The following is a 57,671-nucleotide window of genomic DNA, read 5'->3' as shown; positions in this document are numbered from 1 at the left end:
TTGATTTCTTCTAAAAATAAGATTGCACCGTTTAAATCGGGCATATAAGGAGAACCTACAATCCCAGAAAAAACTGAAAGATTGCCGCCAATGAGCTTGCCTTGCGCTCGACCGGGTGTTATAGTTTGTTGGCGATATTTTAGCTGCATCAATCGATTTTCATCGCCGTCATCTTTTAGGTTTTGAAAGGTCACGGTTTCGGCAGATTCTAAGACGCGGCGGAAAGAATCAGTTTGTTTTGTTCGCCAAGATGTCAAACCGTTGGGGCCGTGAAATGTAACTAAGTTAGTTTTAGCGTTAATTCCCAAAATTAACGCTGTCATATCGCTGAAACCGACAATAATTTTGGGATTTTTGCGGATGAGTTGGTAATCTAAATATGGTAGTATCCGACTGCAACCCCAGCCGCCACGCATCGGGAGAATAGCTGTTACTTTCGGGTCAGCAAAAAACTGATTGATGTCTGCGGCGCGGTCTTTATCTTTGCCCCCTAAATAACCATATCTGTCGAGGATATGGGGAGCAAGTTTGGGAACCATTCCTAGTCCCCGCACTACATCTATGACGATATCGAGTTCTTCCCGGAGAAATGTTGCACTAGCGGGACTGACAATTCCCACAATAGAACCGGGTTTTAAACGGGCGGGTTTTAAAATTGGGGGAGTTGCGGCTTTTCCTGATTTTAAGGGAGAAGCTATGAGGGTAGCGATCGCGCTTTTGGCAACTGTTTCGATAAACTGACGGCGGCTGCTCATGCAGGTATAATTTTCCTTACCGGACAAGAATGTAATAGCATTTTGGATGAAAAATTAATAGCGATCGCCCAAAATCATACCTGTAAGCATAAGTTAAAAAAGCAATAGCGCCTTACGAGACTTTATATTTAAGCTGATAGACATATTTTTTGCCTTGGTAGCGATCGCTATTTATGCCAAGTTCTCTTGCTGCTGGGACTAGGAGTTTTAGTTGCGATCGCTTTCTCTGTAGCAGGCGCAGGCTCTCCTACCCAAAGATGCGTAAATCTTACTAAAATACCCTTTAAAGGTAATTAATTCCTTCATTTGTTTCTTTTATAAAATTTCACTTTATATGGGCAATAAATGGATGTATTGCCCATATAAAGTGAAATTTTATTATGGTAACAAGATTGCGTTTAAATATTAACTTTTCGGTGGTGCAGGAGAAGGACAAGTTTTATTAGCAAAATCGCACTGATAGATGGTAGGTTTCTGCCAGCTTAAAGGAATTTCTAGCAAATCTCGCGTCCCGGTCATACCTTGTCCTAGAAATAGTAAAAGTGCGATGCAGTTCAAAATGATGTGAACATTACGCCAGCGATTTGATTTATCTTTATAGATATCCTCAATAATTGCTAACGAGAAAATCATCAACATTGCAACTGCAATGCCGATGTAATAGTGCGACCAATACCACTCATTATCTCGTCGAAAAACGCCTTCTTGGAACCCCAAAATAACTAAACCTGCACCTGTTAAAGTAGCAAAAACTCCTCGCCAAAGTCGCTGTCTGGCTTTGTATAGGAATATTAACGAGGCAATAGTAGCTGCAAACATTAGTACGATGAAAACAACTTGAAAAGGGTTTTCGCTTCCAATATTATTTTCCAAAATATGTCCAAAGATTGGGTAAGCAAGTCCTATCAAAGCAACTCCAACGACCGCAGCCGAAAGCCATTTCCCGATTTGAACGTGTTCTTTACCAACAACTGGAGAAATTTTGCTTTTCCCTTCTTTATTTTGCAAACGGCGTTGACGAGTTTGCCAAGCGAAGTGAACGACAATGCCAATCAGAGGGAAGACGAATGTAACTGCGATCGCGGGATGAATTAAAGCTGTCCAATCTGCAATTTCCATAACAACCTCAGTATGGGTTAATTCACTAGCTACTTAACAAAGCAAAACCAAAAGTAGCATTGAATTGGCGACACCAAATCGCCACTGAACGAAAGTCTGCGGGATTTACATTAGCAGGTATAGCATAGCGTTGAGTACCGCTCACTTTTTGCAAGCGACCAATGCTTACATAATCTTTTTCTTTTATACCTGATATTGGCGGTTTTTCGGAACGATGGAAGATAACAAATAAATCCGGGCCATTATTGGTTTTAAAAGCTTCATCTAACTCTATATAGTTTTTTCCATTTTCTGCCACCACGCTAACCATTCCCGTAGTAGGGTGTTCTGCTGCTACAAACTTTCCAGATAGGGGGACTTGTGCAACTGACTTAGCTTCTGGGGTTATTGATGCCTCAGCCTGGGTAGTTGCTTGATTGGAACTTACCTCTTTGGTACAGCCAACATTCAAAAGGGTAACGGCACACAGGATTGCTATCTTCAACTTCATAACCTCGTCTTGCTCTACATCATTTTTACTGACAATCTACCCTTAATGTTGACATCGAAAGATGAGTTTTTCCTGAGAAATTTGCAGGAAACCGCTTAATTTTATATCCGCTATAGCAATCCTAAATGATTCGTGAAACCCTGTAGGGGCAAGGCGCTGTCGTGTCCCTACAAGGCGAATACTCGTTCACAAGTTAAATAGGATTGCTATAACTAGAGATTAACATAGTATTAGTTTGAGTTTATGTAAGACTTAGTAATGATTTCAGCCCCTTATCGTTTTTTGCTCTGTTGACACATGGTTTAAAAAAACTATTATTATAGGTAACGTTGCTGATACCAGTCTAACCTACTATTTTTTTTTAGTATATGTTAGTTCTATAACATTCTAATCGTGTCCCTAGATTGTTTAAAGTGGGGTGTATGCAAGCCTTACACCCAAACCGAGAATAATATATTGAGTTACAATCCAATTTGATAGCTAAGCAAAATTTAATTTATTCAGACTATTGGGAGATTAATTTAGAAGAATTGAATACCAACCTAGCTTTAAGGAATTAACAGGAATGACAACTTCACAGATTAATAAGCAAATGTCAAAGCGTCGTATTCTGAAGCGCGTGTTTCGGCTTCGGGTCGCAACGCTGATTATGGTGGGGATTGTTGCTTTTGCGGGCGCGATCGCTGCGGCGTGGTTTGCTGGTGAAGGGACGATTAGTTACCTGTTTGCCGAACTACAAAAATGGCAAGAAAAGCCGCCTATGTGGGTGGAAGCGCCAATGGTTGCTGGCAAATATCTGCTAGTTCCCACGATTGCTTTGCTGCTTACTGTCTTGGCGGTGATGAAGATTTCCCCGCTACCTAACGCCAAATCGCGGTTTTTTGTGGTGGGAATTTTGCTAGGGCTGACGGGTCGCTATATTGTCTGGCGATCGCTTTCTACCCTGAATCTTGCCGATCCCCTAAATGGTATTTTTAGCCTAGGGTTATTTGGCATGGAAATGTTAATGCTGGCTAGTAGCATTATTCAGTTATTTTTGATGCTAAACGTGAAAGACCGAAGGAAAGAAGCTGACCAGCTTTCTAAGAATGTCCTCAACGGCACTTTTACACCATTTGTAGATATTTTTATTCCCACTTACAACGAATCAGTTTTTATTTTACGGCGCACAATCATAGGCTGTCAAGCTTTAGATTATGCCAACAAAAAGATTTATTTGCTCGATGATACTAAGCGCCCAGAAATGCAACAATTGGCTAAAGAACTGGGATGCGAGTATAAAACAAGACCAGATAATAGTCATGCTAAAGCGGGAAATCTCAATCATGCCTTTCCTCAAACCAAAGCCGAACTAATTGTTGTATTCGATGCTGATTTTATTCCCACTAAAAACTTTCTTACCCGCACGGTAGGCTTTTTTCAAGATGAAAAAGTCGCCCTGGTACAGACACCTCAAAGTTTTTATAACTCCGATCCGATTGCCCATAATTTAGGCTTAGAACACGTTTTAACACCAGAAGAAGAAGTTTTTTATCGGCAAATTCAGCCAATTCGGGATGCAGCAGGCAGCGTAATTTGTTCTGGTACTTCTTTTATTGTCAGACGCAGCGCTTTGGAAGAAGCGGGTGGTTTTGTAACAGATTCCCTCAGTGAAGACTACTTTACAGGAATTCGTTTATCTGCCCAAGGCTACCGATTAATTTATTTAGATGAAAAACTGAGTGCCGGATTAGCCGCAGAAAATATTGCTGCTCATGCTACCCAGAGATTGCGATGGGCGCGGGGTACTTTACAAGGATTTTTTATTGAGTCGAATCCGTTAACAATTCCCGGACTAAGCCCCTTACAAAGGCTGGCTCATTCAGAAGGACTGCTGCATTGGTTCACCAGTTGGGCGCGGGTTTATTTCTTGTTGATGCCGTTAGCATATTCATTTTTAGGCGTTATTCCCATCCGGGCTACAGCTGCTGAATTGTTGTATTTCTTTGTACCTTACTATGTGGTACAACTGTCTGTCTTCTCCTGGTTAAATTACCGTTCGCGCTCAGCTTTGTTATCGGATATTTATACTTTAGTGCTGTGTTTCCCCCTAGCACTGACTGTATTTCAAGTAATGCTAAATCCCTTCTCAAAAGGCTTTAAAGTAACGCCAAAAGGGATATCACGCGATCGCTATGCTTTCAACTGGCGTTTAGCATGGCCTTTGATTATCTTATTCCTAGCAACATCGGTCAGTTTGTGGCGGAATTTGGGAATGTGCATGATGACTAATGGCACAGCCGAGGTATACAAAGGTATCAACTTAGGTTGGGTTTGGAGTGGTTATAATTTGCTGATGATTGGCATCACGTTGTTAATCTTGCTGGATGTTCCCAAACCCGATCTGTATGAATGGTTTGATTTGAGGCGAGTGGTGCAGATAAATGTGGCTGGGCAGAATTATTGGGGAATTACCAAGATAATTTCAGAAGCTGGCGCTCAAGTAATTATGACCCAATTGCCACCGATTTCTTCCAATGAACCAGTGCCCGTAACACTGGCAATTATGGAGGAAGAAATATATCTAGAAGGACAAATTATTTCTACTGGTTTCGCCGATGAATTTCCGACAGTGCAAGTAACATTTGAGCAGTTGAGTCTCTCTGAACATCGGCGATTAGTAGAAATGTTGTTTTGTCGTCCTGGTCAGTGGAAGCGTCGGGATACCCCCGGTGAAATTAGTTCTCTGTTGCTAATTTTCAAAATTTTGCTGCGTCCGCGAGTGTTGTTTGATAGAAATCGAGGAATAAGCGCGCTCGCTGTCTCTAAAGTTTAGGGTTTTACGAGTTTTGAGAGCCAGAGAAAATTGTCATTGTAAAGAGGCTCTATTTTAAAATTAGACTCTTTCTTAATTTTCTCCTGAAATTGCTCCGAAAGATTTAATAAAAACACATCGCTAAAACCTTGAGGAATCTTAGGAATATTCATAAAATCTGGCTGCGTATTACCTGGAACTACCATAAGGCGTACTTTTTCCTCGAATAGATAGCTAAGAGCCAGGGAATTGCCGAAATTAATCCCAAAAGAATTCGTAATTAGAAGAGGAGCCTTTGTCTGATTGACTATTTCTGAAACTTGATAATTGTGATAGCTAACTACTTTATTCCAAGCCGTCTCAGCTTGAGAATTAATTGCACAAGAAACAACACCCGCTGAAATCAGTGCAGCCATCACTATCTGCCAAAATTTATGTTCTAAAAACCTAGTCGATGTAATCCCAGTGGCAAGTAGATAAGCAATTGATAGCTGAATACCCAAATAAAAAGGGACTATATAGCGACTAGAAGTTGAGCGTTGTCCTCCTAAAATTAAATCCGGAAGCACTAAAGCTAAAGTTAAGGTTCCCATCAAAGTTAGAACAAATAACCAAACTTCCTTTTTGGTATTTTTGCAGAGAAAATAAATTGAGTAGCCAACTAAAATTAAAAAAATAGGTAAAGTTAAATAGGTTAATAGAGTATCAAAGCCAAAGTCGCCTTGGGTTAAAATAAAAGCACGATTAATGTGAATTCCCCACGTTTTTAGCCAAGCTATTAAGGGAATGGGTACAGCAGTCCAGTTTGCTCCTGTTTCCGACCAAGTAGCGATCGCAATTACCAACCAAGGAGAAAACAATAGCACCGCCGTCAGGGATGCCAGTACGAAGGCAGCTACTTTTTTAGTAAAGCGGAAGCCTTCAATTACGATTACATAAATTCCATGTCCGATTCCCACAAATACAGAAAATGGGAATGTATAGATACTTAATGCTAAAGTGGCGGCGTAAATTCCCCATGCCTGAAGATGGTAAGTTTTATTTCCATCTTTTGTGGTTAGTCGCAAAGCTGGCAGCAATGTAGCACTTGATAATAAAATAGTCACCGTCCATAGGCTATATTCCCGCGCTTCCTGCGCGTACAAAACATGGAAAGGTGAGACAGCAATTAGAGCGATCGCTACCCATCCCGCTAGCGGCGACTCAAATAATTCCAGGCATAGCCAATAGACACAAGGGAATACCAGCAAACTAAACAGCACTGATAAACTTCTCGTGACTGCTACCGAATTACCAAACAACTGCACCCAAAATCTTACTAATATGTAATAAAGTGGCGGATGTTGAGCATCATCGATTGCCAAAGCTTTAATAGTATCAATTAAACTTTTTTCATAACTAGGGCGCTGATATTTTTGTAAATCTTCGATGCCAATTACTTGACCATTAAAAAGTTGTTGATTCACTTCGGCACTGGTATAGCCAGAAATTCGCAATGAAGTATAAGCTTCATCGTGCCAATAAACTTTTTTGTCCAAATTAACAAAGCGAAAAAAAACGCCGAGTACCAACACGACGATAAGAAAAAAACCAAACCAAGTCTTAGGCAGGCTCAAATTTCGCATAAATATTTTCTATGTTAGTCAATCTATCTATTGATAGATATTTTGAAGTAGCAGCATCCCGGTTTCCCAAGTTTAACCCAATCTTAGAATTAGTCAAAAATCATCCAATCGGGTAACTCAGCCGGATGAAGTGCGTTAGTTACTGCCAATCCTACTCTGATAATTACTCTGATTCGGTACTTTAGTTATGAAAACCTCAGCGGTGTTATTGACTCTAAATAGAATTTGGCAAGGCTTTGTCAGATTCGTGGTTAACGCTTCAGAATTGCGTGTTTGGCAGGTTTCTGATGGTCACGGACATACTTATTGGCGTGCTTACGATCCTGCTAGTGGTCGCTCTAGCTATCTTGGCTCAGAAGCTGAGGTGCGTTCGTGGATTGAGCAACGTTATTACAGGTAAAATTGGCTAATCAGCGTTAGGAGTGCCTGAGTATCCAAGTCCATCGGGTGTTTTCTGGAGCTTCTTGGGAGTCCAAAGTCGGCTATTGTCGCGCTGTAAAAGTAGGAAATATCATCTATGTTTCTGGCACTGTGCCCGTCGATGAGATGGGTGCGGTATTTGCTGCTGAAAATGCCTATGCTCAAGCAAAGCGCTGCTTTGAAATAATCCAAAAAGCCTTGCAGGAGCTGGGTACTGATTGTAGCTGTGTTGTGCGAACTCGGATGTATGTCACAGACATTTCTCGCTGGGCAGAATTCGGTGAGGCGCACAAAGAATTTTTTGGAGAAAATCCTCCAGCTTCAACGATGGTAGAAGTAAAATCCCTCGTTGAGCCGGCAATGTTAATTGAGGTAGAAGCTGATGCAGTTTGTATGGAGTGAAAGCGATTTACTATTCCTATTTCTGCTTTTACAAACGCCACAATAATTTAATTGCGGTGATTGTTACTATACCGAATCCTAGCTCCTGCCCACTGGAGTTTTTCTCGGAGCGTTTGGTAATAGGAATAGTTTTCGCGCAAAATAATAAACTTAGCCAGACAATTTGCCATGCGGATGTCTACCCGCTGTCCGGGCCAAATTGCAGTTGCCATCACCCCATCCATCCATAGTTTAGTGTTTAATTCGTAGTCAGCTAAAGGCCAGACGCTGACCACAGAACCGGAGGGGATGACAATTGGGCGACTGGAGAGACTCAAAGGGCAAATTGGGGTGACGGTAATAGCTTCCATGCCCGAATGGACGATGGGGCCGTTTGCAGAGATGGTGTAACAGGTGGAACCCGTGGGCGTTGCGACAATCAGCCCATCCCCTTGATATTGATCCACCACCTCGCCGTCAATTTCCATTTCTAATATCGAGGTAATCATGCGGTCGGCGGAGGCGGGTTTGATGCACATTTCATTCAGTGCAAGGAAGCGATCGCTCACCGGTTCCATATTCGTGCGATCGCCCTCAAATAACGCCGCCTGCAACATCATCCGGCGTTCGATAGCATAGCGATCCTCCTCTAACCTGTCCCAAACCCTCTCAGTGTCTTGAAATTCCTCAAATGGCTGTGTTAAAAATCCCAGATGTCCCCCAACATTCACTGCCAAAATCGGGATTCTCTCTGGAGATAGATGCCGAACCGCTGCCAATGCTGTGCCATCTCCACCCAGCACCAACGCCAGATCGATGCGGTGCATTGCGGAAGCCAAAAAAACCGGATAGGGATTATCCTTCGCCCCACTTGGCCCCATTAAAACATGGCAATTGCGTTTTTCCAGTTGCCTAGCGCATTTTTCTGCCCAACTGCGGCTTAGGGGATCTCCCGCCTTGTGAGCAATAATAACGTTTTTCAGCTCCACTGATTATTTACCCTAAACCTATAGAGCGCGATCGCGCGTGCTTATTTTTGCGTTTGGGCGATCGCCTCCCTATCTTAAGCTAGGGTACTCCTCCTGGTAATGTTCTTTTAGCGACAGTTAGACAGCGTTGGGCATTGATGGGATAAAATCAGCTAACCCCAAGTAGCGAATTCCCTCTGGGTTAATTTCAAAGCGGCAAGGTAACACCTCCACCCCCAAGGAAACAGCATCGCGCAACAACTTCCCATACAAAGGATCGGCAATGTCTCCGGGCGCAAACTGGTTACAGTCGCCACGATTAATAAAATAAAGCATCACCGCCCGCGCTTGGGGAATTAGCGCCGTTAGTTCTCGCAGGTGCTTTTGTCCCCTCGTCGTGACTGTATCGGGAAATAGCACCATTTTACCTTGCGCCCAAGTTGTACTTTTGACTTCCAGATAAATCGGTTTGTCAGACTCATCGCCAGTCAGCAAAAAATCTACCCGGCTTTTCTCTTTCCCATAAGGTACTTCAAAGCGAATTAGACTGTATTTACCTAATGGAAACAGGAACTTCTCCAACGCCAACTTAATCACCCGATTTGGCAAAGCTGTATTCACTCCTACCCAGGCTGGTTGAGTATCGCAAACCTGAATCATTTCCCAGGTATAAGGCAACTTCCGGTTAGGATTGTCACTGTAGGACACCTGCACCGGACTCCCAGGCGTAGAAACCGCCGTCATTGGGCCAGTATTAGGACAGTGGGCGGTGATTACTTCCCCGGTCGCCAGCTGAATATCGGCAAAAAACCGTTTGTAACGTTTTAGTAGGACACCCGGATACAGAGTTGGGTATTGGTAAAGCCAATCCATAGTAGTTTTTTAATGCAGAGTAACGCAAAGGTAATCTTAGGCGATCGCAGAGTCAGACAAACCTTTGCTACCTAAACCGTTAACCTTTGCATTCTTTGCGTTTAAATAAAATGAGTCTCTTGAGGTATCTTTAAGCATTTGTGACTGAAAAGCAAAAAACCGCTCGTTCCCTAGCTGGAATTGCTGGGATTGTGGCAATTGCCACACTGATTAGTAAAGTTTTTGGGTTAGTGCGCCAGCAAGCGATCGCAGCTGCTTTTGGTGTGGGTGTCACCGCCGATGCCTACAACTACGCCTATGTCATCCCTGGCTTTTTGTTGATTTTACTGGGCGGCATCAATGGCCCTTTTCATAGCGCCATTGTCAGCGTCTTAGCCAAGCGCGATAAATCGGAAGCCGCACCTTTGGTAGAAACCATTACAACGCTGGTGGGAGGGATACTCTTCATCGTCACCATCGTTTTAATTGTATTTGCCGGAGTCTTCATTAACCTGGTCGCACCGGGTTTAAGCGAGACAGCCTATGGGATACAAGTGAAAGCGATCGCCATCGATCAATTACAGATAATGGCTCCGATGGCAATCCTTGCTGGACTCATCGGCATTGGTTTTGGCACCCTTAACGCCGCTGATATGTACTGGCTGCCCTCCGTTAGTCCCTTATTCTCCAGCATTACAGTCATTGGCGGACTCGGCATCTTAGCGCTGCAACTCGGCGACCAAATCAACGCCCCTCAATACGCCAAGCTAGGAGGATTAGTTTTAGCTGGGGGAACCCTTGCTGGTGCCATCTTACAGTGGTTAATCCAGCTGTCGGCACAATGGCGGGCTGGCTTGGGCACATTACGCCTGCGCTTTGACTGGCACCAGCCTGGAGTTAAGGATGTCCTCAAGGTGATGGGGCCAGCAACCCTTTCCTCTGGAATGCTGCAAATTAACCTCTACACCGATTTATTTTTCGCTTCTTATATTCCCCAAGCAGCCGCAGCCATGACCTATGCAGGGCTTTTAGTGCAAACGCCCCTGGGAATTATTTCCAATGTAATTTTAGTGCCGCTACTGCCCATATTTTCGCGGCTGGCTGCCCCGGAAAATTGGACTGAACTCAAGGCGCGGATTCGTCAGGGAATACTCCTCACCGCCGTTACCATGCTGCCTTTGAGTGCCTTAATGGTAACTCTGGCAGTGCCAATTGTGCGCGTGGTTTATGAGCGTTATGCTTTCGACCAAAGGGCATCCCAGCTAGTTTCCTCAGTGCTAATTGCTTACAGTATGGGGATGTTTGTCTACTTGGCGCGTGACGTGCTGGTGCGCGTCTTTTATGCTTTGGGGGATGGCGAAACACCGTTTCGCATCAGTATCGTGAATATCTTTCTGAATGCCATACTCGACTATATTCTTGTCCAACGTTTCGGCGCACCCGGTTTGATTCTGGCAACGGTGGGGGTGAATATTACTTCAACAATAGCGCTGGTGTGGTTTTTAGATCGCAAGCTTCACGGCTTACCTTGGCGGGAGTGGTGCTTACCTATCCTCAGTTTAACTGGCGCTAGCTTTGTGGCTGGGTTAGCTACCTGGGGCGTTAGTCGGGGTTTTCAGGAATTTTTAGGCAGCAACAGTTTGCTGTTGCAGTTGTTGCAGCTAAGTTTAGCTGGATTAGTCGGCTTAGGGGTTTATGCCTTATTTGCCACGCGGCTGAATTTGCCAGAAGTGGATATTTTTGTCTCCCGCATTCGCCAGCGCTTTGTGAGATAAAGATGGCAAGGGGGCGTGAAGCAAACGCACTCACTCAACCGTATGCAACACTACCAAAGTCTGGCAGGAAGGTGTGATATCTAAATATTAAGCCGAGATGAGTCTTGAAACTTGGCTCGTTAGCTTAATAACAAAGGCAACCAATGAAGGCCTTCAAAGGATATCTAGCCAGTCTATTTGACAAAGAATTGATCCCGACAGGCTTACGGACTGCTCTATTCGTAGGCTCTGTTTTATTTTTGATCAATCACGGTCTTGCCTTCTTCCGAGGAGAAATGACTCGCGATCGCTGGATTGCCGGATCTCTTACCTATCTAATGCCTTATCTTGTCAATATTCATGGTCAATACGCTTATCGTCGCAAATCCTTAAAAACTCGGTATTGAAGAAAGCTGTTACTGATAACGCTTTTGAGCCAATAAACAAGTGTCGCCCTACCCTGATAGAAGACTTTGCGATCGCCCGTGCGCGATCGCAATTTATCTCACCCAGATGCCCACGGAAAAGCTTTTATTTAACAACTTTTTACAAGTTGCGCTGATACTCTTCTAAAAGATCCATCAAATTAACTTGGCACTGCATAGGCAGCAAGTCTATCAGAGGAACTTCCCGTTTTCCTCCGCCTAATTTGACGGGGATATTTTCCAGAACTTGCAGCACCCGGTCTTCTTCTAAGGAATCATTAACCAGCATGGGATACAGCTGTTCTGCCAAGACGGTGTGCAGATGAGCATCCCGTAAATAGAGATGCCATTTAGCAATGTCAATGTAAATGTTTTCGCCAATTTCAGCGGCGAGTGCTTCGATTGCTTCGCTGGTGTTCGCTTTAGCCATAACATCTACTCTCTTTTTGTGAATGGGAATCTACTTGCTTTAATTGCAATCGATTCCCTCGGAGTTTGCATCAACGAAAAGCAGAACCTACGGTCTATCTTTTGGTAGTTTTCTTGCTAGTTGTTTTGGTCTTCTCTTTGGGTTTTGGTTGGAACCCTTGAGGAGTTGCGGCTACAGATTCGACTACAGGAGTGGAGTAATCTGCCACTCCAAAGATATAAATCATGTGAATCAATATGACCGTTGCCCAGATTCCTGTCACCCATTTAGCCCAAGGCCATGTAGCATTCTGCAAGTTGTGGAAAAACCATAAGCCAGAATTACAGGCGGCAAAAATTGCTACGTGCATAGCAAAATTCATCCGGTCATCAAGGCGACGATAGGCGGGGTCGTTACGGTCGGGTTTGCGAGGCCAACGAGGAGGCATGGAAGTTCGGAGTTAGGAGTTATGAGTTGTCATTTCTAACAACTAACTTCATTTTAAAGCTCTAAGTGGCATCTTCCGGGCGTTGATAATCTCTCGACTTGCCGCCAGTTTTGCTCACTAGGCGAATTGATTCAATTATCATCCCCTTTTCCAGGGCTTTTGCCATGTCGTACAGTGTAAGCGCGGCGACGGAAACTGCTGTCAGGGCTTCCATTTCCACGCCTGTTTCAGCCTTGGTTACGACTTCTGCCCGAATCTGATATCCCGGCAGTTGGGGGTCGGGTGTCAGATGCACTTCTACTTTACTGATGGGTAAAGGATGGCACAGGGGGATTAGGCCTGAAGTCTGTTTTGCTGCCATAATTCCCGCCAGTCTCGCGGTTCCTAAGACATCCCCTTTTGGCGCATTCCCCGCCTGAATTGCCGCCAACGTCTCTGGCAACATCCGCACCTGCGCGGCGGCGACTGCAATGCGTTTGGTTGCGGATTTGCCGGAAACATCCACCATCTGCGCCTCACCTTGGACATCCAGATGAGTTAGCGGTTGAATTTCAGAAAAATTTTGCGTCATCGCTTTGAGTTGTGTTATTATGAGATTCGGGCAAGGGCTTGTAGCTCAGTGGACTAGAGCACGTGGCTACGGACCACGGTGTCGGGGGTTCGAATCCCTCCTAGCCCGTTTAATAAGTAAAAAGGCAAAAGGCAAAAAAAGTGTCTTTTGTCTTTTTGCTTTGGGAATTAAACGCGATCGCTCTGGGCTAGAAAAAGCGCGATCGCTTTCTGTAGCTATAACTAATTCTCATCCAACCAGACAACTAAATCCGCAGCGGAGTGAAAATCCAACAACGCCAAAGCCAATTCCTCTAACTGCGTGACCGATAATGCCCCAATGCGCTGTTGCAATTGTTCATCCAAATTACCAAATTGACGGGTTAGCTGACGCATAACTAGCGATCGCGCCTCCTCTTCCTTTCCTTCTTGCTTTCCCTGTTGCACTCCCTTTCGGATGATGGCTTGATAAGTTACAGATTCCTGCATAATTTCCTCCCGCAAAAGTTGGCGAATTAAACTTTCTTCAAACCGTAAACCAGCCAGCACCTCCACACAAGCAGCAAGGTTTCCCCGTTGCTGTGGTTCTTCAATCGTATCTATCACAGCAGCAACTTGCTCTAGTAAGCTGTTGGGAGAGTCAGTTCTAGCTAGAGTCGCCAATGGCAATAAGGCAGGGTTTGCCAAAAGTGGTGCCGGATCTTGCTCCCACAAGCGAATGACTCGGTAGCGATGTCTGGTATTACGGGTGGTAAATTCTTCGGTAAAGGCACCAACTGAAGTAGTGGACTTTAAAAAAATTACCACTTGTTCAATGTCACAACGGTATTTGCGGTGCAGTCTTAACCAATAATCCAGCATTCTCAATGGCAGTGGGGGATTAGATGCTGGTAGAGTTTGAAACTCGATGTGTAGTATAGAGTTGCCTGTTTGCAACAGTGTGAGAGAATCGGCGCGAATTGGTTCTACACTCAGTTCAGTTTTGAGTACCTGAATGTCGGTAGCCGAATCTGGAAGTAGCCAGCGCACAAATTCGGCTGGGTATTGTTCTGCAAGGTATTTGCAAATGTTGTCAGAATCCAATTTGTAGCAGGTGCAATAAAGATATATGTTTACTTTACAGCCGTGATGGTGAGCGATCACCCTGGGGTAGAAAAAGCGCGATCGCGTTCTGTAGCTATAGCTAATTCTCATCCAACCAGACAACTAAATCCGCAGGGGAGTGAAAATCCAACAACGCCAAAGCCAATTCCTCTAACTGCGTGACCGATAATGCCCCAATGCGCTGTTGCAATTGTTCATCTAGATTACCAAATTGACGGGTTAGCATACGCATAACTAGCGATCGCGCTTCCTCTTGCTTTCCCTGTTGTCGTCCTTTTTGGATGATATCTTGATAGATTACAGATTCCTGCATAATTTCCTCCCGAAAACCTTGGCGAATTAAACTCTTGTCAAACCGCATCTTGGTGGAGGCGGTACTTCAAGGTTATCTGTCGGTGTTTAAGCTTTAAGATATCGCAAGGTTATCTATGATAGAAATTAGTGTTGTTACTTTGTCTTTATACGGAAACACTATAAAATGGGCATAGAAAATGAGGCTCTTTCATGAAACCTGTTCTGCGTAAAGGTCAACTGAAAACATGGAAGGATGATCGGGGTTTCGGCTTCATACAACCTAGTGATGGAAGTAAAGAAGTTTTTCTTCATATCAGTGCGCTCAAAGAAGCAAGTCGCCGCCCAAAAGTAGGGGATACAATTCTTTACGATATAACAACGGAGGCAAATGGAAAAGTTCGTGCCTCCAATGCCTCAATTGAAGGGGTTGCACCTCGACCTTTGCCTGATAAGCAAAAGGCAACAAAACACGGGCTGGAAAAGGTTATCCGCGTTGCTGTTGTGGGTGTTATTGCGATTGTGGCAATGAAATTTAGCGCTAGCCGTTCTCCGGAATATAGTGGTAGCCGTTCTTCATCTCCAATGACATCTGTTACATCTATAACAAAACCGGGATGCAATATTAAAGGAAACATTTCAGTTGGAACGGGAAACAAGATTTACCACCTTCCGGGTGCAGAGGATTATGAGTCAACACGAATTGATCCAGCAAGTGGGGAGAGATGGTTTTGCACGGAGGCAGAGGCTAGAGCAAATGGTTGGCGTAAATCGCCCAGATAGTATTAGCAACCGAACACTTCTCTACAACGAAGTGATAGAGGAAGCATTCATCTGAGTCCAAGAGGTTATCTGCCGTCCGGTGAGTTTAGCATCTTTATCACTACTTACTTATTCAAAGCGTAAACATCCTTTTCTCTGCCTATGGCGAAGCGGAGGGAATGGGGTATATTTTTGCTGGAAGATGTGGCGAAGACGATGAGAGCTAGGAATGAAAGAGCTGTCGTAATAACAAACATTCCCCGATAGCCGAGAGGTTCAGCAACAGAACCTAAAACAGGCCCAGCGATCGCAATCCCGACATCAAATCCAGTAATGCACAAAGCAAAAACTTTACCTCTTTCTTGGGCGGTGGAACGGTCAGAAATTAAGGCAATTATCATTGGCATTAACGTTCCCGATCCTGCACCTTCTAGAAAACCACCCAGCAAAAAGCTTGATGGTGTGTCAGCGAAAGAAAGAATTAGCATCGCTATGGCATAGCAAAATATACTACCAGTGATAAATATTCCTCGTCCGTAGCGATCGCTGGCACGACCAACGATTATGCGGGAGATGAAAGAAGCACAAGCTGCTGCTGTGTAAAATAACCCAGGATTTAAGTCAACCTTAATCGCCTTAATATACAAAGGCACAAAGGTACTCAACGCTCCAAACGACAAACCAATCAGCAACAAAACTATAGCTGGAGTTCGCAAGCGAGGGCTGGCTAATAGCTTCCAAAACTGGACAGGATTTTCTGAACCAGCCGATACCTGAGAATCAAGTGTTTCTTGAGTAATACCAGGTTCTTTGACAAGAGTGGCACAAATTAAACCCAAAATTCCCAAGCCAGATGCGCCCAGAAATAACGGTGTGTAGCCCGCCCCAGCCTGTAGATAACCGCCAATTGCCGGCCCCATTGCCATCCCAATTGGTGTCACCAAGCTCATGTAACCAATAATTTCGCCCCGCTTGGACACCGGAGCCAAATCTACCACCAAAGCGCTGTAACCAGTCGTGAAAGCCGCAATGCTGATACCGTGGAACGCCCGCAGCACCATCAATAAGGGAATCGAATTTACAACCAGATAACCTAAAGGCGCGATCGCAGCTACTACCGCGCCAATCAGCACCACCAGTTTTCGACTGCGCCGATCTGCCAAACGCCCCAGCCACGAACGGCACAGAATCAGCCCGATGGCAAACGATCCCATGACAACACCAATCTGCTGCGTTGTTCCGCCCACAGACTCCACATACAGAGGCAGAGTCGGCAGCAAAGAAGCCATACTAGACCAAAATAATAGCCCAGCCGTAAATAAAATCAGCAGATTGCGGCGACTTGGTGGCTCCAACGTCCAAAAAACTTTCAAAGCGTAATTCCTTCTTAATCTTTAGCCATCTATCTTGTTACTATTGTTAACGTTTTCTCCGACTACTTCCCTCACCCGATAGATTGGTCGTCCTTGCGATTCGTGATAAGTTCTCATTAACAGTTCTGCCAACAGTCCAAAGCTAAATAGCTGTACGCCAGTCACCAGAAGTACGACAGCCAAAATTAGTAACGGGCGATCGCCGATGCTTTGACCCAAAGCCAGCTTTAAGAAAGTTAAATAACAACCCAGCAGTATTCCCAAGGCGATCGCTACCATCCCAAACAGCCCAAACACGTGCATGGGACGGGTGAGAAACTTTTTCATAAAGTAGACAGTTAGCAAGTCCATCACGACGCGAAAAGTCCGCCAAATCCCATACTTACTGCGCCCAAACTTACGGGCGTGGTGACGTACCTGCATCTCAGCAATTCTCGCCCCCTCAATGAAAGCCAAAGCGGGCAAAAATCGGTGCAACTCGCCGTAGAGGTTCATATCTGCTACCAGTTCGCTGCGATAGGCTTTCAGGGAACAACCGTAGTCGTGTAACTCCACACCCGTAACTCTACCAATCAGCCAGTTAGCAATTTTGGAAGGAAGTAGGCGACTCAGTGCAGCATCCTGTCGATTCTTCCGCCAACCACTTACCAAGTCATAGCCTTCTTCTAACTTTGTCAATAGCCGGGGAATATCAGCCGGGTCATTCTGCAAGTCACCATCCATTGTGATAATTACTTTGCCTCGCGCATAGTTAAACCCCGCTGACATTGCCGGAGTTTGACCGTAGTTGCGACGCAGCAGCACTGCTCTTAAGTCGGTGCGGGTTTGTGCCAGAGATTTAAGTAATTCTGCGGAGCCATCTCTGGAACCGTCATCCACACAAACAATTTCGTAGCTGAAAGCCATTTCCTTCAACGAGGTAGCGATCGCTTCAATCAGATGAGGCAAACTCTCCACCTCGTTATACACCGGAACCACCACCGATAATTCTGGACTAATCAGGTTTGAGATGTCCTGTCTTTGAGCGTTCTGTGAAATTGACGAAGTGTTCATGTTGATACCTTGAGTGCCAAAGCCTTATAAATACTGCATTTCACCCAGAATTCCTCACCGCAAATATGTTTTCAGGAGAAACCAAATTTGCTATGTAAGCTTGATTCCTTGACGTTTACTTATATTGCCAGATCATGCCGGAGTCAGCAGTCTGTAAAAGCTCAGCCTGCTAGAAGCCACTAGCCATAAAATTTAGATTACTCACAGTTTGTCCTACGCTCAGCATTTCTACTTAGTTTAATCATTTGCTTTACACAAAATTTATATATTCTCTTAACTACCCCAATTGTAAAAATTGAGTAAAAATTTATCTCATTAATAGCAGTATTTCCTTAGACTTGTTTAGGATGTACCACAATAATAAATTCAGTAATTTTACGGTTTGAGAATTATGCTCAAACTTTTTCTGTATTTAGAGTATTTTTTATACGTGGAACTACGGAGTATGTGACTGCAACGGCAGAGATTTGGTTCACACTCACGAGCAAAACATATACTATAACAGATGGTATTAATATGTATGAGAATGCCCAGCAAGTTCTATAGCAAGAAATTAGAAATCAGCCCGTACTCACTAAAGAGAAAGACCAAAGAAAAGAGCAACTAAGTCAAAGTTGGGAACTGCCTCCAGATTGGTTAAAACTTTTAGTTATCACCTTGTTATTCTTAAGCATATTCTTCCGGTTTGTTAATCTGGATCGTAAAGTCTACTGGTACGATGAAACCATGACGTCGTTACGGATTCATGGTCATACACACTCCGAATATGTTCAGCAACTTTTTCAAGGACAGGTAATCAGCCCCGCAGATTTACAAAAGTACCAGACTTTTAATCCTGAAAAAGACTTAAACGACACAATGAATGCTTTAGCAGGAAATGCTGAGCATCCGCCTCTGTATTATCTAATCGCTAGATTTTGGACGCAGTGGTTTGGTGATTCGGTAGCAGCGACGAGAAGTTTATCTGCTGTTATTAGCCTCTTAGTTTTTCCCCTGGTTTATTGGTTATGTCTGGAATTGTTCAATTCATCGCTACTCGGATGGATGAGCATAGCACTATTTAGTATTTCGCCCTTTCACGTTTTGTACGCACAAGAAGCAAGACAATATAGTTTGTGGATAGTGACAATCTTACTATCAAGTGCGGCACTATTACGAGCAATCCGCCTAAAAACAAAGTCTAGTTGGGGACTTGACGCGGTAAGTTTGTCATTAGGCTTCTATACTTTTCTCATGTCTGGTTTGGTAGCAATTGCACATGGAACCTATGTAGCTATTGTTGAACGTCGATTGAATAAGATATCTACCGCCTACATAATTGCATCTTTGGCTGGATGTCTCACCTTTGTTCCCTGGATATTAGTGTTTATTGCTAACTTGAGCAATATTGAAAAAAAATACGAGTAGCGGCCAAAGAGCTGTAAACATATTATCTAGGATACAAACTTTTTCTAGTGACCTTGGGCAGGTATTTCTCGATTTTAAATTAGGCTTATATTCAGCTCCTTTAATTTTAATAATGGTAGGATATGCGGTTTATTTTGTTTATCGTAATGCTCCAAAAAAAAAGGTGCATTATTTATTTTGTGCTTGGTGGGTATAAGTTTAATAGGTTTAATTCTTCCGGATTTAATCTTCGGATTGAAGTTGAGTACAAGATCCCGATATTTAATTCCCTTTTATTTGGGAAGTCAGTTGGCTGTAGCTTACCTTCTGACTGCTAAAATCTTCTCCATTCGTTCATCAAAACAGCAAATATGGAAAGTTATTGCGGCTTTGCTGTTTTCGGGCGGTGTTCTGTCATGTGCCATGAGTTCTCAAGCAGAGGCGTGGTGGAACAAGGGAGCTAGTCATTACAATATAAACAGGGCTGAAATAATCAACCAAGCTAGTCGCCCACTTTTAATTAGTAGTAATAATTCCCTGAATCCAGGTGATTTACTGTCTCTTAGCTATCTTCTAGATTCAAAAGTGCGGCTTCAATTAGTAAATGAGTCAAATATTCCTCAGATTCCTGATGGATACAGCGATATATTTGTATACAATACTTCCAAAGAATTAAACTTTAAACTGGAAAAAAAATTACACAATAAAGATCGTTGATAAGCGTGCAAATCTCTGGCGGCTAGAGAAGAAAAGTGCTGAGGAATGAAGACGATAGTTATAACAGAAGAAAGGGGAAATTTAGCAGTGAAGAGTTAGAGCTATAGTTGAGTTAATCGGTAGCGAAACCCAACTATAACAATCTGACAGATGAGAGAGTCTATCGCTCTCGTGATGCCTGCGCTACAAACAAAAAATATTTCCCAACTCCCGCAAAGATTGGTATATGAGTGCTGGGTGACGTTCCTATTAGCCTACGATAGCAATCAAGAGCAGAGTTGTGAGCCATCCCTTCAGATACCCGACTTCTTCAAGAAGTCGGGTATCTTGCCTTCACGAATTATTTAGTTTCTTTATGACAGCGGCTGATAACTTGCAACCACTCGCCCACAAGAACGCAACTGTTCATAATAAGACTGACTAATGGAATCACCCTGTTGTGAGAGGCAATCAATTCCAATTCCGTTGCGTCCCTGCTCTTTACCGGAACTATGAATATAACGCCCATCTCCTAGATACAAACCTACATGGGTTGTTCTATCATTAACGCCAAAAAAAATTAAATCGCCTGGTTGTAGAGAAGCGAAATTTTGCGTCTCTACAAAAGCCTCTTGTTGATAGGAATCTCTGGGCAACCAAATCCCTACTGAGCCAAAAGCTGCCTGCATCAGCCCAGAACAATCATAGTTAGGGCCGAGTGTACCACCCCACAGGTAATAATTAGGCTGTTGCATTGCTGCTAGGGTAAAGGCAATTACTTTGTGTAAGCGGTTTTGGATTTCTGCCCTGGAGAGTGCGATCGCTTGATAAGGCGTTTTCGCCTGCTCAATTTTGCTCTTGTCTTCAATCGCTAACCAGGCTGTATAGTCATCCTCACACAGGCACACCTCCAAAGCTGTATCCTGCATCGACGAAACCCGCAAGTGACGCCCAGATGCTGCCTGAGTTGCCAAACGAGTACAGTTGGGGGAATCATAGAGATTCAGATTAACTTGGCAACGATACTCACACAATTGGTCAATGGTCATTAGTCAGTGCGACCTCTCTTGGTGGTAAAAACTAATCAACACTGACATTTAACATCTGACAAATGACATTTTTTCAAAAAAACGAACAATTAGAAAAACTGGGCGATCGCATCTTAGAAACCGCCTGGGCAGAATTTCCCAGTTTAGCGCGCAACCAAATCGCCCTTACCTGGATAGTTTACGATCCCCCTGTGCCAGTAAATACTGGTGGTGCGCTTAGTGCAGCGGAATTTTGGAAATACCCAGTGCGAGGCTTTAGCTATCGTGGTGTCGAGCGAATTTACTCAGCCAGCATCGTGAAGCTGTTCTATCTTGTCGCCGTACAAGAATGGCTGGAAACAGGGATGATCCAAACTTCAACCGAGTTAGAACGAGCCATCCGCGACATGATAATTGATTCCAGCAACGATGCCACCAGTTTAGTTCTGGATGTATTGACTGGGACAACTAGCGGGCCACAGTTACCGCCTGGGCCATTTGAAACCTGGAAGCAGCAGCGTAACATTGTCAATCGTTACTTTCAATCCCTCGGTTGGACAGAGATGGAAACCATCAATGTCAATCAAAAAACGTGGGGTGATGGCCCGTATGGGCGAGAACGGGCATTTGTGGGGGAGATGATGGAGAATCGCAATATGGTGACAACGAATGCCACCGCGAGGCTGCTGCACAGCATTGTCGGTGGTGTTGCGGTTGAGAGTGCGCGATCGCAAGCAATGATGAGCCTGATGAAACGCAGTCTCAAACTAGAAGACGATGAAACCTCCAACGAAGAAAATCAGGTTCGCGGTTTCTTAGGTGCCGGACTTCCCCAAAAAGCCCAATTGTGGTCTAAAGCTGGTTGGACTTCAAGTGTGCGTCACGATGCTGCCTACATTGAGATACCAGGCTTGCAACCTTTTGTGCTAGTTGCCTTTACCGAAGGCAAAACTAACAGCCAAAACAAAGCGATTCTGCCTTTCCTCTCCCAGCAATTCGTCACCGCAATGGGCAGTCTTTCTCCCAACGGTGAAGCCTGAAGCCTAAATTATTCTCCCCAATCCCCAATTCCCAATTCCCAATTCCCAATCTCCAATCCCCAATCCCCAGCCAAGTTTATTCCCTGGTAGGTAGCGAAAATTTGGAAAATTTTCTAAATTAACGTCATGGAATTATAATTTCCGTGAGAATAAGCAGTAAAGTTGGGCTTTGGTAAGTTTTTTAGTAAATTTTGGAGGAGTGTCCGTGAATACTAATTTTTTCAAGCAGGTTTCTTTCCTATTGGGCCTGACAGCTCTATGTGTCTTAGGTGGTGGGTTGTCAGCGCAAGCTGAGACACCTGATGCCATCACGGACATGGAGACTGCTGTCACCGTGGATTCAGAACCTGTAGCTGTGGAAGCACCGACAGACCCAGCAGCGATACCCCTAACAGAAAGCAACCCAGCCCTTGCAGCTTTAGGTGTCCAAATCGCTACCGAATCAACTGCTTCAGTTTTGCCACAAGACAGCAGCCAAGAGAAAGTTATCAATGAGAATGCAGATGCAACTGCTGTGCCTTCGATGCGCGATCGCTCGGCGGCAAATGCAACCGGAACAGCTGCCGACCTGGTGGCAAATAAACCATTTCCAGACGCAAGCACCTCTGCCGCTGCTCTAACACAGCCTCAACAGACAAGTTCGGAAACGCGATCGCAAAACAAAGTTGCACAAACAGACATCGAACTCGGTCGCGCTACCCGTTCCGGTCGTAGTTACATCGGAGCTGGAGTTAATATCGGTTTTGGCGGTGATACCGCATTGGGTGATGGTAGCTTCGCGATAATTAGCAAAATCGGTCTTAGCAATACTCTGTCAGTACGTCCCTCGGTGTTAATCGGTGACGATGCCACCTTTTTGATTCCCGTCACTTACGACTTTAACATCCGGCAAACAGACCCATTTGAAACCCTCAGATTCGCCCCTTACGTTGGTGGCGGCGTGACCATTTCTACAGGTGATGACAGCACTATTGGTTTCCTGGCTACTGGTGGTGTCGATGTTCCCTTGTCACGGGAATTTACAGCAACAGCGGCTTTAAATGTTGGTTTTCAAGATGATGAAATACCCGTAGGGCTAATGGTTGGTGTTGGTTACACCTTCTCCGGCTTCTAAAAAAAGTAAAAGGTAAAAGGCAAAAAAAAGAATTTCTTAATTTTGTCTTTTACCTTGTTACTCCTTCTATTGAGGGCTAACTTTACCCGTTACGTCTACTTTTCCATCCGGTTCTACCTTCCAGACATCGTAATTACCAACTACATCGCCGTTGGCATCGATATCCACGTTGCTGCTGGCTCCCTGGTAGTTAATATCTTCTCCCTTCCGCACTAACTCCATAGCTTTGCAGACATCAGTTACTTCTGTGCCTGGGGCGTTAGCAACATCGCGAATCTTGCTTTTAATGCCTTCGCCAGTGTTCGACTTAGCGGCTTCTGCGGCGAGTACCATCAAAGCTGCGGCATCCCAACCGTGGGGAACATAGGCACTTAGTTCCTTTCCGGTCTTGTCTTTCCATAGCTTGGTGAACTCAGCTAAAGCTGGGCCATTGGCACCAGGAACCGTCCCAATTGCTCCATCCAAAATAAACTTACCGTCACTGCTTTTACCCACTTGTTCGGGAAACTCTTCGGAATAGACACCATCGGTGAGCATCACCGTTACGTCCTTACTTAAACCTTGCTCGTAGGCAGACTTCAAGAACAAACTACCAGTTTCGGCGTAGAGAACAGCTGCCACAGCGTCAGGCTTGTCATTAAAAGCTGCTGCGGCTTCACTTTCAAATGTGGCAGCTTTGGGGTCGTAGCGAGTTGGCTTGCCTTCGTTGACAACCGTTCCACCGAGTTTTTTGAAGGCTTGCACAAATTCTTTCTCAAAGCCAACACCATAATCGTTGTTGATGACTACAGTGGCAACGCGCTTAAAGCCTCTCTCGCTGGCTAGTTTTGCCAAAGCCTGCGCCTGATAGGTATCGGGGGGAGCAGTCCGCGCCCAAAAGCCGTTATATTCTCCTGTTTTGGCTCGTTCTGTAAATACAGGACTGGTGCTGCCTGGAGAAATAAACATTACTTTGTTGCGTACGGCTATAGGCAGGGCGGCAGTAGAGACGCTGCTGGCAAAGGAACCAACGACACCAGCAACTCTGTCTACTTGCGCCAGCTTAGTCATTGCTGCTGCGCCAGCATTAGGATCGGTTTGGTCATCTTCAGGAATAAATGCCACTGGTTCGCCGTTGACACCACCGCACTGGTTTACAGTGTCTACTAACAAGCGGACGGCATCCGGTAAGGGTTGTCCAACTGAGGATAGATCGCCTGTTGTCGGCAGCAGCGATCCAATTTTGAGTCCTTTGGCGTTGGTGGCTGGGGCAGAAGCGGTTGTTGTCTCGGTAGGGCTACTCGTTTGTGGGTTACTGCTGCTTTGGGTAGTATTCTCACAAGCAGCGGTAAATAAACCTGTAGCTAATGTGGTAATGAACAAAGCGATCGCCCGACCAGGTTTGATCCGTGAAGCTGTTGCTGATTTATCCATTTGTTTGCTCAACTCTTCCACAGTCCGCAAGGGAAATTAAATATTTTATTTATCTTAAGTTACTCACTATATCCGCAATATATCCGCAACGCTGCAATCCTTGAACATCGCAAGGAGCTGACCGGGGTTATATATTCAAAAACGGAGAGGGAGGGATTCGAACCCTCGGTACGGAGTTACCAACCGTACAACAGATTAGCAATCTGTCGCTTTCGACCACTCAGCCACCTCTCCAGGGTGACAATTATACATAATAGCAGGTTTTGATAAATTGCAACCGTTGGCTTCCAAGTTTTTTTTTTGCTTTTTTAAAGAAATAAACTAAAATTTTAGGTATAGGGGCGGTACCAATATGGACTTGACGAGTTAAATAATAGAGTTCTAGCAAGGAAATCGTCATTTACTCAGCCCCAGAAACAAAAGCATTGAGTGCGATCGCGTTAACGCATACGCTTCGCGATCGCACTCAAGAATCTATTCCCTTTGATAGAAAATTTTTACTCCTTTGGAAAGAGTCCAAAATAGTCAACTGTACCTATCCCTACTTCCCAGGTAGTAAGTGAGTAGGCTGGCAGATTACCCCCAGTAGTTGATGTTGAACATCAGGTTAAGGTTATATCCTAAGAATCAATAGCTCATGAAGATTCTTTAAGATTCGGTGAGCTGAAGTAAGATAACAGTAAAATATCAAACTCAAAATTTCAGTGGGCTAACGAGGCAGCTGAGTAGAATATCAACCTACGCCCTAAACATCGTTGAGTTTCAACACCAACAAAACATATGCTATCCACGATAAAACAACACATTGCTCTAATCTCAGTCCACGGAGATCCAGCAATTGAAATTGGCAAGGAAGAAGCAGGCGGACAAAACGTTTATGTAAGGCAGGTGGGTGAGGCACTAGCTAAACAAGGGTGGCAGGTGGATATGTTTACCCGCAAAGTGAGTCCAGAGCAACCCACGATTGTAGAGCATAGTGCCAATTGCCGAACGATTCGCTTAAGCGCAGGGCCTGAACAATTTGTGCCGAGAGACAATCTGTTCGAGTATTTGCCAACGTTTGTTGAACAACTGCTAAAATTTCAGCAGCAAGAAGGTATTGAATATTCTGTAGTACACACTAATTATTGGCTCTCTTCTTGGGTAGGAATGGAGCTAAAGAAAATCCAACCGATCCAGTTAGTTCATACATACCACTCGTTGGGAGCAGTTAAGTATAAGTCGGTTTCGACCATTCCTCTAATTGCCACTACTCGATTAGAAGTAGAGAAGAAGGTATTAGAGAAAGCGGATCGAATTGTAGCAACAAGCCCGCAGGAAAAAGAACATATGCGATCGCTTGTTTCTACAAAAGGCAGCATCGACATCATCCCCTGTGGCACCGATATCCGCAAGTTTGGTTCAGTTAGCCGCGAAGCCGCAAGAGAGAAACTAGGAATCGACCCGAACGCTAAAGTCGTGTTTTATGTGGGTCGATTTGATCGTCGTAAAGGGATTGAAACCGTGGTTCGCGCCGTTGCTAAGTCCCAGATGCGCGACCAAAACGTGAAGCTAGTTATCGGTGGCGGATCTCGTCCAGGCCAAAGTGATGGCATCGAACGCGATCGCATTGAAAAAATTGTAGGCGAAGTGGGATTGCGAGACATCACCACCTTCCCCGGACGGCTGGGTGACGATACCCTCCCCAGTTACTACGCCGCTGCCGATGTCTGCGTCGTCCCCAGTCACTACGAACCCTTCGGTTTAGTAGCAATTGAAGCGATGGCTTCCGAAACCCCCGTAGTCGCCAGCGATGTCGGTGGACTCCAGTACACCGTCGTACCCGAAGAAACTGGGTTACTGGCTCCTCCCAAGGATGATGCAGCTTTTGCCGTCGCCATTGACCGCATTCTGGCTGATCCAGAATGGGCTAAAGAACTGGGTAAGAAAGCCAGAGTCCGGGTAGAGAAGCAGTTCAGCTGGGATGGCGTGGCATCGCAACTGGGTGAACTCTACACTCATTTATTAGAAGAACCAGCACAAGAGCTGAGTTCAGTTAGTGCCTAAAATTAGCTTTGGCGAACCTGTTTCTCGCTACTGTAGGTACGCTGACCTACGGTAACGAGGATAAAACAGCTATAAAAAACCCTACAAACCTCCTCGCTGTACTCAGCCTTGGAGGTTTTTTCACATTCAGCTTATTAACTGAGAAAATTTAAGCCTATTTGCATACGTGTATAACTTGGGGCTAGATACAAAATAGTAGTCATAATTAAATGATCTACCATAACCTTAAATAAGTGTGTAAAACCCAAGTGTGAAAAGGCTTTTTCAAAGAATATTGGATTTTATTGATGAATGTATTCAAGCTCTTTACATTCATTTTTCAAGAACAAGGCATCGCCAGTCAATTCCTAAAAGACGCGAACCAAACCTTACAAATGATCCCATACGGGAGCAAACCCCGCCTACTAAAGCAGTCAGTAAAAGCCCTCCAGTGCCTCCCAACGAGGAAGAAAGGCTAAAAGAGCTGAATCAGTACAAAGTTATCGATACTCCCCCGGAACAGGCATTCGACGATCTAACTGCTTTGGCAGCCCATATTTGCGGCACTCCTATTGCCTTAATCAGTTTGGTGGATGCTCATAGACAGTGGTTCAAGTCAAAAATCGGCGTGGAAGCAACCGAAACCCCCAGAGAGATTGCTTTCTGCGCCCATGCTATATCCAAACCGGATGAAATGCTGGTTGTGCCAGATGCCTTAGAAGATGAGCGATTTGCCAATAATCCGTTGGTGACACATGGCCCCGATATCCGGTTTTATGCCGGAACACCCCTAGTAACAGCCAATGGCTTTGGAATCGGTACTCTGTGCGTGCTTGACCGGGTTCCCCGCAATCTAACGCCAGCACAACTGGATGCGCTGCAAAGATTAGGTCGTCAAGCGATCGCGCAACTGGATCTACGGATTAATGTAACTAAGTTAGAACGTAACATCACTAAGAGTCAGCGAGTAGAAGAGGCACTGCGCCAGACTAATAAGCGTCTGTTACAAACTTTAAAAACATTACGCCAAACTCAAGCTCAACTGATTCAGAGTGAAAAAATGTCAAGCTTGGGTCAACTGGTTGCTGGTGTGGCCCATGAGATTAACAATCCCGTCACCTTCATCCACGGCAATCTGCCCTATGTTAATGACTACGTTAGCGATCTCCTCGATTTGTTATCTCTCTACCAACAGCGGTATCCCGATCCGGATTTAGATATCCAAGAAAAAGCAGAAGCGATTGACTTGGACTTTATCACGCAAGATTTGCCTAAAACCCTGTCTTCTATGAAAGTGGGTACCGACCGTATCCATCAAATCGTTAAGTCGCTACGCAGCTTCTCCCGGTTGGATGAGGCAAAAAAGAAACGTGTTGACATCCATGAAGGTATCAACAGTACGCTATTAATCTTACAGCATCGACTCAAAGCCACAGGAGTTAATCCCGGCATTGTAGTAATCAAAGAGTACGGCATCGTTCCACCCGTTGAATGCTACCCTGGCCCCCTGAACCAGGTGTTTATGAATATTTTGAGCAATGCTATTGATGCGCTGGTGGAGATGGAAACTGAGGAATGGGGACTCTTGACTGGGAAACAGAAGGATACAATTTCCTCTTCCCAATTCCCAATCACCAATCCCCAGTCAAAAACCCCTACAATTCGCATTCGCACCGAGGTGGTAGAAAATTCTGTTTTAATCAGCATTGCTGATAATGGTTCTGGGATATCGGAAGCGATCCGAGAACAGATATTCGATCCGTTTTTTACCACAAAACCTGTAGGCAAGGGGACGGGAATAGGATTATCAATTAGCTATCAAATTGTGGTCGAGAAGCATAAAGGAGCCTTAAAGTGTCTGTCTGAACCAGGGAAAGGGACAGAATTTTTGATTGAGATTCCGATTCAAGGAAGCAAGGAAGCAGAAAGCGATCGCTCTTAGCTTATACTGGCGAGTCAGTCCGTAGTGCTTCTTTAACCAGTTGTTGCACTTCCGAACGCACATGATCGTAAGCTTCCGTACTACACCAAGGACGTAGATATAAAACTGTCCCTGTTGCTGAGATTGAGGAAACGTGACAAGTCGGTTTTGGTTCATCCAAGATTAAGGGATGGGGTTGAACTAGGGATAAAAGTAGAGTTATCGTGGGTTCAATCGGGCGCTCGCCTATATCAATTTCCAAATCCACTCGTCGCTTACCTAGTGCTGAGGTATTTTTGAGATTTCCACTAAATAATTGACCATTTGGCACCGTAATCACCACGTTATCTCGCGTTATCAGCGTAGTAGAGAAAGTCCCAATAGCATCTACCACACCAGCAACCCCTGCACCTTCAATAAAATCTCCTACCTCAAATGGGCGCGTACTAATTAGCATCACACCCGCAGCAAAGTGGGATAGGGTATTCTGCAACGCCAAACCCACTGCTAAACCAGCAGCCCCCAGCACCGCAACGACGCTGGTTGTCTGAATTCCCAACTTATTGAGAACTGCCACAATTCCGACCACCAGCGTAAAAATCTCCGCTACCTGAACCAGAAACTTGCGTAGAGTTGGTTCTGTGCGACTGAGTGTTTTGCGGGTAAGACCACCTATCCAACCTACGGCTAATCGTGTGAGCAGCAGAATCCCAGCCGCCCAGAGAAGGTTCTGTAAAATCTTAAAGTACGTTTGATTAACCAGGTAGTTCCATAACTGCGATGCAGTCTCAACAGAAAAATTTTCCATTCTCAATCGTTTTTATACTTCCAATCAATATATCTTTTTTTATCTACCCCACAATCAGCGCAGCGGTAATGTGCGATCGCAGTCCTAAATAATTGGTGAAGGCGAGATACCCGACTTCTTTAAGAAGTCGGGTATCTGAAGGGCTAGTAATCTGAAAACTCAAATAGGATTGCTATAAAAAGATTGGGATTTGTTATAGAAGGATACGTCAAGGAATATTTATTCAGGGTGAATGGCAAGATCGCATTTTAACAAGTTTAAGGAATAAAAATTGGCAAGTAAAATAATTCTATCCCCGATAGCCTGCGGCTAAATACAGTTTGTCCAGCCCATTTGCTTTGCCCAAACCCAAAGGGGCTTTGAGAACACCCCTTTTTTAAGACTAGGGGGAAATACTCGTAAAATAATAAAGCGAAGCGCCTCAAAGATGCTTCGCTTAAAATGACATTTTTGAGTGCTTAGATTAGTTGAAGCATTCCGGAGTCATGAAGTCTGCGCGAACCCAACCACGAGCGCCACTTTTGGGAAACCCAACTCTGTACCAAGAAGACCCTTGGCGATTCTCCACGACTGCTAAATCTTGAGGGGTACCACCGGACTCTCGTAATATGTGAACGCGATCGCCCACAAGCCCATAGCCTTTCTGCTGATAGTTCGTGCCAGGGCCGGAACGCAAATTAATCCGCGCCCCCGGAGTTGCACCGGTCAGCGTTGCCATGCAATAAGACATTTCACGCTGAGGAATTTTTGACTGTGCAGAAGCAGGTGCTGCTGACAGCATCAAAGTAGCCACAAGCCCAGTGAAGGCAACTACTTGAGTATTGACTAAAACATTCTTAACTGTTCTCATATTTTCCCCGAACTAACTATTTAAGACTTTGGGTAGATTGTCCAATGTGCAGCTATGTTCTACTCCAATAGAGCTAGGGCATTTTCCAGAAATTTAATCTGTGAGATGTGCGATCGCTCTAAGGTGGAGCCGTGAAATTTATTTCACAGCTCAAAGCTTCAACCCGTTTGAACGGGTTGAAAGCCATATACAGCAAGCTTTTCAGTCCGTTTTAACGGACTTAAGCTTTTAGCCGGAACTTTAGAGCCGTGAAATAAATTTCACAGCTCAAAGCTCAAACCCGTTGAAACGGGTTAAAACCGATATACAGCAAGCATTTTAGTCCGTTTTAACGGACTTTAGCTTTCAGCCGGAACTTTAGTTCACGGCTTGAGCGCAGGGCAAAAGTTAATTGCCATTCCTCTCAAGTGGGACTACGAAAGCTGCTATCTAACAGGGATAGAAAAGTTAAGATGATGCAGCTTGATCTGAAATTTCCAGTGCGCCCACTGCTATGCGAGGCAAACGGTGTTTGAAGCCGCAGAGAATTTCCCAGGAAATTGTGCCTAAAGTCGCCGCCCAGTCGTCGGCAGAAATTTGGAATTCTCCCTGTTGCCCCAGTAGGGTGACAACTTCGCCAGTTTGCAAGTCGGGAATAGCGCTGACATCCAGCATCAACTGATCCATCGTAATTGCCCCCACTTGCGGCACTAGCTGACCTCGGATCAAAACTTGCATTTTGTTGGAGAGGTTGCGGGGAATACCATCGGCGTAGCCAATGCCAACAACGGCGAGGCGCATATTCTCACTGGCGATAAATTGATAACCGTAGCTGACACCAGTACCTGATGCAATATCTTTTACTTGGGTTATACGCGCTTTTACCTGCATGACAGGCTTGAGGTTAATGGCTGGCTTTAGATGCGGCGCTGGGTAAAGCCCGTAGGTAGCTAAACCGACTCGCACCATGTCGTAGTGTAAGGAGCGGTCAGTTAAGGCGGCGGCGGAATTTGCTAAGTGTAGTTTCGGCCCTTTAATACCAGTGGCTTCGATGAAGGCGATCGCTTCCTCAAACCGTTCGTGCTGCTGTCTCATCACCGTCGGGTCTGGACTGTCAGCGGTTGCAAAGTGGGAATATATACTGGCAATTTTTAGATGCGGCAACCGTTGCACTAGCTGGACAAACTCAGCAGCTTGCTGCCAGATGGTGCCAAGCCGTGACATTCCGGTATCTAATTTTACATGAACTGACAAAGAATGATTTTCAATGCCCAGTGTCTCAGAAAACACCAAAGCTTGCTGTGGCGTACACAAAGTAGGTTGCAAATTCCAGTGGGCGATCGCTTGTACTTGTTCGGGAGTATTACTCGCGCCCAAAATCAAAATCGGTGCTTCAATCCCAGCTTCTCGCAGTTGAATCCCCTCTGGAATCGTAGCGACACCCAGCCAACTAGCACCCGCTTCACAAACCGTTTGGGCAACAGTTATGGCACCATGACCGTAAGCATCAGCCTTCACCACCGCCATTAGTTCCGTCTGCGGCGATAGAAAATGTCTCAATTGCCGCACATTATGAGTTAAAGCGGCTAAATCAATTTCTACCCAAGCGCGATCGCATAGCGGGGCGGATACCCTGTCGCGTAGCGTCTGTACACGATCGCCGCGCATGGCAGCATTTAGATACCCTTCGGGGGATATCTCTCTAGGAGTCTGCTCCCAACTCAGCATTTAAACTTACTCCTCACACACTCACTCACTCACACCAGTTTAATCTGCGTAGGTTGGGCAGGCACGCCCGGACGCAGTTTAAGATTAATAGATTTGCCAACCGTATCATCTAATACAAAGGAGGAATTAAATAACTGCGCCAAATAGGTTTAGTGTCTTTGTCGTTAGTTGTGGATTCGGGAATCAATAAACGCCAAGTTTTACCCTCAATTTGACTTTGCAGGTAAACATCAAAAGCGTTTTGCTTTTGAGTCACCTGACGGCTGGGGAATTCGAGGTTAAGGTTGTAGGTTCCCTGAAGGTGGTAAGTGGGTAACTTGTTAACTATCAAGGATTCCTGCTTCTTAATTCGCAGCTGACTAATTTGAACACTGGGGGTTTGCTGGTTCAACTGCTGACTTAGCTGTTTTTGAGTTTGACTGACTTGAAATGCGATCGCTTTCTCTATCAGTTGGCTATTTAGTAGCGGTGCAGCAACACCACAAGCTGTCAGCAATCCTACCAAAATCACCGTTAAAAATATCCGCACCATCGCTCTCTTACTTCTCCTCTGTTTCCTTGACATCTTGCACCCAATTTTTATAACCTTGCTCTTAGCCTCATCCCCCTGAACAGGGCGGCGCTTTTAAGCGATAGTATAAGCTTTGGGTGTCTTCAAGTTATAAATCTATGATGTCAAGAAAAAAAGACCTTGGCTTAGATGACCAGCTCTACAATTATCTGTTATCGGCTTCTTTGCGCGAATCAGAAATTTTGCGACAACTGCGACAAGAAACCGCCAATCATCCCCAAGCCAGAATGCAAATTTCACCAGAACAAGGTCAATTTATGGCGCTTTTGGTGCAGTTGCTGGGTGCTACGAAAACGCTAGAAGTGGGCGTATTTACTGGTTATAGCTCTTTGTGTGTTGCCCTTGCCCTTCCCCCGACTGGTAAAATTGTCGCTTGCGATGTCAGTGACGAGTACACTTCGGTAGCGCGGCGATATTGGCAGGCGGCTGGGGTGGCAGATAAAATTGAGCTGCGTATTGCACCAGCACTAGAGACGCTGGATCAATTGTTGGCAACTGGACAGGCGGAAACGTTTGATTTTGCCTTCATTGATGCTGATAAGGGGAATTATGACGGATATTATGAGCGATCGCTACAATTAATCCGTCGCGGTGGTCTAATTGCCATCGATAACGTTTTGTGGTCTGGACGAGTTGCTGATCTTCAAGTTCAAGATCAAAGCACTAAAAGCATTAGAGCTTTTAATGAAAAATTGCACGGCGATGAACGGGTTTCTCTGAGTCTTGTTCCAATTGCTGATGGTTTGACTTTAGCACTCAAGCGTTGATATAGCATTAGACAAGTCTTCATGAGATTTGCCCAAAAATTCTTCACTATTCTCTGCTGCGGTCTTTTTATTCGGCATAATAATAGCTAAACCGCTAAAACGCGCTCAACGGGCGAAGCTGAGGAGGATATTGTCCGGTTTTATTGCTGTTGGTTTTCTCAATCTGTTGAGAACTTAATTTAGGAATGTTGTTAGATGAAAGTTTCATTGCTTTCACCTCTGAAACTGGTAGAAATTATCCCTAATAACTCTTTTCAATCCAGCTCAACAGTTCTATTTCATTGCCAAAAGTGGCAGAGCGCCCCGTAGTAGGATTATAGGCTTCCCACCAAGTATTACCGAAGCGATCGCTTCGCTGCCAAACTTTCATTTCTGGCTCTTTGGTGAAGGTGGTAATCAAGAGCTGCCAAATTTTATTCAGTACCAAAGATAGTTTTGATTCTTTGACTGGCTGCTGGTATTGTTTGGCATAAATATCTTCCAGCTTTTGTCTGTCTAACTCACTGATGTAAGATTGCATAAAAAAGTACCTTATGGGAAATGGTAAATCGCTAAATTTATGATTCTGCTTTCATTAAATGTGGTATAGCCAACTTGTTTTATCTCCCAATTTGTAACGGATAATCCTACCTCAGCCTGGAAACATATTTCTTAGAGTGAATTAATGGCGCTGTAAGATCACCCATTCAAATCACCCAGTTGGGTGATGTTCGGTCACGAAATGAAACTTAAAATATCGGGCAAACAAACCAAGGCTGTTAGATTGCACAAACAAATTTAGCTGATAAATTAAATCTAACAATTGCTTATTTGACAAACAAAGTAATATTTGCATAGTTAGTATGAATAAAATTCATAGATGGAGGATGAAGACTTTTGGCAAAATTCATACATTACCTTCATAACGTCTTTCACCAACCTCGCCCTAAAAAGGACGAGGATTGACCGAACCAATTCGGACAACGCAAGTGGTGAATAGCTCCGAAGAGACTTGATTTGGTACAGACTTCCGAATGCTTCCCTAGTTCGGATTCACTCTAAGCCTGATTGGTTCAAGCGTTGGGCAAGCCAAGACATCTTAATCAAGTTGAGCGAAGGGACTTAAACTCACGCACAGGATTATCTCTTAAATGCGTATTCCAGTTGTCTCAGTCAATCATCAGCCACTCATGCCGACAAAACCAAGTCGAGCTAGAAAGTGGATTCGGGAAGGTAAAGCCGTTGGCAAGTTCAACGACTTAGGGCAGTTCTATGTTCAGTTAGTGAACAAGCCGAGCGGGGTCAAAACTCAGCCCATAGTTATTGGGATTGACCCTGGTAAACTTTATTCGGGCATTGGTGTCCAATCCTCTAAAGTCTCGTTGTTTACAGCTCATTTGGTTCTACCATTCCAGAAGGTAAAAGACCGGATGGAGCAACGCGCCATGATGCGACGGGGGCGACGGAGTAGGCGAATCAATCGCAAAGTTGCATTTTCTCAACGTGCTCATCGTCAGAAGCGATTTGACAATAGGAAAAGCTCTAAACTTCCTCCTTCGATTCGAGCGTCGAGGCAGTTAGAATTGCGAGTCGTTTCCGAACTGTGCAAAGTTCTACCTATCACTGGCATCGTTTACGAAATTGTAGAGGCGAAAGGCTCTAAATCATTCTCTCCGGTGATGGTCGGTCAAGTGCGATTCGTTGGTTAAAAATCAAACAGAACCCTCACAGGGTCTAGATTTGGGCAATTAACCGCAAGGGAAGATGACGGGGTAAAACCCAACAGAACCTTGACAACTTAACAGCCATGTTGGTGAGGGTCAGTATCCTAGAACCCCCAAGTCCAACCGCCCAGGTGCTGGGCTGAAAGCACACAAAGCGCCCTCTTGAAGGGTGTCCCTTACAAAGGAGACTAGCCATCAAATTTGTAGCGCAGGGGTGAAAGCCTACGGGCAAGCAAGAGCCTATGGGTAGGAATACGAAGCTACGTTTGAACCATCGTAACCATGTGTCCGAAAGGAAAGGTTATGGGCTGGCAATTTTGTCCTTGACCAGTTAGCACTCCAATTAAACCCGGTGGATAGTAGCGCCCTAAAGGACTCAAACAAATGGCTGTTAGGAACGAAGTAACCCTCTCGTATGCTCTCTTTGGAGGTCGATACCGAAGAGCAGGTGCTAACCGAATGCTACGGGATGGGAGGGATTGAGTCAGAAGCGAATGACCTGGGTAATACCAGGTATATGCCAACAGACTCACGGTGATTTGAAAGATAGAGAACACAGTAGCAATGAACAAGACTAAAACGCAGGAAAAACTGACGGTGGTATGGAACGCCATTGACTGGCGAAAGCTAGAAAAACGGGTGTTCAAGTTGCAAAAACGTATCTATCAAGCCTCTCAGCGTGGCGATGTTCGTGCAGTTCGCAAACTCCAAAAGACCCTGATGAGGTCTTGGTCTGCCAAATGCTTGGCTGTCCGTCGAGTAACGCAGGATAACACTGGCAAAAAGACAGCCGGGGTAGATGGTATCAAAAGTCTCGCACCAACCCAGCGACTTGAGTTAGTTAATAACCTGAAACTATCCCGAAAAGCTAGCCCAGTAAGGCGGGTGAATATACCCAAGCCTGGAACTTCTGAGAAGAGGGGACTAGGGATTCCAACGATGACAGATCGTGCTTCACAAGCATTGGTAAAACAAACATTAGAACCAGAATGGGAAGCTCGTTTCGAGCAAAACTCGTATGGTTTCAGACCCGGACGCTCATGCCATGATGCGATTGAAGCAATATTCATAGCGATTAACCAGAAAGCCAAATACGTGCTTGATGCGGATATCGCCAAATGCTTCGACAAAATCAACCATGAAGCACTGCTCAACAAATTAAATACATTCCCCACTATCCGCCGTCAAATACGTGCATGGTTAAAAGCGGGGGTGATGGACGGCTCCAAGCTGTTCCCGACATCTGAGGGTACGCCACAAGGTGGGGTGATTTCCCCCCTACTGGCAAACATAGCCCTTCACGGCATGGAAAATCGAATCAACCAAGCCTTCCCTACAATGGTCAAACAATCTAGGGAGACTTGGTTTCACAAAAAGGGAGAAACATTCCGTACTCCCAATATCATTCGATACGCCGATGATTTCGTGGTTCTTCACGAAAATCTAGCCGTTGTCCAAGGATGTCAGCAGATAATTGCCGAGTGGCTAAATGGCATGGGATTGGAATTAAAGCCATCAAAAACCCACATATCCCATACTCTCACGGAGTACGAAGGAAACACGGGTTTCGATTTCCTGGGGTTTAATATTCGCCAGTACCCAATAAGTATAAAACGGTCTGGGAAAAGCTCAAAAGGCGAACCTCTGGGCTTTAAAACACTCATCAAGCCAAGCCAGAAAGCGATAAAACGTCATGTAGAGGAAATAGGCAACATCATCAAAGCCCATAAATCAAAGCCCCAAGAGGCTCTTATCGGGAAACTCAATCCGATAATACAAGGGTGGGCAAACTACAACTCTACACAAGTCAGTAAAGAAACGTTTTCAACGATAGACCACATAGTCTATCAACAGCTTTTGGTTTGGGCTAAATATACCCACAGCGGTACACCGCATAAAGAAATCATCCGTAAATGCTGGATGACGGTGGGAAACAATAACTGGGTATTCGCAGCCAGGGACGAGCAAGGAAACCTCGTTCGGCTACGCGCTCATGCCAAGACTCCTATAGTCAGACATGGGAAGGTTAAAGGCGAAGCTAGTCCATATGACGGCAACCTAGTTTACTGGTCAACTAGAAGGGGTAAACACCCAGAATGTCCTGGGAGAGTCGCCGAACTCCTCAAGGCTCAACAAGGGAAATGTAATAGATGCGGATTGCACTTCAGAGAAGACGATTTGCTCGAAATCGACCATAAACTCCCCACCTCACAAGGTGGGAAGGACGTAAAGAGCAACCGTCAACTACTACACAGACATTGCCACGACCAAAAAACTGCTATGGATGCCTTGAGGCAAAACAGGCAGTCGGCACATGAAGAGTTAGCGAGGTATTTGGATGATAACCCGTTCTAACTGCCTAACCCTAACCAAGGGAAGAGGTGCCCATGACAAGGGTCAAGTCACTGAGGAGCCGTGTGACGGGAAACTGTCACGCACGGTTTTGAAAGGGAGACGAGGGGTAGCAATATCCCTCGCCGACCCAAACAAATGGGCGCTGACTCAACTAGCCGAATTTGCTCCAGTTGAGAGTCGTAAAGGCTGGGAAACTTCCCAGCTACGAACACAGCTAGGCTTGCAGAAACAGAAGCACCGAAAAGGTGACGCAATTCCCGCAACTCATGCAGTAGACGGGATTGCACTAGCTTGCTCTGCTTTCATTGAGTACGAATCTTTCCACTGTGCCAAAACTCACGGGCATCAATGGACAGGTGAAGTATCAGTAACGGTTGCCCCCTTTAAGGTGATTCGTCGTCCTCCAATTTCGCGTCGCCAGCTTCATTTGATGGTTCCAGGTAAAGGCGGGATTCGTCGGAAGTACGGCGGGTCTACAACTCGCCACGGCGTTCGTAAAGGTGATTTAGTCAGCTCCCCGAAAGGAATTGGTTACGTCAGTGGCGACACCGAAAAACAGATATCTGTAAGCAACGCTAACTGGAAACGGTTAGGACAAATATCTTCTAGCAAAGTGCAATTGATTCGTCGTTCAAACGGGTTGATTGTGGCTTGATAGTTCTTGTAAAGCCGTCCTGTGCTTCGCGGTCATGACGGGGTTTCTCCCATTTTTATGATGAATGAAATCAATAGCAGTCGGATAAAGCTTTCCCAACTGCGTGCGTTGGTTACAGTCGCAGAGTATGGCAATTTCAGCGAAGCCGCGCTGCATTTAGAACTTTCGCAGTCAGCAATCAGTCATGCGATCGCTACCCTAGAGGAAGAATTAGGGGTAATTTTGCTCTATCGCGGTCGTCACGGCGCTCATCTCACATCCGTAGGGGAACGAGTCATCGATCATGCGCGAAGCGTGCTGCAACTGCTAGGAGCAATAGAGAAAGAAGCCAATTTAGAAAAAGGCTTGCATGGGGGGAGTGTCCGAATTGCTTGTTTTCGCAGCGTAGCAACTCACATCTTGCCAGCTGCGATCGCTCGATTTCGCGATCGCTACCCAAAAATTGCCGTCAGCATCATCGAACATTCTGATTATCTGGGTGCAGAACAAGCTTTGCGCGACGGTCATGCTGATATTGGCTTCACAGCTTTACCCGGTGGTGATGAATTTGAAGGCTGGGAAATTTTGCGGGATGAGTATATTGTTGTACTCCCTCCGACTCCTAAACTAGAGACTGATAAAATTACGTGGGAGCAGTTGGCAACTTACCCGTTAATCTTGGCTTACGGCAATGCCTGCTACGCTTTGCTTCGGCAACATTTGGTAAATTTAAACTTTCGTGTAAATCCTGCTTATGAAGTTAAGCAAGATTCGACAACGGTTGGTATGGTTTTACAAGGTTTAGGAGCAGCTATTCTTCCTCGTCTTGCTGCCGAACCATTACCGCCAGAAGTGCAGGTTTACAGTTTACCAGTTCCTTTAGAGAGAGTAATTAGAGTGGCGGTGCTGGCGAATTCTCTTCAAAGTCCGGCTGTGTTCGCATTTCTCGACACTCTTAGAGGTGTGGATGAATGCACTTTAAAAGCAGCAGTTTAAAGAATGCGATCGCTAGTTTGATGTATTTCGTTTCTGTATCATCCACGCCATCAAGCAGGTTTGAAAATGGCTTTTGAACGTTTACGCGGGTAGGATTGTCTGAGAATTTCCCCCAATACAAGCTGCGACGAGGATATCTGGCTCTTGTCTTGTTACTCTGTAAAATGCGATCGCTCCCTCTAGTTGGCTTTAACAGCTAAATTCTCATTAATAATTGTTTTGTTTTATACAGGTTAGCGCTCTTCCTAAAGAGCCATCTTTACTGAAAATTTATAAATATAATAAAAATTACGTTTATCTATGACTTTTATAAGCTAAGTATTAGATATAAATAAAATCTAAAATTATGGAATTTGAGAAATTCTGTACTTTAGGGTGAGTTTATTTACACTCACCTATTTAAATGTATAGAATAAGGAGTAAATATGAATAGCGACTTGAGGGCTAGACATAGAGAACTAAGAACCATTTATGAAACGTTGGTGATTGAATATGAAATAAGGAAAACTATGCATCAGCAGGTAATAAAGAAATCTAAATACTTAAGGAGTATCAATAGTCAGTTGAGAATTACAAGTTACCATATAAAACGTGACATAGAGTTAACAAAAATTAAAAAAGACGCAGGTATAACCCTTTAGGGTTATACCTGCGTCTTGCTTAACAGCCTTCTTACTGCAAGCTGAACAGCAAACCCACGCCACCTAATGCAATTAAAACGCCTAAAATAGCTCTGGAACTGGGTTCATTTCAGCACGAACGCCGCAAATGTAGTATATTAGTAGTATTGTAAACTGATAGCTTCCGCTGGAGCTTACCAGCGACTTGAGTGTTATGACAGCACATTCTTTGCACTATCGAGCAACATCCGGTATCCAGGGAGAGATTTATTATTATCCACAAGCGGATGAAACTGTTAAAGATACTATTGAAATATTTAAGAATAGAAACCATAAGATTGAAATGCTTACAACTCCTAAAGAAGGAAAGCTGCTAATTCATGCGTTGATTTTAGAAATTTTAAATCATCAAATTTTAATTAACAAAAATGAGGATCAGCTATATGAATATTCCGAAACTGAAATATTTCATTGCTTCAATGTTATTAAGTTTATTTCTAAAGCCTATTCAGCTACTATAAACAAGCCTAGCAATATAGAATATAACGGAAAAATCCAGACCAGAGTGGAATTTGCATGCGGCTTATCTTTTGAATGCAATATTGTACCTTCCATTAGTAGTTCTACGTGTAAATCTTTAAATTATCCCGTCAATAATAATCTAAATGAATACATTAAAAGATATATGCTTATTGCTCAATTTTCTGATATGCCTTTGCAACTTGGAAGTTTGTATGGGTTAGTCGAGTTTATGGCATATAGAGAAGGATTGAAAACAAAGGAGTTTCTAGAAAAAATGATGATTGAGTTTGTAGATAAAACAAGAAAAGATTTAAAAGAGCCTATAAAAACTCAACGTATACAACAGCAATATGCTCAAATTAGGTGTGTTCGCAACCTAGTCAGTCATGGTGTATGCAATATAGGAGATACTGTAACAACTCTTAATGAGGTACTTGGCACAAAAAAAACTTCACATGAGTTTGACCGAAATAATAAAGAGCAGATGGAATTAGTTACAAAATGTTCTAACGAACTTTTGGGTATCTTGAAAAACTATATTAATAGTCAAATTTACAAAAATGTATAGAAACTTATAAGTGTATTAAGACGATCGCTCATTCACTCCTTTTTTAAGAAAGTAACGATCACTTCCCAGCCAAACCCTTATCCTACCGGAGGCTAAATAGCAAACCCACGCCACCTAATGCAATTAAAACGCCTAAAATAGCTCTGGAACTGACCGTTTCACCCATCAAAATTACCAGGGGTAAAACAAACAAAGGGCTTGTGGAAGTGAGAGTTTGAGCAATGCCCACGGGTGCGAATTTCAGAGAAGTTTGTTGTAACCAGATGCCGAGGTAAGTGCTGAAAAAGGAAGTCAAAGCGATCGCTCCCAAGACTTGCCAAGATTGTAAAATCTTCAACGTCGAGACACTTCCGGCAGTCTTCTGCTGCTTACCTTTGAGCAACAACCACAGCACCAATACCAGCACCCCAGCTCCCAACCGCACCAGGGTACTCCACAAAGGGCTGATACTCGACTGCGCCAGCGCTGCACGGGAGAGGACTGCGCCATTTGCCTGTGAGACTGCTGCAAGCATTCCCCAACTGATACCGCGCACAGTCAGATGCGTGGTGTTGGCGGTGGAATTGGGCAAGCGTTCCGTCACCACCCAAGCAACGCCTAAAATCGTCAATAAAATACCGCACCAGGAAGCGCTGCTGAGCTTTTCTTGTAAAAAAATCAGGGCAAGCAGTGCTGCTAAGGGCGGTGCTAAGGTTTCTAATATTAAGGTGCGTCTAGGCCCCAAGTAGTTGATGGCGGCAAAATAAGCTGTATCTCCTACGCCAATTCCCAGTCCACCGCTGAGTAGCAGCAATGTCAGTGCAGTTGAGTTGATTTCAGGTAGCAGCTGACCGGAATAAAGTAGGGTGAGAATCAAAAGAGCGATCGCTACTATTCCCTTGAGGAAATTTAGTTCCAGTGGTGGAATTTGCCGACCCAAGCGACCATAAACTACGGATGCGATCGCCCACAAAAATGCGGCACCCAGCGCCGCCAGTTCTCCTTTAAAATTTGTAATCTCAATTAGAATATTTGCTAAAAATATCATTACAATCTCTGGCTTTGGTTAAATTAAATGTATATTTTACCTAAAGGTAGAGAACCTACTACCAGTATCGCACTCCTTTTGGCTGATACTTTTCTTAATTGCACATCAATAAAATTTACTTTAGTAGGATGCCAAGGATGTAACCAATGTGACCATACTATCTTCTAAGAATTGGTATGACTCACAAAGAGAGAACAAATTCAGGTGACGGCTATGAAATATACCTTTGAAATTTTAGGTGTTTCTCCCGTTTTATACTTCTTCAACCACCAACAGGAAATAATTCAAAAAGACCCCAGCATTGGGGTGGAATATTTGGGAACCCCTAAATGCACTCTTGACGCTTTTTTAGAATCAGTCGAGGTTGTTCCGCCTAAGCGAGGCTGGGATTTAGAAGAAGTTTTAAATACGGTAGTTGACTTCTGGGTGAACAATTCGGAAAATATCCAGTATTGGAACAAGCGGTTAAAGGATGCAGGAAGAGAGAATTTATTAGTTACCAGAGTCGCTGATTTTAATTCCTTAAAGGCTGAATTTGAATCTTTGTTTGGGGAAATATAGATGAACTAAGCTGCTTTACTTTCTAAGAGGATGTTTGAATTAGGTATGTAACTCTGAAATCTTAGAGGATGCCCCAAAAGTCATAGTCGAGACGCTTAGAGGGTGGAGATTCCCCTTGCATCCCCCTAAAAAGGGGGACTAAGACTTGATTCTCCCCCTTTTCTCTAGCGCCGCGGCGCTCTCTTCGCGGGGGCTAGGGGGATCAAGCTAAGTTTTGACACTTTTCTAAAGAATGATTGTAGGTTGAGTTTGTGGAAGCATCTGGGGGAAATTTCTTAGGGGGCAGACAATAAAATAGAATTTCTGCTAGGGCGCTAGGTTTTTGGACTCATCCCCCAACTTACGCGGGAGCGCAGTTTGCAGCGGATAACACTTGTCGCTATTCCCTGCCAAGCCGCTTCAGCCAGAATTAACCTGTAAGCATAAGCAAACAGCCATTACTAGCCAACGTATTCCTTTAATAATACAGATGTACTAAACTGGGTTTTACCCAGTCCAGAGGTAAAAGCAGAAATGCTAAAGTCTTTGGTCAAGCGATCGCAACCGAGTTCTCGTGGAATACTTTGGCTTTCTCTTTTGGGCAGGCGATTGCACTGCCCCTACGACTCAACACTATTGTGGTGGCAACAATGCAATAATTTGTTCCACAAACAGTTGATGATCGACAACTGGTTTAGAAATGTAGCTATCGGCACCGCTTTGCTTAAGGAAATTTTCCCGATCGCCCTCCATAGCGTGAGCCGTAACCAGGATAATAGGCAAATTAGCCGTTTGGGGATCAGCTTTCAACATTTGGGTAATTTTTATGCCATCAACCGACTTACCTTGGTAAACACTGTGTGCCAGGGATACATCCATCAAAATAATGTCAGCTTCTCCGGACTGGGCAATTTGCATTACCTCTTCCACATTTTCGGTATGCTTAACTGCCAAGCCACCTCGTTTGCTCAGAATCTTAGAAAAAACCCGAGCATTAATCGGATCGTCTTCTACAATCAGAACGGTTTTCATCGAGTTTTTCCTTTCTTTGGCGCTTGTTTGGAGAGTCGTGGTCATAACTGCGTTCCATCCTATTGTGAAAGGTTCTTTGTCACGTTGCCATTTGCTAAGCGATTTGTCATCAATCTCTAGATGCAAAAAAATTTTGTGTGTTCAGGAAATAGGAAATAAAACTCATGGCGAAACAATTGAACCTGCTGGCGACTGGACAGATCATCCCCACGCCTCTACACGCGGAGATGCAACGGTCATATCTTGAATATGCCATGAGTGTGATCGTCGGGCGTGCCTTACCCGATGTCCGCGATGGATTAAAGCCAGTTCATCGGCGTATTTTGTATGCCATGCACGAACTGGGATTGACTCCAGACCGCCCTTATCGGAAGTGTGCAAGGGTGGTGGGAGACGTTTTGGGCAAATACCACCCCCACGGCGACCAGTCGGTTTATGACGCTTTGGTGCGCCTGGTGCAAGATTTTTCCAGTCGCTATCCCCTACTAGCTGGTCATGGTAACTTTGGCTCGGTGGACAATGACCCACCAGCTGCTATGCGCTACACAGAGACGCGACTAGCGCCGATTGGCAATGAAGCGCTTTTGAGCGAAATTGGCGAGGCAACAGTTGACTTTATTGGCAACTTTGACAACTCCCAACAGGAACCAACTGTACTGCCAGCACAGTTGCCAATTTTGTTACTCAATGGTTGCGCTGGAATTGCCGTAGGTATGGCGACCAATGTGCCGCCGCACAACTTGGGTGAGGTGGTGGATGGTTTAATTGCCCTTATCGATCGCCCTGATTTATCGGACGAAAAGTTATGGGAGCTGGTTCCGGGGCCAGATTTCCCTACTGGGGGCGAAATAATTGGTACGGAGGGAATTAGAGAAGCTTACAGCACTGGGCGCGGTATTATTCCGGTGCGGGGAGTGGCTACGATTGAGGAAATGCCAGCCAGTCGCGGTCGTCGAGGACGGACGGCGCTGGTGGTGACAGAGTTGCCTTTCCAGGTGAATAAAGCATCTTGGATTGAAAAGGTGGCGGAACTGGTCAATCATGGTCGAATGGAGGGCATCGCGGATCTGCGCGATGAGAGCGATCGCGAGGGTATGCGCGTGGTGGTAGAACTGAAACGAGACGCCAACCCTCAAGATGTCCTCAGTAATCTCTACAAGCAAACTGCGCTGTGTACCAACTTTGGAGCGATTTTGCTGGCGTTGGTAGACGGACAACCGCGCCAACTGACGCTGCGCGAAATGTTGCACGAGTTTATCAATTTCCGCGAACAAACCCTGACTCGGCAGTATAGTCACGAGTTAGGGGAGGCAGAAAACCGCCTCCACATTGTGCAAGGGTTGGTAGCATCTTTATCTCAGCTGGATGCTGTAATTGAAATTCTGAGAAATGCTCCCGATGGTAGCAGTGCGAAAATCTCCCTGCAAGAACGGTTGAACATCAGCGAAGTGCAGTCAGATGCAATTCTGGCAATGCCAATGCGCCGCCTGACGGGGTTGGAGAGGCAAAACTTACAAACTGAGTTTGAGCAACTTTCAGAGAGAATAGGAGTATTGCGGGTTTTACTAAGCGATCGCCATGAATTGCTGAAAGCTTTGAAGAAAGATTTGCGAACTCTCAAACGTAAATTCGCAGATGCGCGTCGCACCAAAATAGTTGTCCCTCGTAAGTCGCGACAAACGGCTGAAACTAAAGAACGAAAAACTGACAAAAAACCTACAGCCGACAACCCACAACAAACAATAGACCCACAATCCTCAGAAGAAGTTACTCTGGAATTTACCCGTCGGGGGTATGTGCGGCGACTGTCAAAAAGTGGAAATAAATCAGCGTCTGGTAAAGGTAACGGTGGAAGTCGTCCAGATGATTTTGTGGTGCAATTAGAGCAGACTGACACTACAGCAGAATTAATAGTTCTGACTGGTGGCGGCAAAGCTTACCCGGTCAAAGTTCGCGATATTCCGCCCACAACTGGACAGTCGCGAGGCACGCCACTCATAACATTGTTGTCTAGTTCTGCTCAAGCTGCTGCTGAAACAATTGTTTCCCACTTTGTCTTACCAAAGGAGCCGGAAAACGCCGATTTAATTCTTTTGAGCAAACAAGGCAAAATTAAGCGTTTACCAATGGTAGAACTTGCTAATATTTCCGGTCGCGGCTTGACGATAATTAAATTGAAAGAAGATGATGAATTGAAGTATGTCAACCTGACTAAAAGCGGCGAACATTTAATTTTGGCAACTACTGGCGGGCGCTTGCTCAAGGTGGAAGTTACTGAGGAACAGTTCCCGGCAATGGGACGGGCAACGATGGGGGTGCAAGCATCGCGGTTGCGCCGTGGTGAGCAAGTTGTCGGGTGTGTAACGCTGCGTCCTGATGATAATGTATTGCTGGTTTCTGGGTTGGGTTACGCTAAACGCTTGCCTGAAAATACTCTGAGATTGGGAAATTTGGGCGACATTGGAACTCAGGTGATGCAGTTTACTGATAAAACTGATGTTTTGCTGGGAATGATACCAGCTAGAAAGGGAGAGGCGGTAATGCTGCTGACGAGTCGAGAGCGAGTAGTGCGAAGTCCTATAGATTCAATCAGGTTTTGGGGGAAAGATGGGACAGGCGATCGCATTCTTCAACCCAACGCTGACGAAAAAATCGTCAATGTAGTTATTGGTCAGTAGCTAAGGGCTAATAGCTAATAGCTAATGGGAAGAGAAAACAATTAGCTATTAGCTATTAGTTATGGCAACCTGCGACCAGTCGTGAAGATGCTGCACGCGATCGCTAAATTCTGGCCATCCAATCAATGTGCAACGCTGATTGTTGCGCGGCTTTGTAAGTAACCGAGAATAGATTGGTAGTGGATATTGATTCATCGTGGCAAAAGTTGTTATAGAGAACGTTTACAAAAGCTTTTCCGCTCGTAAAGGGGAAGTTGTCGCACCAGTAACGGCAGAACTGCTGACATCAGTAGATGAAGCAGACAAGTCTTCGCCCACTGGAAATACAAATGTCTTGCGACGGATTCATCTGACGGTGGAAGATGGCGAATTTATGGTGTTGGTGGGGCCTTCTGGTTGCGGCAAAAGTACCCTGTTAAGGATTATTGCCGGACTCGAAGAGTTGACTGGCGGCAATATCTGGGTAGGCGACTCCTTGGTGAACGACTTACCGCCGAAGGAACGAGACATCGCGATGGTGTTTCAAAGCTACGCCCTCTATCCCCACATGACGGTTTATGACAACGTCGCCTTTGGATTGCGACGCACAGGGAGAGGGGGAGAAGGGGAGAAAAACCCTTCACTCACTCCTAAGTCCTCTTTGCCAATTTGGGCGGAAAATCTGTTGGTGGAGATGACGCGATCGCTTCCCAAACATCTTCGCTACATACCAGAACGCGAGAAAGCGATTAATGAGCAGGTGCGGACGGTGGCTCAATTGTTGCAAATTGAGCCGCTCTTAAACAGGTTGCCAAAACAACTATCGGGAGGACAAAAGCAGCGAGTTGCATTGGGAAGAGCGATCGCGCGTAACCCCCAAGTGTTTTTGATGGACGAACCCCTATCTAACTTAGATGCTAAACTCCGGGCGGAAACTCGCGCCCAAATTGTCAAGCTTCAGCGACAACTAGGTACGACAACAATATACGTCACCCACGACCAAACTGAAGCGATGACGATGGGCGATCGCATTGCGGTGATGAATCACGGTAAAATCCAGCAAATCGCCGCACCTTTGGAAATTTATAACCATCCTGCTAACCGCTTCGTGGCGGAATTTATCGGTTCTCCCCCGATGAATTTTCTCCCAGTACAGGTGAAAGCCCCCTTGTTAATTACCCATTCTCAGTTTCGCCTCACCTTACCTGATATTTGGGCATCGACACTGCAAAAATACGACACGCGATCGCTTACTTTAGGCATCCGTCCCGAACACTTAATTATCGGCGTTCCCGCCCCTAAAAATCTACAGGTGCGAGTTGATTTGGTGGAAGCGCTAGGCAACGAAACTTATTTATCTGTAACTTTGTTTGATTCACCCACCACATCTCCCTTACAAGTCCGAATCCCACCAGACAAAGAGGTGAAAATAGGCGATCGTTTGTGGTTATCCCTAACACCAGAAAAAATTCATTTCTTCGATCCACAAACTGGCATGGCAATTACCTCGCGTTAGTCATTAGCTCATTGCTAATAGCTAATTGCTAACTGCCATCTTGTTTATTACCATTAGCTATTAGCCCTTAACCTATGACAACACTAAATGCCCGCAATTTATCTCTAGACGATGTTTATCGTCTTTTAAGATTTCAAGAGCAGTACAACGGCTCATTCATACCTTTATTATCGCTAGAAACTCTGACAGAATTTGAACAGCAAGAACTTCTACAAATTAGGAATGACTTTCGGCACTACCTAACAGCAGGAAAAGTCTTAGAAGGACAGGTGAAGTTGCTTGTTCTCGGCCCATTACTGCGATTAGCTGGCTTCTATCACCACCCTCTCTACATTACCTTGGAAGAGAATATTGCTGACATCACTATCTTAGATGAAGACACAAATATTACGGGGCGGTTTGATATGTTAGCTGTTAACAAGTTTCAACGAACAACAGCTAACATACTTCTTTGGATATTGGTAATTGAATCTAAAAACAGTCAAGTAGACGCATTAGCGGGTTTACCTCAATTGCTCACCTATGCCTATAACAGTTTAGAGCATCAAGAATCAGTTTGGGGGCTAACAACAAACGGCGTAAGTTATCGCTTTGTGTATATTAGACAGGGAAACCCTCCAACTTATCAGATAATGCCAGAGTTAAACTTGATTGACTCTGAACGTTTAATTCAATTGCTACAAGTTCTCAAAGCCCTTTGTAAGTTAATAGTATAGCGAAACCCAACAAACCTGATATTAGCGTTGGGTTTTGTTACCTCAACCCACTTGCTTCTACAAATTTGGTAATCTAATCCTGCGCCTTGTTTTTAAAAACCCTATTTTTTCAAGCTTTCTATAACTTCAATCAATTCGTGGGGATTGTAAATTAGAAAATCTGGATTATGCTTGGCTAATACTTCTTTGGAATTAAACCCCCAACTGACTGCGATCGCTTTCACATTACTTTTTCTTGCTGCTTCTATATCTCTAGTTTCATCTCCAACATAAATAACATCTTGTTGTTTGATTTTATGTTGTTTTAAAAAACTATTTATTACCTTGTGCTTGCCAAAAACAGTAGGAGCTGAGTAAAGAAAATCAAAGACTTCTAAAAATACATTATTTTCCAAAAATAATGTCACATTATCTTGGGAATTAGAAGTAATAATTCCTAAAGTATTACCTTGAGCTTTTAGCTCTATAAGAGCTTCTTTAATTCCGGGAAATGGTTTTAGCTCTTGAATTTTATTATTTAAGCCTGCTCTAACTTTCCTCAGCAGAAAGGGTAACTTAAAGAAGGAAACGCCAGATTTGTGAATAATTTCTCTGGAACTTAAATTTCGGAATTGTTCTATATCCTCTAGAGTGGCTAGCTTATAACCAAATTCTAAGGCTAAACAATTAGTAATACTCACAATGGCATCGAACGTATCAGCAATTGTGCCATCAAAATCAAAAATAATGGCTTTTTCGGTCATCGGTTTGGGTGTATCTCAACTTGGGATGAATTTTGTTTTGTGTACCGCCCACTTCTCCACCCTATTTTATTGGTTTAGTTCCCTGAAGCTTCTAGATTTGTTCTGGCATTGCGCCGCAACATCTCTGGTTTGATCCGCCGCAGGGCTGAGGCTGGAAACCGACGATCCCATTCTTCATCAGAAATTTCAGCTAACTCTGTTAAAGTGGGAGCCACATTTTCAGGATAAGGCTGAAACTCTGTAACGTCAGTAGGCTTAGCGAAACGCTGGTTCCAAGGGCAAACATCCTGGCAGATATCGCAACCAGCAACCCAGCCTTGTAAATGGGGCGCGATCGCATCCGGCAACTTTTGAGTTCGATTCTCAATCGTGTGGTAAGCGATGCACCGCGAAGCGTCTACCACAAAGGGCTGAGTAATTGCACCCGTAGGACAAGCATCTAGACAACGAGTACAAGTCCCACAATGTTCAGTATGAGGCAAGTCAGGCGTTAAGTCGAGGTTAGTCAAAACTTCCCCCAAAAACACCCAAGAACCGTACTCTCGCGTAATGACATTCCCGTTTTTGGCAATCCAGCCAATCCCAGCCTGCTGCGCCCAGACTTTATCTTGCACTGGCCCAGTATCAGCATAGTAACGCGCCTGAATACCTTCGCCTTGTTCTTGCAACCAGTTAGCTAGTGCTTTCAACTTTTTATGCAAAACTTTGTGATAATCCCGTCCCCAACCGTAACGGGAAATTTTCGCATATTCGCTGCCTTCGGGACGCTGCTGAGGCGTGTAATAGTTGAGGGCAACACAAATGAGCGATCGCGCCTCTGGCATCACCAGGCGAATATCCTGACGCTTGGGATTCGCCATCCATTCCATATCTGCCTGATAGCCTTGTGCCAGCCACGCCTGCAATCTCTGCGTCTCTAAGCCGTCTGCTGCCCCATCTACAGCCGCAATTCCCGCCTTGTGGAATCCTAACTCCAAGGCGAGTTGCTTCACCTGACTGCTGCTGACGGACACTTTCACACTCATTTTGGATACGTTTTTAATTATCCGAATTTCATTCTAACGTCAATAAAAAACTATATACTTTAGCTTTTCTGTACTGTTTTTCTTATCAAAATGGCTAATGAGGACATTTTGGGAAAATCCCTCTAAAAGAGCAGGTGTAAACCTGCTTTTTTGTTTAATACTAATAGCGTGGTTTCTTCTTAAACTGATGACACTTGCCGACAATTTGCCCGCAACCGAATCTGTTTCTACCACTGAGTTGAAAATTGAAGGACTAAATGAGCCAGTGGTACTGCGTTACTTTGAAACGATGAACGCAAGTGACTTTGAAGCAACAGCTGCTTTGTTTGCAGAAGATGGAGCAATGAATCCTCCGTTTGAGTCGGCGATAGTGGGGCCAGAGGCGATCGCATCTTACCTGAAAGCAGAAGCCCAAGGATTTACACTTTCTCCCCGTCAGGGAATTGCCGAAACTTTAGAAGACACTAATACACAAGTCCAAGTCAGCGGCAAAGTGCAAACACCTGTGTTTGCTATCAACGTCTCCTGGCTATTTATCCTTAACCCAGAACATCAAATTATTTCCACCACTATCAAACTCTTGGCATCTCCCCAAGAACTCTTAAATCTACGCCGCTAAACGATATTGTCTCTCGTTAAGAGTCACAGACTGAGAATGCCTGCTGTGTTGGCTTCACTAACACGCTTAAATTTGAAGAGAAAGCAGGCACCTCCCAATCGGCATTCCCAGTCCCAGCCTGGAAACGAGGGCAATTTGATTACGCTGCTGATTGTTGCCAAGAAAGCGCCAACATCTCACGCCATAACTCTAGATCCTTGGGAGCGCATACCCAATCTGGGTGACTTGTCCGCAGCAGACTTTCGAGTGTTTCCTGGTCAAAAAGGTGCCATACGGGTGCGCCATTCACAACAGACGCTACCGCAAAGCAATTTTCGCTGATACAGTGAATGGTACAAAAACAGGTTGTCCGCTCTATCCTCATCTGCTCCTCTGGCTGCATAGCTCTAAACAGCCGGATTGTTTGCTTCCACTCATCCAGAGAGCATACATTTAAACCAGGAATTGCTACTTTCAGAGTGCGATCGCCATTTACCGCAATCCAGTAGTAGCGTGCTGGATCGATTCCCTCCAGCCAGGGTGATTCATCATCAAGGCGGTAACGTGGAGCCAGGGGAAACAAGTGTTTCATAGCGATCGCCAACGCAAAATTAAAATTTAATGTCTTAACTTTTTCAAATAGTAAATATTAATTAGACTAAATCAATTCTTCTTAGTAAAACTTGACAAACAGGTTTTTTCTTCAACCTTTTTTACAAAGCTATCCCATCCCCATTGCCAACAACCCAGCTTTAAAAGGTAAGCAAATTTTAGGTCAAAAGCTTTGCTTGAGTCCCCTGCGTTGAACTGTAAGACACCCTAATTGAATATTCCCTGATACTGCCCTAAGCTTTAGTTGCCTCTGGTAAACTTGCTTCCAACTTCAGACAGTTGCGACCATTTACCTGTAAGCGGTACTCCACCCTGTCCATTAGTCGGTTCATAATTAACCAACCATAGCCGCTTTCCTGTTTATCATCCGGGTTGGGTGGTAGATAAGTTGATAAATCAAATCCCTGACCGTGATCCCAAATTTCCAGAGCAATATCCCGATCTTTCAGCTCCAGACGAATCAACACTGGCAGATTTGGTTGATCTCTATGAGCATGACGCACCACGTTTGAGTATGCCTCCACCAAAGCCAATCGTAAGCGATTCGATTGACGAGGCCAATCAACCGAGTCGGTCAGCTCAACTTCCAAACAGCCCAGCAGCCAGCTTTCGACAATCGTCAAAAACTTTAAGTCACTTGGTACGTGCAGCTCAGTTCTCATTTATTTAAAGAACCTCCAGAGAGAGTATAGTTTGGTCGTCTTCCTGAACGTTGTTCGTCTGTTCTCGAATGCGGGCTAATAAGTTGGTCAAATTGAAAGGGGCAGGCTCTTGCCTAAGAAGTTTCCAAAGACCATCTTGTGTCAGCATACTACCCTGGGCGTCCAAGCTCCCACCAACATCAGATTGACCCGGTTCGAGGGACTGAGTGACAGTCGCTTCGGTGATCCCGTCACTCGTCAGCAAGAATATTTCCCCTGCATTTAAAGTTACCTGTCCCTGCTTGGCTTTCCAGACTGGTAAAATCCCTAGAGGAATGCCACGAGTCTTCAGGAAATTCGGCTCAAGTGCCGAGTCCTCAAGTTGTGCTGATTGTTGCAACACTGCTTGATGCGACCATATGAGGGGGTAGATGTGACCAGCATTGGCATAGACGAGAGTATGATCTGCTGGAGTATAACGAGCCAGCACCATTGTAATAAAGCAGTTAGTGCTGACTAAATCATCTGACATAATACTGTTTAAATTCCGCATTACGACATCTGGCTCCGGAGAAATTTCTTGAGCCAGTTCCCGGCGCAACACGGAAATCGCACTAGCCATAAATAACGCGGCTGGTACGCCTTTACCAGATACATCTCCTACTGCTAGCCAGATGTCGCCTTGGGGATGGAAATATACTTCAAAAAAATCACCCCCCACTTCTCTAGCTGCTACGCAACAGGCTTGTACCTTAAGACCTTCTACTTCTGGCCAGCTTTGCCGCAGTAGGTTGTTTTGGATTTGGCGTGCTACCTCTAGTTCGGCGCGCATTTGCTGAGCCTGCTGTTGCGTGCGCTGGTAGAGTTTTGCCTGAGAAATTGCCAATGCTGCTTGTTCGGCAACACCTTCAATTAGCTGCACTTCTTGGGGTTCCCACATCCCATTTTGAGTGTCCTGATAGAGGCACAGAACTGATTGCTGCTGCTGCTGGTAGATCAGGGGTACAACTAGATGGGTGTATTGCGTTCCTTGTTCTTCGCCTTGAGCCAATTGTGTTTGGTGAGTCTCAAGGGCAGCTTCGAGGGCGGAATCAACATTAGGGAATTGACTAGCGGCGGCATTAGGATCTTGGTATGAGAAGGCTTCGCTCGTCAAGCGATCGCCTTCTACTGGTCTGAGAATACAACGGCTTGCCTCAAATGTCTGACCAATCGTATTCACAACCGTTTGCAGCATACTGTTGTAGTCCAGTGACTCCCGAATGGCAGTTGTCACCGCATTAAACAGTTCTTCTCGTCGCAAAGCACGGCGCAGTTCGTTTGTTCTTTGCTTTAGAACCTTGTAGGTTTCTGAAGCTTGTTGAACTACTGCTTTTAGGTTCTCTGGGTTCCAGGGTTTGGTGATGTATTTGAATACCTGACCTGAGTTAATTGCGTCCACCAAGTCTTCAACATCCGTGTATCCGGTTAACAGGATGCGAATTGTATCAGGGAAGCGCTCAACTGTTTTGCTTAAAAATTCCGTGCCGTTCATCTGGGGCATTCGCTGGTCAGAGATAATCACAGCCATTTCCCCTTCTGCCTCCAATACTTGCAGCGCCAAGGCGGCGCTGTCGGCTTTGAAGACTCGAAAATCTCGGCGGAATGTGCGATACAGCAAATCTAGGTTGTCATGCTCATCATCAACCACCATCAGTTTGAGTTTGCTCCCTTCTGCCTGACTCATCGGCTCATACCAATTTTGGATTGTGGATTGTGGATTGTGGATTGTGGATTGGAAAAAAGGTAATTGCTAACACCCCATTTTGGCTTTTCACCTCTTCCCCAGTCACCTCCTCTCCATATATCGCTTGAGGGTTAAGATTAAACATCGACAGCTTAAGGGTAATCCAAATGGTCATACTTTGTTTTAATACAGCCAACCGGAGACAACGCTAAAAGCGTTTTTACCCTGTCAGATGCCGCTGGTTGATGATTTGGTCAGAACGATAGCTGATAAAAAGTTTAAAATGCAAAATTAAAAATTTAATCATCACTTTTTTAATTTTTAATTTTGCATTTTAAATGATGGCTCAACAGTGTTTATCCTACTAAACCAGAGCGCAATGCACGCACAGCTGCTTGGGTGCGGTCATCAGCACACAGCTTATTTAAGATGTTCCGGACGTGGGTTTTTACGGTTCCTACGGTGATGTATAGTTTTTCGGCGATCGCGGCATTGCTACAGCCTTCTACAATCAGTTGCAGAACTTCCAATTCCCTTTCTGTCAAGGGGTAAGCTTCTATTAGCTGAGAGTATTCTGGCTCTGTAGCATGAATTATTACCGTTTTTGATGCAGGTGCTAAATCGCCTCCTGCTTGACTAGCTCTGGTCTGCCTTAAGACAATTCGGGCGATCGCTGGATCGATCCATCCGTTGCCTTCGTGAGTCACTTGCAGCGCTTCGAGCAATTTATCAAAACTGATATTCTTCATGCAGTACGAGTCTGCACCTGCTGCGAATGCCGCCAGCACTGCTTCTTCGTCATCCTGCAAGGTCAACACCAATACTTTCGTGTTAGCTGGGTCTTCCAATGCCGCCTGCGCTTCTTTGAACGTTCTTGTTAATTCAATCCCGTCCATATCTGGCAGACCAATATCGACAATGGCGACATCTGGCTTGGTCGATTCCAGTAACTTCAGACCTTCGGCGGCATTTGCTGCCTCGCCGACAAATTCTATTTCCCCACGCTGTTGCAGCGCTGTTCGTATCCCGACCCTGGTTAGGTCGTGGTCTTCAATTAAAGCTACGCGAATTTGGCTCATCTTTTACTTCCACACTTTCCAATTCTATGACTTTCTTAAAATAATTGAGTTTATAAACATTTTGTTGCAGTCAATTAAAGTTCATCCCTTCAGTGTTCTGATAATTTATTCCCTCCCAAGCAAATTTCAGCACTCTTGTTTACTAAGGGTAGTCTAGGTAAAACATTAAACTACATTAATGTCAAGGGCAGCGTTGGTTTCTGGTGACAGTTTAGGGACTGGTTAATTGTAGTACAAACCTGTGAGCGATCGCGCCCTTTAAACCACCACTGCTCTTGATTTTCTCAAGACCCTATACTCAAACACGGAACACAGCCAAAGCACACCACGCGATCGCACCCAGAGATATGCGTTGCTGGACGCTGGATGTTATCAGCTATAATTCTCCACATTGCTTGAGTTGGTGCCATTAGAACAATCACGGTTTTCAACTAGCGCTGGTATGAGTATACCGGGTTGGCAGCCTTAGAATCACCCTTTTTGCAGATTTCTTAAAATCTCGATCTTCAAAAGGGATTGGGGATTAGGGCAAAGCAAATACAGCGCTGCCTCATCGACATGGTATAGTTTGCCTAATGCCTATTAGGGTTTGACTTGTTGGAACAGGGGTGGTTCTATATTAATCCCTATCAGGGATTGAAATAAAAGCACAAAACAAAAAGTTCGTAATGACCGCCTCTGGAACTCAACAACTGCATCTTCTCTGGTCAGACTTACCCGTGCGTCGGCGGGGTGCGCTGATTATTGCTATTCCCATTTTGTGCCTTTTAACTTCAGTCGTAGCGTTTGCGGCACTTCAACGCAGTAACGCAGTGGCGCAACAGTATGTAGACCATACTCAAAAGGTGCTTTTGTATGCCAATCGCTTGCTCACAGCTTTAGTGAATGCCGAAACTGGAGTGCGGGGTTATGCTCTAACCAATCGCCCTGAATATCTGCAACCCTATGATGCTGGGATGGCTAGCATTCCTCACACTATGGAGGAACTGAGTCAGCTAGTCAAAAATAAACCAGAACAGGAACAACGATTCCGAGAGATTCAATCGCTCTCCCAGCGAAAAATCGAGATTATGAACCAAAATGTGGCTAAGTTAAGAGCCATCCAACAAGGAGGCACTGACACCTTCAGATTGGATGCTCAAGACAAAATCACTATGGATGCCATTCGTCGGCAAATTACTGATTTTTCTAGGGAAGAGGAGATACTGCTTTCTCAGCGCAAACAGGAATTAAACCAGCAGCAGGTAATTACCATAGGGGTACTAGGCACTACGGTAATACTTGGGGTGGTAGGCTCACTGGCAGCTGTGTATCTGTTTGACCAGTTAGACCGGGAACTCGCAGAACGGCAAACTGGCTTGCGCGAAAGTAACATTCGCATCCAAGCAATTTTGGATAATGTGGTTGATGGAATTATCACCATCAATGAGCAGGGACACCTGGAGTCTTTTAATAAAGCTGCGGGGATGATGTTTGGTTATGAACCAGAGGAAGTTGTTGGCAAAAACCTGAAACTCTTGCTGGCACAATACTTTAGCGGTGATAGCGTCCAAACTCTGAACCGCTTTGTTGGCAATGACTATTCCAAAATTCGGCGACTGCAAGAGACCGTGGGACAGCGGCAGAATGGGACAGTGTTCCCGATGGAATTAGTCTTTAGCGAAATGCGATTGGACAATCAGCACCTGTTAATTGGGATTGTCCGTGACATTACGGAGCGCAAGCAGTCGGAGGAAATTCTGCGAAAACAAGCGACTCTGCTCGACTTGGCGAATGATACGATTATTGTGCGCGATCGCCACGATCTGATTACCTATTGGAATCAGGGTGCAGTGCGGATTTATGGCTGGAGAAAAGAAGAAGCCATTGGTCAATTGAGCCACGCCTTATTCAAAACCGAATTTCCGCAACCGTTAGAGGAAATTCAAGAAGTCTTCCAAGAAGAAGGTTATTGGAAGGGTGAAGTTGTTCACACCAAGCGCGACGGAAGCAAGATTACTGTTTCTAGTCGTTGGTCGTTGCAGGTGGATGATGACGGGGAACCGTTAGCAATTCTGGAAATTAACAGCGACATCACCGACCGCAAAAAAGCTGAAGAAGATTTGCGATCGCGTGCAGGAGAATTAGCCAGACTAGGTTCTATCCTGGTTCAAACTAACACCGCCCTAGAAAAACGCAACCAAGAACTCGACCAGTTTGCTTATATTGTCTCCCATGACCTGAAAGCACCCTTGAGAGCGATCGCTAACCTCTCCACTTGGATTGAAGAAGATTTACCTGGTGAATCCGAAGAAACCCAGCGCAATATAACTTTACTGCGATCGCGCGTTCATCGTATGGAAGCACTGATCGATGGCATCCTCCATTATTCCCGCGTCGGAAGAGTCAAAGCATCAGTTGAAAAAGTGGACGTTGCCAACTTACTAGCAGAGATCGTAGACTCCCAAGCACCCCCACCCGCCTTTACCATCAGCGTACAACCGGGAATGCCCACTCTTTCCACCCAACGCCTGCTCTTACAACAAGTTTTTGCCAACCTGCTTTCCAACGCCATCAAACACCACGATCGAGCCGATGGAACGGTGACAATATCTGTTCAAGACCAAGGCAACTTTTACGAATTTGCTGTAGCAGATGATGGCCCAGGAATTGCTACCGAGTACCACGAGAGAGTTTTTGAGATTTTTCAGACCTTAAAAGCCCGCGATACAGCGGAAAACACTGGCGTTGGTTTATCTCTGGTTAAAAAAATTGTTGAGGCTCAAGGGGGAAGCGTCCGCTTGGAATCTCAAATAGGTCAAGGATCGACATTTCGCTTTACCTGGTCTAAATTTGCGCCAAGAAGCGAGGAGTTAGAAGTTATGAGTTAGGAGTTGAGAGGCGAGAAGTTTGCTCGTTAAATACACGCCTATAGGCTGTAGACGAAGCGTTCCCCAAGGGTAAGGTAGCTTAGTTTGTATACCCGCGTGTAGAGACTTTGCTAGCAAAGTCTCTACATTTAGAAGGCGTTTTTACTCAAAACGCAAAACTATGAAAAAAATTGGTCGCCCTCCTAGTGGTGGATGCCGAAGAAGCTGTTGTGTGGCATTTTGTCATTAGGAGGATGGAGCTTTTGCCTAGTGGTTTGCTCTCAGCTTATGCGTTACGGTGTCCCTATAGTAGCGGTAATACTAGCTTTGCTAATTAAACTGCTAGTAGACACTCTAAATATAAATAGTGAAAAAAATAGCTATTTTAGCTTGATTTTTATCGCTATTTTAATTGGTGTCTTGTATGGTGGCATCCAAAGAGGAATGTTGACCTCTGTTTTAGCCACTTTCTTGCAGGTAAAAAAGCATCAAGAAACTAGAAGCGGCCAAAGTAAAACTACTTTGGCGACAACAAGTTTAGTGAGTCTGGTTAATACTTATCGCCAAAAGCTGCAAGGCGATCGCGCTATCCCTACCCAAAAGCAAGAAACTAC

General features: G+C 44.8%; 54 protein-coding genes, 2 tRNA genes and 2 pseudogenes (2 of these 58 cut by a window edge). 27 read left to right on the top strand and 31 right to left on the bottom strand.

The window, feature by feature from the left end:
* From H6F74_RS06430 to H6F74_RS06420, 3 genes are all read right to left on the bottom strand, one after another.
* Positions 1-755, bottom strand: partial view of an LD-carboxypeptidase gene (locus H6F74_RS06430; RefSeq protein WP_190437937.1) — the 5' portion only. The gene continues 295 nt to the left of window position 1, outside the view; 755 of the gene's 1,050 nt are visible here — the first part of the coding sequence; it begins with the start codon at positions 753-755; its stop codon lies beyond the left edge, outside the window.
* 405 nt (positions 756-1,160) lie between these two features.
* Positions 1,161-1,874 (bottom strand): DUF4079 domain-containing protein, encoded by a 714-nt coding sequence (locus H6F74_RS06425; RefSeq protein ID WP_190437934.1) that lies wholly within the window; start codon positions 1,872-1,874, stop codon positions 1,161-1,163.
* Between the two features lie 25 nt (positions 1,875-1,899).
* A complete protein-coding gene (locus H6F74_RS06420) occupies positions 1,900-2,364 on the bottom strand; it encodes a DM13 domain-containing protein (RefSeq protein WP_190437931.1) in 465 nt (154 codons plus the stop codon).
* A 565-nt stretch (positions 2,365-2,929) separates the two neighbouring features.
* On the opposite strand from H6F74_RS06420, the gene H6F74_RS06415 reads away from it, so the two are divergent.
* The gene (locus H6F74_RS06415) at positions 2,930-5,179 is read left to right on the top strand and encodes a glycosyltransferase (protein WP_190437927.1); all 2,250 of its coding nucleotides are present in this window, start codon (positions 2,930-2,932) and stop codon (positions 5,177-5,179) included.
* On the opposite strand, the gene H6F74_RS06410 is transcribed toward H6F74_RS06415, so the two are convergent.
* On the bottom strand, positions 5,176-6,783 hold the full coding sequence (locus H6F74_RS06410; RefSeq protein WP_190437924.1) for a glycosyltransferase family 39 protein: 1,608 nt from the start codon (positions 6,781-6,783) through the stop codon (positions 5,176-5,178). The two genes, H6F74_RS06415 and H6F74_RS06410, sit on opposite strands and share 4 nt — an antisense overlap.
* A gap of 187 nt (positions 6,784-6,970) precedes the next feature.
* Between H6F74_RS06410 and H6F74_RS06405 the strand changes: the two genes are divergently transcribed.
* Both H6F74_RS06405 and H6F74_RS06400 read left to right on the top strand, forming a co-directional pair.
* Positions 6,971-7,183, top strand: coding sequence for a hypothetical protein (locus H6F74_RS06405; protein WP_190437922.1), 213 nt, complete (start codon positions 6,971-6,973; stop codon positions 7,181-7,183).
* Between the two features lie 32 nt (positions 7,184-7,215).
* On the top strand, positions 7,216-7,605 hold the full coding sequence (locus H6F74_RS06400; RefSeq protein WP_190438034.1) for a Rid family hydrolase: 390 nt from the start codon (positions 7,216-7,218) through the stop codon (positions 7,603-7,605).
* Positions 7,606-7,652: 47 nt separating this feature from the next.
* On the opposite strand, the gene H6F74_RS06395 is transcribed toward H6F74_RS06400, so the two are convergent.
* Together H6F74_RS06395 and sfsA are read right to left on the bottom strand one after the other, a co-directional pair.
* Positions 7,653-8,573 carry an NAD(+) kinase gene (locus H6F74_RS06395; protein WP_190437919.1) on the bottom strand — a complete coding sequence of 307 codons (921 nt, stop codon included), beginning with the start codon at positions 8,571-8,573 and terminating at the stop codon, positions 7,653-7,655.
* A gap of 117 nt (positions 8,574-8,690) precedes the next feature.
* Positions 8,691-9,425 (bottom strand): DNA/RNA nuclease SfsA, encoded by a 735-nt coding sequence (gene sfsA / locus H6F74_RS06390; protein ID WP_190437917.1) that lies wholly within the window; start codon positions 9,423-9,425, stop codon positions 8,691-8,693.
* 140 nt (positions 9,426-9,565) lie between these two features.
* Here sfsA and murJ point away from each other — a divergent pair, with 140 nt between their 5' ends.
* Together murJ and nrtS are read left to right on the top strand one after the other, a co-directional pair.
* Positions 9,566-11,179: a murein biosynthesis integral membrane protein MurJ gene (murJ, locus tag H6F74_RS06385; protein ID WP_190437915.1), complete on the top strand. Its 1,614-nt coding sequence runs from the start codon at positions 9,566-9,568 to the stop codon at positions 11,177-11,179.
* Positions 11,180-11,322: 143 nt separating this feature from the next.
* A complete protein-coding gene (gene nrtS / locus H6F74_RS06380) occupies positions 11,323-11,565 on the top strand; it encodes a nitrate/nitrite transporter NrtS (protein ID WP_190437913.1) in 243 nt (80 codons plus the stop codon).
* A gap of 139 nt (positions 11,566-11,704) precedes the next feature.
* Here the strand turns inward: nrtS and H6F74_RS06375 are convergent, their stop codons facing one another.
* The 3 genes from H6F74_RS06375 to moaC all read right to left on the bottom strand — a co-directional run bounded on the left by H6F74_RS06375 (position 11,705) and on the right by moaC (position 13,011).
* Complete coding sequence (locus tag H6F74_RS06375) at positions 11,705-12,013, bottom strand: DUF3181 family protein (RefSeq protein ID WP_190437910.1); 309 nt, start codon at positions 12,011-12,013, stop codon at positions 11,705-11,707.
* A gap of 94 nt (positions 12,014-12,107) precedes the next feature.
* Complete coding sequence (locus H6F74_RS06370; RefSeq protein WP_190437908.1) at positions 12,108-12,440, bottom strand: 2TM domain-containing protein; 333 nt, start codon at positions 12,438-12,440, stop codon at positions 12,108-12,110.
* Between the two features lie 61 nt (positions 12,441-12,501).
* Complete coding sequence (gene moaC, locus H6F74_RS06365) at positions 12,502-13,011, bottom strand: cyclic pyranopterin monophosphate synthase MoaC (RefSeq protein ID WP_190437906.1); 510 nt, start codon at positions 13,009-13,011, stop codon at positions 12,502-12,504.
* A 34-nt stretch (positions 13,012-13,045) separates the two neighbouring features.
* On the opposite strand from moaC, the gene H6F74_RS06360 reads away from it, so the two are divergent.
* Positions 13,046-13,119: transfer RNA gene (locus H6F74_RS06360), tRNA-Arg, on the top strand.
* A gap of 113 nt (positions 13,120-13,232) precedes the next feature.
* Here the strand turns inward: H6F74_RS06360 and H6F74_RS06355 are convergent.
* Positions 13,233-14,072, bottom strand: coding sequence for a DUF4351 domain-containing protein (locus tag H6F74_RS06355; protein ID WP_190438031.1), 840 nt, complete (start codon positions 14,070-14,072; stop codon positions 13,233-13,235).
* A 100-nt stretch (positions 14,073-14,172) separates the two neighbouring features.
* Positions 14,173-14,454, bottom strand: coding sequence for a DUF4351 domain-containing protein (locus tag H6F74_RS06350; protein WP_190437903.1), 282 nt, complete (start codon positions 14,452-14,454; stop codon positions 14,173-14,175).
* A gap of 143 nt (positions 14,455-14,597) precedes the next feature.
* Here H6F74_RS06350 and H6F74_RS06345 point away from each other — a divergent pair, with 143 nt between their 5' ends.
* On the top strand, positions 14,598-15,167 hold the full coding sequence (locus H6F74_RS06345; RefSeq protein ID WP_190437899.1) for a cold shock domain-containing protein: 570 nt from the start codon (positions 14,598-14,600) through the stop codon (positions 15,165-15,167).
* 104 nt (positions 15,168-15,271) lie between these two features.
* Here the strand turns inward: H6F74_RS06345 and H6F74_RS06340 are convergent, their stop codons facing one another.
* Together H6F74_RS06340 and H6F74_RS06335 are read right to left on the bottom strand one after the other, a co-directional pair.
* A complete protein-coding gene (locus H6F74_RS06340; RefSeq protein WP_190437894.1) occupies positions 15,272-16,519 on the bottom strand; it encodes an MFS transporter in 1,248 nt (415 codons plus the stop codon).
* Positions 16,520-16,540: 21 nt separating this feature from the next.
* Entirely contained in the window at positions 16,541-17,572 is a 1,032-nt protein-coding gene (locus tag H6F74_RS06335; protein ID WP_190437890.1) for a glycosyltransferase family 2 protein, read from the bottom strand.
* A gap of 726 nt (positions 17,573-18,298) precedes the next feature.
* On the opposite strand from H6F74_RS06335, the gene H6F74_RS06330 reads away from it, so the two are divergent.
* The gene (locus H6F74_RS06330; protein ID WP_190437886.1) at positions 18,299-18,979 is read left to right on the top strand and encodes a glycosyltransferase family 39 protein; all 681 of its coding nucleotides are present in this window, start codon (positions 18,299-18,301) and stop codon (positions 18,977-18,979) included.
* Between the two features lie 288 nt (positions 18,980-19,267).
* Entirely contained in the window at positions 19,268-19,675 is a 408-nt protein-coding gene (locus H6F74_RS06325) for a hypothetical protein (protein WP_190437884.1), read from the top strand.
* A 353-nt stretch (positions 19,676-20,028) separates the two neighbouring features.
* Here H6F74_RS06325 and H6F74_RS06320 read toward each other — a convergent pair whose 3' ends face one another.
* The gene (locus tag H6F74_RS06320; protein ID WP_190437881.1) at positions 20,029-20,703 is read right to left on the bottom strand and encodes a C40 family peptidase; all 675 of its coding nucleotides are present in this window, start codon (positions 20,701-20,703) and stop codon (positions 20,029-20,031) included.
* Between the two features lie 62 nt (positions 20,704-20,765).
* On the opposite strand from H6F74_RS06320, the gene H6F74_RS06315 reads away from it, so the two are divergent.
* Together H6F74_RS06315 and H6F74_RS06310 are read left to right on the top strand one after the other, a co-directional pair.
* Positions 20,766-21,722, top strand: a complete 957-nt coding sequence (locus tag H6F74_RS06315; protein WP_190437876.1) for a serine hydrolase — start codon at positions 20,766-20,768, stop codon at positions 21,720-21,722.
* A 205-nt stretch (positions 21,723-21,927) separates the two neighbouring features.
* Positions 21,928-22,836 (top strand): hypothetical protein, encoded by a 909-nt coding sequence (locus H6F74_RS06310; protein ID WP_190437873.1) that lies wholly within the window; start codon positions 21,928-21,930, stop codon positions 22,834-22,836.
* Positions 22,837-22,902: 66 nt separating this feature from the next.
* Here H6F74_RS06310 and H6F74_RS06305 read toward each other — a convergent pair whose 3' ends face one another.
* Positions 22,903-24,249, bottom strand: a complete 1,347-nt coding sequence (locus H6F74_RS06305) for an ABC transporter substrate-binding protein (protein WP_190437871.1) — start codon at positions 24,247-24,249, stop codon at positions 22,903-22,905.
* Between the two features lie 142 nt (positions 24,250-24,391).
* A tRNA-Ser gene (locus tag H6F74_RS06300) sits at positions 24,392-24,483 on the bottom strand.
* Positions 24,484-25,029: 546 nt separating this feature from the next.
* Here H6F74_RS06300 and H6F74_RS06295 point away from each other — a divergent pair.
* Entirely contained in the window at positions 25,030-26,295 is a 1,266-nt protein-coding gene (locus H6F74_RS06295) for a glycosyltransferase family 1 protein (RefSeq protein ID WP_190437868.1), read from the top strand.
* A gap of 430 nt (positions 26,296-26,725) precedes the next feature.
* Positions 26,726-28,216, top strand: a complete 1,491-nt coding sequence (locus tag H6F74_RS06290; RefSeq protein ID WP_347269482.1) for an ATP-binding protein — start codon at positions 26,726-26,728, stop codon at positions 28,214-28,216.
* A gap of 1 nt (position 28,217) precedes the next feature.
* Here the strand turns inward: H6F74_RS06290 and H6F74_RS06285 are convergent, their stop codons facing one another.
* The 4 genes from H6F74_RS06285 to H6F74_RS06270 form a co-directional block, all read right to left on the bottom strand.
* On the bottom strand, positions 28,218-29,003 hold the full coding sequence (locus tag H6F74_RS06285) for a mechanosensitive ion channel family protein (RefSeq protein ID WP_190437866.1): 786 nt from the start codon (positions 29,001-29,003) through the stop codon (positions 28,218-28,220).
* A 463-nt stretch (positions 29,004-29,466) separates the two neighbouring features.
* Positions 29,467-29,853 (bottom strand): SH3 domain-containing protein, encoded by a 387-nt coding sequence (locus tag H6F74_RS06280; RefSeq protein ID WP_242021853.1) that lies wholly within the window; start codon positions 29,851-29,853, stop codon positions 29,467-29,469.
* Between the two features lie 447 nt (positions 29,854-30,300).
* Complete coding sequence (gene alr / locus H6F74_RS06275; RefSeq protein ID WP_242021865.1) at positions 30,301-31,500, bottom strand: alanine racemase; 1,200 nt, start codon at positions 31,498-31,500, stop codon at positions 30,301-30,303.
* 169 nt (positions 31,501-31,669) lie between these two features.
* Positions 31,670-32,125, bottom strand: a complete 456-nt coding sequence (locus H6F74_RS06270; RefSeq protein ID WP_199300888.1) for a hypothetical protein — start codon at positions 32,123-32,125, stop codon at positions 31,670-31,672.
* A gap of 104 nt (positions 32,126-32,229) precedes the next feature.
* On the opposite strand from H6F74_RS06270, the gene H6F74_RS06265 reads away from it, so the two are divergent.
* Entirely contained in the window at positions 32,230-32,898 is a 669-nt protein-coding gene (locus tag H6F74_RS06265; protein ID WP_242021851.1) for a class I SAM-dependent methyltransferase, read from the top strand.
* Positions 32,899-33,139: 241 nt separating this feature from the next.
* On the opposite strand, the gene H6F74_RS06260 is transcribed toward H6F74_RS06265, so the two are convergent.
* Entirely contained in the window at positions 33,140-33,418 is a 279-nt protein-coding gene (locus H6F74_RS06260) for a hypothetical protein (protein WP_190437861.1), read from the bottom strand.
* A gap of 610 nt (positions 33,419-34,028) precedes the next feature.
* On the opposite strand from H6F74_RS06260, the pseudogene H6F74_RS06255 reads away from it, so the two are divergent.
* From H6F74_RS06255 to H6F74_RS06235, 6 genes and pseudogenes are all read left to right on the top strand, one after another.
* Positions 34,029-34,568 (top strand): annotated as a pseudogene (locus tag H6F74_RS06255) (RRXRR domain-containing protein); the annotation flags it as partial.
* A 448-nt stretch (positions 34,569-35,016) separates the two neighbouring features.
* A complete protein-coding gene (locus tag H6F74_RS30415) occupies positions 35,017-35,139 on the top strand; it encodes a hypothetical protein (protein ID WP_277875766.1) in 123 nt (40 codons plus the stop codon).
* A 26-nt stretch (positions 35,140-35,165) separates the two neighbouring features.
* Entirely contained in the window at positions 35,166-36,956 is a 1,791-nt protein-coding gene (gene ltrA / locus H6F74_RS06250; protein WP_190437856.1) for a group II intron reverse transcriptase/maturase, read from the top strand.
* Between the two features lie 133 nt (positions 36,957-37,089).
* A pseudogene (locus H6F74_RS06245) lies at positions 37,090-37,611 on the top strand (hypothetical protein); the annotation flags it as partial.
* A 60-nt stretch (positions 37,612-37,671) separates the two neighbouring features.
* On the top strand, positions 37,672-38,586 hold the full coding sequence (locus tag H6F74_RS06240; RefSeq protein ID WP_190438013.1) for a LysR family transcriptional regulator: 915 nt from the start codon (positions 37,672-37,674) through the stop codon (positions 38,584-38,586).
* An 834-nt stretch (positions 38,587-39,420) separates the two neighbouring features.
* Positions 39,421-40,296 (top strand): hypothetical protein, encoded by an 876-nt coding sequence (locus H6F74_RS06235; protein ID WP_190437853.1) that lies wholly within the window; start codon positions 39,421-39,423, stop codon positions 40,294-40,296.
* Between the two features lie 82 nt (positions 40,297-40,378).
* On the opposite strand, the gene H6F74_RS06230 is transcribed toward H6F74_RS06235, so the two are convergent.
* Positions 40,379-41,323 (bottom strand): DMT family transporter, encoded by a 945-nt coding sequence (locus H6F74_RS06230; protein ID WP_190437848.1) that lies wholly within the window; start codon positions 41,321-41,323, stop codon positions 40,379-40,381.
* A gap of 213 nt (positions 41,324-41,536) precedes the next feature.
* On the opposite strand from H6F74_RS06230, the gene H6F74_RS06225 reads away from it, so the two are divergent.
* Positions 41,537-41,884 carry a hypothetical protein gene (locus H6F74_RS06225; protein WP_190437843.1) on the top strand — a complete coding sequence of 116 codons (348 nt, stop codon included), beginning with the start codon at positions 41,537-41,539 and terminating at the stop codon, positions 41,882-41,884.
* A gap of 612 nt (positions 41,885-42,496) precedes the next feature.
* On the opposite strand, the gene H6F74_RS06220 is transcribed toward H6F74_RS06225, so the two are convergent.
* The gene (locus tag H6F74_RS06220) at positions 42,497-42,895 is read right to left on the bottom strand and encodes a response regulator (protein WP_190427293.1); all 399 of its coding nucleotides are present in this window, start codon (positions 42,893-42,895) and stop codon (positions 42,497-42,499) included.
* Positions 42,896-43,059: 164 nt separating this feature from the next.
* Here H6F74_RS06220 and gyrA point away from each other — a divergent pair, with 164 nt between their 5' ends.
* On the top strand, positions 43,060-45,573 hold the full coding sequence (gene gyrA / locus H6F74_RS06215; protein WP_190437840.1) for a DNA topoisomerase (ATP-hydrolyzing) subunit A: 2,514 nt from the start codon (positions 43,060-43,062) through the stop codon (positions 45,571-45,573).
* A 48-nt stretch (positions 45,574-45,621) separates the two neighbouring features.
* Here the strand turns inward: gyrA and H6F74_RS06210 are convergent, their stop codons facing one another.
* Positions 45,622-45,768: a hypothetical protein gene (locus H6F74_RS06210; protein WP_190437837.1), complete on the bottom strand. Its 147-nt coding sequence runs from the start codon at positions 45,766-45,768 to the stop codon at positions 45,622-45,624.
* 1 nt (position 45,769) lies between these two features.
* Between H6F74_RS06210 and H6F74_RS06205 the strand changes: the two genes are divergently transcribed.
* Both H6F74_RS06205 and H6F74_RS06200 read left to right on the top strand, forming a co-directional pair.
* Positions 45,770-47,068 (top strand): ATP-binding cassette domain-containing protein, encoded by a 1,299-nt coding sequence (locus H6F74_RS06205; RefSeq protein ID WP_190437834.1) that lies wholly within the window; start codon positions 45,770-45,772, stop codon positions 47,066-47,068.
* A gap of 74 nt (positions 47,069-47,142) precedes the next feature.
* Complete coding sequence (locus H6F74_RS06200; RefSeq protein WP_190437831.1) at positions 47,143-47,784, top strand: restriction endonuclease subunit R; 642 nt, start codon at positions 47,143-47,145, stop codon at positions 47,782-47,784.
* Positions 47,785-47,885: 101 nt separating this feature from the next.
* Here the strand turns inward: H6F74_RS06200 and H6F74_RS06195 are convergent, their stop codons facing one another.
* Complete coding sequence (locus H6F74_RS06195) at positions 47,886-48,527, bottom strand: HAD-IA family hydrolase (protein ID WP_190437828.1); 642 nt, start codon at positions 48,525-48,527, stop codon at positions 47,886-47,888.
* A 74-nt stretch (positions 48,528-48,601) separates the two neighbouring features.
* The gene (gene queG / locus H6F74_RS06190; protein ID WP_190437825.1) at positions 48,602-49,552 is read right to left on the bottom strand and encodes a tRNA epoxyqueuosine(34) reductase QueG; all 951 of its coding nucleotides are present in this window, start codon (positions 49,550-49,552) and stop codon (positions 48,602-48,604) included.
* A 187-nt stretch (positions 49,553-49,739) separates the two neighbouring features.
* Between queG and H6F74_RS06185 the strand changes: the two genes are divergently transcribed.
* Positions 49,740-50,171: a ketosteroid isomerase family protein gene (locus H6F74_RS06185; RefSeq protein ID WP_190437822.1), complete on the top strand. Its 432-nt coding sequence runs from the start codon at positions 49,740-49,742 to the stop codon at positions 50,169-50,171.
* Positions 50,172-50,310: 139 nt separating this feature from the next.
* Here H6F74_RS06185 and H6F74_RS06180 read toward each other — a convergent pair whose 3' ends face one another.
* The 5 genes from H6F74_RS06180 to H6F74_RS06160 all read right to left on the bottom strand — a co-directional run bounded on the left by H6F74_RS06180 (position 50,311) and on the right by H6F74_RS06160 (position 54,208).
* Positions 50,311-50,742, bottom strand: a complete 432-nt coding sequence (locus H6F74_RS06180) for a hypothetical protein (RefSeq protein ID WP_190437819.1) — start codon at positions 50,740-50,742, stop codon at positions 50,311-50,313.
* 253 nt (positions 50,743-50,995) lie between these two features.
* A complete protein-coding gene (locus H6F74_RS06175; protein ID WP_190427323.1) occupies positions 50,996-51,424 on the bottom strand; it encodes an anti-sigma regulatory factor in 429 nt (142 codons plus the stop codon).
* A gap of 4 nt (positions 51,425-51,428) precedes the next feature.
* A complete protein-coding gene (locus H6F74_RS06170) occupies positions 51,429-53,129 on the bottom strand; it encodes a SpoIIE family protein phosphatase (RefSeq protein WP_190437817.1) in 1,701 nt (566 codons plus the stop codon).
* Positions 53,130-53,133: 4 nt separating this feature from the next.
* Complete coding sequence (locus tag H6F74_RS06165) at positions 53,134-53,304, bottom strand: hypothetical protein (RefSeq protein WP_190437813.1); 171 nt, start codon at positions 53,302-53,304, stop codon at positions 53,134-53,136.
* A 181-nt stretch (positions 53,305-53,485) separates the two neighbouring features.
* Positions 53,486-54,208, bottom strand: coding sequence for a response regulator transcription factor (locus H6F74_RS06160; protein WP_190437810.1), 723 nt, complete (start codon positions 54,206-54,208; stop codon positions 53,486-53,488).
* A gap of 668 nt (positions 54,209-54,876) precedes the next feature.
* Between H6F74_RS06160 and H6F74_RS06155 the strand changes: the two genes are divergently transcribed.
* The gene (locus H6F74_RS06155; RefSeq protein WP_190437807.1) at positions 54,877-57,078 is read left to right on the top strand and encodes a PAS domain S-box protein; all 2,202 of its coding nucleotides are present in this window, start codon (positions 54,877-54,879) and stop codon (positions 57,076-57,078) included.
* Positions 57,079-57,270: 192 nt separating this feature from the next.
* Positions 57,271-57,671: the beginning of a PAS domain S-box protein gene (locus H6F74_RS06150; RefSeq protein WP_206756292.1), read on the top strand. 1,888 nt of this gene lie beyond the right edge of the window; only the first 401 of its 2,289 coding nucleotides appear in the window; it begins with the start codon at positions 57,271-57,273; its stop codon lies off the right edge, out of view.

Origin of the sequence: Trichocoleus sp. FACHB-90 (assembly GCF_014695505.1) — a bacterium.
In the GTDB taxonomy this organism is placed as follows: Bacteria; Cyanobacteriota; Cyanobacteriia; order Cyanobacteriales; family FACHB-T130; genus Funiculus; species Funiculus sociatus.
Note: the sequence above shows the minus strand (reverse complement) of the source record. Positions and strands in the feature narration are given on the sequence as shown.

What these genes read in the sequence shown, in the direction of transcription:
- sfsA (WP_190437917.1), bottom strand. Translation starts at nt 9,425, where the DNA reads ATGGATTGGCTTTACCAATACCCAACTCTGTATCCGGGTGTCCTACTA.
- H6F74_RS06285 (WP_190437866.1), bottom strand. Translation starts at nt 29,003, where the DNA reads ATGGAAAATTTTTCTGTTGAGACTGCATCGCAGTTATGGAACTACCTG.
- H6F74_RS06420 (WP_190437931.1), bottom strand. Translation starts at nt 2,364, where the DNA reads ATGAAGTTGAAGATAGCAATCCTGTGTGCCGTTACCCTTTTGAATGTT.
- H6F74_RS06270 (WP_199300888.1), bottom strand. Translation starts at nt 32,125, where the DNA reads ATGTCAAGGAAACAGAGGAGAAGTAAGAGAGCGATGGTGCGGATATTT.
- H6F74_RS06160 (WP_190437810.1), bottom strand. Translation starts at nt 54,208, where the DNA reads ATGAGCCAAATTCGCGTAGCTTTAATTGAAGACCACGACCTAACCAGG.
- H6F74_RS06335 (WP_190437890.1), bottom strand. Translation starts at nt 17,572, where the DNA reads ATGAACACTTCGTCAATTTCACAGAACGCTCAAAGACAGGACATCTCA.
- alr (WP_242021865.1), bottom strand. Translation starts at nt 31,500, where the DNA reads ATGCGCGGCGATCGTGTACAGACGCTACGCGACAGGGTATCCGCCCCG.
- H6F74_RS06185 (WP_190437822.1), top strand. Translation starts at nt 49,740, where the DNA reads ATGACACTTGCCGACAATTTGCCCGCAACCGAATCTGTTTCTACCACT.
- H6F74_RS06265 (WP_242021851.1), top strand. Translation starts at nt 32,230, where the DNA reads ATGATGTCAAGAAAAAAAGACCTTGGCTTAGATGACCAGCTCTACAAT.
- H6F74_RS06260 (WP_190437861.1), bottom strand. Translation starts at nt 33,418, where the DNA reads ATGCAATCTTACATCAGTGAGTTAGACAGACAAAAGCTGGAAGATATT.
- H6F74_RS06230 (WP_190437848.1), bottom strand. Translation starts at nt 41,323, where the DNA reads ATGATATTTTTAGCAAATATTCTAATTGAGATTACAAATTTTAAAGGA.
- nrtS (WP_190437913.1), top strand. Translation starts at nt 11,323, where the DNA reads ATGAAGGCCTTCAAAGGATATCTAGCCAGTCTATTTGACAAAGAATTG.
- H6F74_RS06225 (WP_190437843.1), top strand. Translation starts at nt 41,537, where the DNA reads ATGAAATATACCTTTGAAATTTTAGGTGTTTCTCCCGTTTTATACTTC.
- H6F74_RS06425 (WP_190437934.1), bottom strand. Translation starts at nt 1,874, where the DNA reads ATGGAAATTGCAGATTGGACAGCTTTAATTCATCCCGCGATCGCAGTT.
- H6F74_RS06165 (WP_190437813.1), bottom strand. Translation starts at nt 53,304, where the DNA reads ATGACCATTTGGATTACCCTTAAGCTGTCGATGTTTAATCTTAACCCT.
- H6F74_RS06350 (WP_190437903.1), bottom strand. Translation starts at nt 14,454, where the DNA reads ATGCGGTTTGACAAGAGTTTAATTCGCCAAGGTTTTCGGGAGGAAATT.
- H6F74_RS06210 (WP_190437837.1), bottom strand. Translation starts at nt 45,768, where the DNA reads ATGAATCAATATCCACTACCAATCTATTCTCGGTTACTTACAAAGCCG.
- H6F74_RS06240 (WP_190438013.1), top strand. Translation starts at nt 37,672, where the DNA reads ATGAATGAAATCAATAGCAGTCGGATAAAGCTTTCCCAACTGCGTGCG.
- H6F74_RS06175 (WP_190427323.1), bottom strand. Translation starts at nt 51,424, where the DNA reads ATGAGAACTGAGCTGCACGTACCAAGTGACTTAAAGTTTTTGACGATT.
- H6F74_RS06155 (WP_190437807.1), top strand. Translation starts at nt 54,877, where the DNA reads ATGACCGCCTCTGGAACTCAACAACTGCATCTTCTCTGGTCAGACTTA.
- H6F74_RS06305 (WP_190437871.1), bottom strand. Translation starts at nt 24,249, where the DNA reads ATGGATAAATCAGCAACAGCTTCACGGATCAAACCTGGTCGGGCGATC.
- H6F74_RS06410 (WP_190437924.1), bottom strand. Translation starts at nt 6,783, where the DNA reads ATGCGAAATTTGAGCCTGCCTAAGACTTGGTTTGGTTTTTTTCTTATC.
- H6F74_RS06235 (WP_190437853.1), top strand. Translation starts at nt 39,421, where the DNA reads ATGACAGCACATTCTTTGCACTATCGAGCAACATCCGGTATCCAGGGA.
- H6F74_RS06375 (WP_190437910.1), bottom strand. Translation starts at nt 12,013, where the DNA reads ATGGCTAAAGCGAACACCAGCGAAGCAATCGAAGCACTCGCCGCTGAA.
- H6F74_RS06320 (WP_190437881.1), bottom strand. Translation starts at nt 20,703, where the DNA reads ATGACCATTGACCAATTGTGTGAGTATCGTTGCCAAGTTAATCTGAAT.
- H6F74_RS30415 (WP_277875766.1), top strand. Translation starts at nt 35,017, where the DNA reads ATGCTCTCTTTGGAGGTCGATACCGAAGAGCAGGTGCTAACCGAATGC.
- H6F74_RS06220 (WP_190427293.1), bottom strand. Translation starts at nt 42,895, where the DNA reads ATGAAAACCGTTCTGATTGTAGAAGACGATCCGATTAATGCTCGGGTT.
- H6F74_RS06370 (WP_190437908.1), bottom strand. Translation starts at nt 12,440, where the DNA reads ATGCCTCCTCGTTGGCCTCGCAAACCCGACCGTAACGACCCCGCCTAT.
- moaC (WP_190437906.1), bottom strand. Translation starts at nt 13,011, where the DNA reads ATGACGCAAAATTTTTCTGAAATTCAACCGCTAACTCATCTGGATGTC.
- H6F74_RS06345 (WP_190437899.1), top strand. Translation starts at nt 14,598, where the DNA reads ATGAAACCTGTTCTGCGTAAAGGTCAACTGAAAACATGGAAGGATGAT.
- H6F74_RS06195 (WP_190437828.1), bottom strand. Translation starts at nt 48,527, where the DNA reads ATGACCGAAAAAGCCATTATTTTTGATTTTGATGGCACAATTGCTGAT.
- gyrA (WP_190437840.1), top strand. Translation starts at nt 43,060, where the DNA reads ATGGCGAAACAATTGAACCTGCTGGCGACTGGACAGATCATCCCCACG.
- H6F74_RS06405 (WP_190437922.1), top strand. Translation starts at nt 6,971, where the DNA reads ATGAAAACCTCAGCGGTGTTATTGACTCTAAATAGAATTTGGCAAGGC.
- ltrA (WP_190437856.1), top strand. Translation starts at nt 35,166, where the DNA reads ATGAACAAGACTAAAACGCAGGAAAAACTGACGGTGGTATGGAACGCC.
- H6F74_RS06415 (WP_190437927.1), top strand. Translation starts at nt 2,930, where the DNA reads ATGACAACTTCACAGATTAATAAGCAAATGTCAAAGCGTCGTATTCTG.
- H6F74_RS06315 (WP_190437876.1), top strand. Translation starts at nt 20,766, where the DNA reads ATGACATTTTTTCAAAAAAACGAACAATTAGAAAAACTGGGCGATCGC.
- H6F74_RS06180 (WP_190437819.1), bottom strand. Translation starts at nt 50,742, where the DNA reads ATGAAACACTTGTTTCCCCTGGCTCCACGTTACCGCCTTGATGATGAA.
- H6F74_RS06280 (WP_242021853.1), bottom strand. Translation starts at nt 29,853, where the DNA reads ATGAGAACAGTTAAGAATGTTTTAGTCAATACTCAAGTAGTTGCCTTC.
- H6F74_RS06295 (WP_190437868.1), top strand. Translation starts at nt 25,030, where the DNA reads ATGCTATCCACGATAAAACAACACATTGCTCTAATCTCAGTCCACGGA.
- queG (WP_190437825.1), bottom strand. Translation starts at nt 49,552, where the DNA reads ATGAGTGTGAAAGTGTCCGTCAGCAGCAGTCAGGTGAAGCAACTCGCC.
- H6F74_RS06200 (WP_190437831.1), top strand. Translation starts at nt 47,143, where the DNA reads ATGACAACACTAAATGCCCGCAATTTATCTCTAGACGATGTTTATCGT.
- H6F74_RS06170 (WP_190437817.1), bottom strand. Translation starts at nt 53,129, where the DNA reads ATGAGTCAGGCAGAAGGGAGCAAACTCAAACTGATGGTGGTTGATGAT.
- H6F74_RS06330 (WP_190437886.1), top strand. Translation starts at nt 18,299, where the DNA reads ATGACGTCGTTACGGATTCATGGTCATACACACTCCGAATATGTTCAG.